The organism is Citromicrobium bathyomarinum (genome assembly GCF_038594605.1).
In the GTDB taxonomy this organism is placed as follows: Bacteria; Pseudomonadota; Alphaproteobacteria; order Sphingomonadales; family Sphingomonadaceae; genus Alteriqipengyuania; species Alteriqipengyuania bathyomarina_B.
Window position 1 is genome coordinate 363959 of sequence record NZ_JBCFZM010000001.1, and the last position, 57160, is coordinate 421118.

At 64.7% G+C, this 57160-nt stretch carries 52 protein-coding genes (2 of these 52 cut by a window edge); 32 read left to right on the forward strand and 20 right to left on the reverse strand.

Features of this window, described 5'->3' with window-relative positions; genetic code table 11:
• Nucleotides 1–477, reverse strand: partial view of a phosphatase PAP2 family protein gene (locus tag AAG612_RS01765; RefSeq protein WP_342506660.1) — the 5' portion only. It extends 294 nt beyond the left edge of the window; the window shows 477 of its 771 coding nt (coding positions 1–477); the start codon lies at nt 475–477; its stop codon lies beyond the left edge, outside the window.
• A gap of 40 nt (nt 478–517) precedes the next feature.
• Between AAG612_RS01765 and AAG612_RS01770 the strand changes: the two genes are divergently transcribed.
• Genes AAG612_RS01770 through AAG612_RS01780 form a run of 3 tightly spaced genes read left to right on the forward strand, consistent with a single transcriptional unit; the run spans nt 518 to nt 4408 of the window.
• Nucleotides 518–1921 carry a cryptochrome/photolyase family protein gene (locus AAG612_RS01770; protein ID WP_342506662.1) on the forward strand — a complete coding sequence of 468 codons (1404 nt, stop codon included), beginning with the start codon at nt 518–520 and terminating at the stop codon, nt 1919–1921.
• Between the two features lie 56 nt (nt 1922–1977).
• Nucleotides 1978–3234, forward strand: coding sequence for a class I SAM-dependent methyltransferase (locus AAG612_RS01775; RefSeq protein WP_342506664.1), 1257 nt, complete (start codon nt 1978–1980; stop codon nt 3232–3234).
• A 1-nt stretch (nt 3235) separates the two neighbouring features.
• Nucleotides 3236–4408: a serine hydrolase domain-containing protein gene (locus AAG612_RS01780; RefSeq protein ID WP_342506666.1), complete on the forward strand. Its 1173-nt coding sequence runs from the start codon at nt 3236–3238 to the stop codon at nt 4406–4408.
• 3 nt (nt 4409–4411) lie between these two features.
• Here the strand turns inward: AAG612_RS01780 and AAG612_RS01785 are convergent, their stop codons facing one another.
• From AAG612_RS01785 to purF, 3 genes are all read right to left on the reverse strand, one after another.
• A complete protein-coding gene (locus tag AAG612_RS01785) occupies nt 4412–4771 on the reverse strand; it encodes a PilZ domain-containing protein (protein ID WP_342506668.1) in 360 nt (119 codons plus the stop codon).
• Between the two features lie 103 nt (nt 4772–4874).
• Nucleotides 4875–5585 carry an SDR family NAD(P)-dependent oxidoreductase gene (locus AAG612_RS01790; RefSeq protein WP_342506670.1) on the reverse strand — a complete coding sequence of 237 codons (711 nt, stop codon included), beginning with the start codon at nt 5583–5585 and terminating at the stop codon, nt 4875–4877.
• A 1-nt stretch (nt 5586) separates the two neighbouring features.
• The gene (gene purF, locus AAG612_RS01795) at nt 5587–7071 is read right to left on the reverse strand and encodes an amidophosphoribosyltransferase (RefSeq protein ID WP_342508578.1); all 1485 of its coding nucleotides are present in this window, start codon (nt 7069–7071) and stop codon (nt 5587–5589) included.
• Between the two features lie 190 nt (nt 7072–7261).
• On the opposite strand from purF, the gene AAG612_RS01800 reads away from it, so the two are divergent.
• The 8 genes from AAG612_RS01800 (at nt 7262) to AAG612_RS01835 (ending at nt 16132) form a co-directional block, all read left to right on the forward strand.
• Entirely contained in the window at nt 7262–8503 is a 1242-nt protein-coding gene (locus AAG612_RS01800; RefSeq protein ID WP_342506673.1) for a lipoprotein-releasing ABC transporter permease subunit, read from the forward strand.
• On the forward strand, nt 8496–9182 hold the full coding sequence (locus AAG612_RS01805) for an ABC transporter ATP-binding protein (protein WP_342506675.1): 687 nt from the start codon (nt 8496–8498) through the stop codon (nt 9180–9182). Before AAG612_RS01800 ends, AAG612_RS01805 begins: the two co-directional genes overlap by 8 nt.
• A gap of 65 nt (nt 9183–9247) precedes the next feature.
• Nucleotides 9248–9520 (forward strand): hypothetical protein, encoded by a 273-nt coding sequence (locus AAG612_RS01810; protein ID WP_342506677.1) that lies wholly within the window; start codon nt 9248–9250, stop codon nt 9518–9520.
• Nucleotides 9521–9612: 92 nt separating this feature from the next.
• Entirely contained in the window at nt 9613–9948 is a 336-nt protein-coding gene (locus AAG612_RS01815) for a hypothetical protein (RefSeq protein WP_342506679.1), read from the forward strand.
• A gap of 113 nt (nt 9949–10061) precedes the next feature.
• The gene (gene dnaE, locus AAG612_RS01820; RefSeq protein ID WP_342506681.1) at nt 10062–13628 is read left to right on the forward strand and encodes a DNA polymerase III subunit alpha; all 3567 of its coding nucleotides are present in this window, start codon (nt 10062–10064) and stop codon (nt 13626–13628) included.
• A 79-nt stretch (nt 13629–13707) separates the two neighbouring features.
• A complete protein-coding gene (locus tag AAG612_RS01825; RefSeq protein ID WP_342506682.1) occupies nt 13708–15468 on the forward strand; it encodes a long-chain fatty acid--CoA ligase in 1761 nt (586 codons plus the stop codon).
• Between the two features lie 9 nt (nt 15469–15477).
• Nucleotides 15478–15696 (forward strand): hypothetical protein, encoded by a 219-nt coding sequence (locus tag AAG612_RS01830; RefSeq protein WP_342506684.1) that lies wholly within the window; start codon nt 15478–15480, stop codon nt 15694–15696.
• 4 nt (nt 15697–15700) lie between these two features.
• Nucleotides 15701–16132 (forward strand): DUF1330 domain-containing protein, encoded by a 432-nt coding sequence (locus tag AAG612_RS01835; protein ID WP_342506686.1) that lies wholly within the window; start codon nt 15701–15703, stop codon nt 16130–16132.
• Nucleotides 16133–16167: 35 nt separating this feature from the next.
• On the opposite strand, the gene AAG612_RS01840 is transcribed toward AAG612_RS01835, so the two are convergent.
• From AAG612_RS01840 to AAG612_RS01870, 7 genes are all read right to left on the reverse strand, one after another.
• Nucleotides 16168–16767 (reverse strand): YbjN domain-containing protein, encoded by a 600-nt coding sequence (locus AAG612_RS01840; protein WP_342506688.1) that lies wholly within the window; start codon nt 16765–16767, stop codon nt 16168–16170.
• An 11-nt stretch (nt 16768–16778) separates the two neighbouring features.
• Entirely contained in the window at nt 16779–17432 is a 654-nt protein-coding gene (locus AAG612_RS01845) for a hypothetical protein (RefSeq protein ID WP_342506691.1), read from the reverse strand.
• A gap of 77 nt (nt 17433–17509) precedes the next feature.
• Nucleotides 17510–18586: a PA0069 family radical SAM protein gene (locus AAG612_RS01850; RefSeq protein WP_342506692.1), complete on the reverse strand. Its 1077-nt coding sequence runs from the start codon at nt 18584–18586 to the stop codon at nt 17510–17512.
• A 765-nt stretch (nt 18587–19351) separates the two neighbouring features.
• Nucleotides 19352–20386, reverse strand: coding sequence for a sodium:calcium antiporter (locus AAG612_RS01855; protein WP_342506694.1), 1035 nt, complete (start codon nt 20384–20386; stop codon nt 19352–19354).
• Between the two features lie 64 nt (nt 20387–20450).
• Nucleotides 20451–20978 carry a molybdenum cofactor biosynthesis protein B gene (gene moaB, locus AAG612_RS01860; protein WP_342506696.1) on the reverse strand — a complete coding sequence of 176 codons (528 nt, stop codon included), beginning with the start codon at nt 20976–20978 and terminating at the stop codon, nt 20451–20453.
• A 13-nt stretch (nt 20979–20991) separates the two neighbouring features.
• Nucleotides 20992–22752, reverse strand: a complete 1761-nt coding sequence (locus tag AAG612_RS01865; RefSeq protein ID WP_342506698.1) for a lytic transglycosylase domain-containing protein — start codon at nt 22750–22752, stop codon at nt 20992–20994.
• Nucleotides 22749–23552: a uracil-DNA glycosylase family protein gene (locus tag AAG612_RS01870; RefSeq protein ID WP_342506700.1), complete on the reverse strand. Its 804-nt coding sequence runs from the start codon at nt 23550–23552 to the stop codon at nt 22749–22751. The genes AAG612_RS01865 and AAG612_RS01870 overlap by 4 nt, the downstream gene beginning before the upstream one ends.
• A gap of 85 nt (nt 23553–23637) precedes the next feature.
• Between AAG612_RS01870 and AAG612_RS01875 the strand changes: the two genes are divergently transcribed.
• From AAG612_RS01875 to AAG612_RS01905, 7 genes are all read left to right on the forward strand, one after another.
• Nucleotides 23638–25284, forward strand: coding sequence for an electron transfer flavoprotein-ubiquinone oxidoreductase (locus AAG612_RS01875; RefSeq protein WP_342506702.1), 1647 nt, complete (start codon nt 23638–23640; stop codon nt 25282–25284).
• Nucleotides 25285–25361: 77 nt separating this feature from the next.
• A complete protein-coding gene (locus AAG612_RS01880; RefSeq protein ID WP_342506704.1) occupies nt 25362–25718 on the forward strand; it encodes a hypothetical protein in 357 nt (118 codons plus the stop codon).
• A gap of 15 nt (nt 25719–25733) precedes the next feature.
• Nucleotides 25734–26543 (forward strand): 4-(cytidine 5'-diphospho)-2-C-methyl-D-erythritol kinase, encoded by an 810-nt coding sequence (locus AAG612_RS01885; RefSeq protein ID WP_342508581.1) that lies wholly within the window; start codon nt 25734–25736, stop codon nt 26541–26543.
• A 6-nt stretch (nt 26544–26549) separates the two neighbouring features.
• Nucleotides 26550–27272 (forward strand): N-formylglutamate amidohydrolase, encoded by a 723-nt coding sequence (locus AAG612_RS01890; protein WP_342506705.1) that lies wholly within the window; start codon nt 26550–26552, stop codon nt 27270–27272.
• Between the two features lie 60 nt (nt 27273–27332).
• A complete protein-coding gene (locus AAG612_RS01895) occupies nt 27333–27722 on the forward strand; it encodes a hypothetical protein (protein WP_342506707.1) in 390 nt (129 codons plus the stop codon).
• Nucleotides 27661–29109 carry an NAD(P)H-hydrate dehydratase gene (locus AAG612_RS01900; protein WP_342506709.1) on the forward strand — a complete coding sequence of 483 codons (1449 nt, stop codon included), beginning with the start codon at nt 27661–27663 and terminating at the stop codon, nt 29107–29109. Before AAG612_RS01895 ends, AAG612_RS01900 begins: the two co-directional genes overlap by 62 nt.
• On the forward strand, nt 29106–30299 hold the full coding sequence (locus AAG612_RS01905; RefSeq protein ID WP_342506711.1) for a class I SAM-dependent RNA methyltransferase: 1194 nt from the start codon (nt 29106–29108) through the stop codon (nt 30297–30299). The genes AAG612_RS01900 and AAG612_RS01905 overlap by 4 nt, the downstream gene beginning before the upstream one ends.
• On the opposite strand, the gene AAG612_RS01910 is transcribed toward AAG612_RS01905, so the two are convergent.
• From AAG612_RS01910 to AAG612_RS01925, 4 genes are read right to left on the reverse strand one after another with little or no spacing between them, the layout of a single operon-like run.
• A complete protein-coding gene (locus AAG612_RS01910) occupies nt 30296–31075 on the reverse strand; it encodes a hydrolase 1, exosortase A system-associated (protein WP_342506713.1) in 780 nt (259 codons plus the stop codon). The two genes, AAG612_RS01905 and AAG612_RS01910, sit on opposite strands and share 4 nt — an antisense overlap.
• The gene (locus AAG612_RS01915) at nt 31072–31773 is read right to left on the reverse strand and encodes an alpha/beta hydrolase family protein (protein WP_342506715.1); all 702 of its coding nucleotides are present in this window, start codon (nt 31771–31773) and stop codon (nt 31072–31074) included. The genes AAG612_RS01910 and AAG612_RS01915 overlap by 4 nt, the downstream gene beginning before the upstream one ends.
• 12 nt (nt 31774–31785) lie before the next feature.
• Nucleotides 31786–32091, reverse strand: coding sequence for an acyl carrier protein (locus AAG612_RS01920; RefSeq protein ID WP_342506717.1), 306 nt, complete (start codon nt 32089–32091; stop codon nt 31786–31788).
• 35 nt (nt 32092–32126) lie between these two features.
• Entirely contained in the window at nt 32127–33137 is a 1011-nt protein-coding gene (locus AAG612_RS01925; RefSeq protein WP_342506719.1) for a GNAT family N-acetyltransferase, read from the reverse strand.
• A 22-nt stretch (nt 33138–33159) separates the two neighbouring features.
• Here AAG612_RS01925 and AAG612_RS01930 point away from each other — a divergent pair, with 22 nt between their 5' ends.
• From AAG612_RS01930 to AAG612_RS01990, 13 genes are all read left to right on the forward strand, one after another.
• Complete coding sequence (locus AAG612_RS01930; protein ID WP_342506720.1) at nt 33160–34680, forward strand: acyl-CoA ligase (AMP-forming), exosortase A system-associated; 1521 nt, start codon at nt 33160–33162, stop codon at nt 34678–34680.
• A complete protein-coding gene (locus AAG612_RS01935) occupies nt 34677–35933 on the forward strand; it encodes a pyridoxal-dependent decarboxylase, exosortase A system-associated (protein WP_342506721.1) in 1257 nt (418 codons plus the stop codon). Before AAG612_RS01930 ends, AAG612_RS01935 begins: the two co-directional genes overlap by 4 nt.
• Before the next feature lie 179 nt (nt 35934–36112).
• Nucleotides 36113–36754, forward strand: a complete 642-nt coding sequence (locus tag AAG612_RS01940) for an XrtA/PEP-CTERM system exopolysaccharide export protein (protein WP_342506722.1) — start codon at nt 36113–36115, stop codon at nt 36752–36754.
• Between the two features lie 15 nt (nt 36755–36769).
• Nucleotides 36770–38284: an XrtA system polysaccharide chain length determinant gene (locus tag AAG612_RS01945; protein WP_342506724.1), complete on the forward strand. Its 1515-nt coding sequence runs from the start codon at nt 36770–36772 to the stop codon at nt 38282–38284.
• Between the two features lie 10 nt (nt 38285–38294).
• The gene (locus tag AAG612_RS01950) at nt 38295–39383 is read left to right on the forward strand and encodes a P-loop NTPase family protein (RefSeq protein ID WP_342506726.1); all 1089 of its coding nucleotides are present in this window, start codon (nt 38295–38297) and stop codon (nt 39381–39383) included.
• Nucleotides 39384–39394: 11 nt separating this feature from the next.
• Nucleotides 39395–41191 (forward strand): preprotein translocase subunit YajC, encoded by a 1797-nt coding sequence (locus AAG612_RS01955; RefSeq protein WP_342506728.1) that lies wholly within the window; start codon nt 39395–39397, stop codon nt 41189–41191.
• Between the two features lie 24 nt (nt 41192–41215).
• Entirely contained in the window at nt 41216–42403 is a 1188-nt protein-coding gene (locus AAG612_RS01960; RefSeq protein WP_342506730.1) for an XrtA/PEP-CTERM system-associated ATPase, read from the forward strand.
• 2 nt (nt 42404–42405) lie between these two features.
• On the forward strand, nt 42406–43308 hold the full coding sequence (locus AAG612_RS01965; RefSeq protein ID WP_342506732.1) for an XrtA system polysaccharide deacetylase: 903 nt from the start codon (nt 42406–42408) through the stop codon (nt 43306–43308).
• On the forward strand, nt 43305–44384 hold the full coding sequence (locus tag AAG612_RS01970) for a FemAB family XrtA/PEP-CTERM system-associated protein (protein ID WP_342506734.1): 1080 nt from the start codon (nt 43305–43307) through the stop codon (nt 44382–44384). Before AAG612_RS01965 ends, AAG612_RS01970 begins: the two co-directional genes overlap by 4 nt.
• Nucleotides 44384–45625 (forward strand): TIGR03087 family PEP-CTERM/XrtA system glycosyltransferase, encoded by a 1242-nt coding sequence (locus AAG612_RS01975; RefSeq protein WP_342506736.1) that lies wholly within the window; start codon nt 44384–44386, stop codon nt 45623–45625. The genes AAG612_RS01970 and AAG612_RS01975 overlap by 1 nt, the downstream gene beginning before the upstream one ends.
• Nucleotides 45615–47165 (forward strand): exosortase A, encoded by a 1551-nt coding sequence (gene xrtA / locus AAG612_RS01980; RefSeq protein ID WP_342506738.1) that lies wholly within the window; start codon nt 45615–45617, stop codon nt 47163–47165. Before AAG612_RS01975 ends, xrtA begins: the two co-directional genes overlap by 11 nt.
• A 9-nt stretch (nt 47166–47174) precedes the next feature.
• Nucleotides 47175–49073, forward strand: coding sequence for an XrtA/PEP-CTERM system amidotransferase (locus tag AAG612_RS01985; protein ID WP_342506740.1), 1899 nt, complete (start codon nt 47175–47177; stop codon nt 49071–49073).
• Between the two features lie 174 nt (nt 49074–49247).
• Nucleotides 49248–50174: a crotonase/enoyl-CoA hydratase family protein gene (locus tag AAG612_RS01990; RefSeq protein ID WP_342506742.1), complete on the forward strand. Its 927-nt coding sequence runs from the start codon at nt 49248–49250 to the stop codon at nt 50172–50174.
• Nucleotides 50175–50185: 11 nt separating this feature from the next.
• Here AAG612_RS01990 and zapE read toward each other — a convergent pair whose 3' ends face one another.
• The 3 genes from zapE to AAG612_RS02005 are packed head-to-tail and all read right to left on the reverse strand — an operon-like array spanning nt 50186 to nt 52574.
• Entirely contained in the window at nt 50186–51304 is a 1119-nt protein-coding gene (zapE, locus tag AAG612_RS01995) for a cell division protein ZapE (RefSeq protein ID WP_342506744.1), read from the reverse strand.
• A complete protein-coding gene (locus AAG612_RS02000) occupies nt 51301–51786 on the reverse strand; it encodes a PaaI family thioesterase (protein ID WP_342506746.1) in 486 nt (161 codons plus the stop codon). Before AAG612_RS02000 ends, zapE begins: the two co-directional genes overlap by 4 nt.
• A 2-nt stretch (nt 51787–51788) precedes the next feature.
• Nucleotides 51789–52574: a succinate dehydrogenase iron-sulfur subunit gene (locus AAG612_RS02005; RefSeq protein ID WP_342506748.1), complete on the reverse strand. Its 786-nt coding sequence runs from the start codon at nt 52572–52574 to the stop codon at nt 51789–51791.
• A 230-nt stretch (nt 52575–52804) separates the two neighbouring features.
• On the opposite strand from AAG612_RS02005, the gene AAG612_RS02010 reads away from it, so the two are divergent.
• Nucleotides 52805–53533 (forward strand): SDR family NAD(P)-dependent oxidoreductase, encoded by a 729-nt coding sequence (locus tag AAG612_RS02010; protein ID WP_342506750.1) that lies wholly within the window; start codon nt 52805–52807, stop codon nt 53531–53533.
• A gap of 24 nt (nt 53534–53557) precedes the next feature.
• Here the strand turns inward: AAG612_RS02010 and AAG612_RS02015 are convergent, their stop codons facing one another.
• Together AAG612_RS02015 and AAG612_RS02020 are read right to left on the reverse strand one after the other, a co-directional pair.
• The gene (locus tag AAG612_RS02015; RefSeq protein WP_342506752.1) at nt 53558–54454 is read right to left on the reverse strand and encodes a haloalkane dehalogenase; all 897 of its coding nucleotides are present in this window, start codon (nt 54452–54454) and stop codon (nt 53558–53560) included.
• 65 nt (nt 54455–54519) lie between these two features.
• On the reverse strand, nt 54520–57160 hold the 3' portion of the coding sequence (locus tag AAG612_RS02020; protein WP_342506754.1) for an Rne/Rng family ribonuclease. Its footprint extends 266 nt past the window's final position; the window shows 2641 of its 2907 coding nt (coding positions 267–2907); the start codon falls outside the window, past its right edge — the gene reads right to left on this strand; it ends in the stop codon at nt 54520–54522.

Sequence of the window (57160 nt, forward strand, 5' to 3'; positions counted from 1 at the left end):
GAAGCTGTATCCTGCCGCCTCGGTCAGGTGCGGGACGAGGGTGGGGCGCTCCCGCCCGACGAGCAGCTTCATGCCTGCGTTGAGGCCCCAGCCAAGCAGCACGGTAATGGTGAACAGCATCGCCTCGCGCCGCAATCGCAGGAACAGCAGCGCAATCGCAGCCGCGCCCGCTGCGAGCGTCGAGAGCAGAAATCCGCCCAGCGCGGTCACATCGCGCACCGCCTCTTCCAGCATATTGCCGCCCAGCGGCTGGAGATCGACACCCGCGCGATAGAGCAGCAGGCCCGAATGGTCGAAGCCTTCGGTGCGGCCCTGCGTGACCAGCCATATCATCAGGCCCCAGATCGCCCAAAGCACGCCTGCGGCGACGAGCGCCTTTCCACGGTCGATCGTGAAGCCGCGTGCAGGAAGCGACACCGTTTCGGCGGGAAGGGGGGCTTTGGGCTCGGTTGTCGCGCCGACGCGGCTCTGATCCATGCAGTCTGGAACAGCCCGTAACTCCCGAGGTTCCTTGCCCATGGCTTCTATCCAAATCGTCTGGCTGCGGCGCGACCTGCGCATGGCCGATAATCCCGCGCTCTATGCCGCTGCACAGGCTGGGCCGATCCTGCCGGTCTTTGTGCTCGATGACGAGCGGACGGGGGACCGCAAATACGGCGGCGCGTCGCGCTGGTGGTTGCACCATTCGCTTGAAAGCCTCGGCAGGAGTTTCGGGCGGCACAATGCCAAGCTGATCCTGCGACATGGCGACAGCGTGGACATCCTCGCCGATCTAGCCGCGAAGACCGGTGCCGAGGCGATCCACGCCAACCGGCACTACGAGCCATGGTGGCGCAAGGCGCAGGGCGACCTCGAGAAAGCGTTACCCGACGGATGCGAATTGGTGCTCCATGACGGCAATTACCTGATGCCGCCCGGCACCGCGACGACCGGATCTGGCGATCCGTACAAGATCTACACGCCGTTCTCCCGCGCCATGCGCGACCTCATGCCGCCACGCGACGAACTGCCCGCGCCGGAAACGATTTCGCAGCCGAGCGACCTTCCTGCGAGCGACGACCTCTCCGACTGGGATCTGCTTCCTGCCAAGCCGAACTGGGCGACGGAGATGGAGAAATTCTGGTCGGTGGGCGAGGATGCCGCGCGCGAACGGCTCGACTGGTGGGCCGATCACGTTGCGGAGTACGAGGATGGTCGCAATTTGCCGAGCGAGGACCAGACCTCGCAGATGTCTCCGCACCTGCACTGGGGCGAAATCTCTCCGATTACGATCTGGCACGCGCTCAAGGACAAGCGCAGCGAAGGCTGGCGCACCTACGAGAGCGAGCTGATCTGGCGCGACTATGCGCAGAACATCCTGTGCCAGTTTCCTACCTATCCCGAAGAAACCTATCGCGACGCGATCGACGACAACAAGCTGTGGCGCAATCCGAACCGGGGGCATGTGATCGAGGAAGAGCTGGAGGCCTGGCAGATGGGCCGCACAGGCTACCCGATCGTCGATGCCGGGATGCGCCAGCTCTGGGCGATCGGCTGGATGCACAACCGCGTGCGGATGATCGCGGCCAGTTTCCTCATCAAGCACTTGTTGATCGACTGGCGTCATGGCGAGCGGTGGTTCTGGGATACTCTGGTGGACGCCGACTACGCCAGCAACGGTACCAATTGGCAGTGGGTCGCGGGCACGGGGGTGGACAGCAACATGTTCCCCCGCATCATGGCACCGCTCAGCCAATCAGAGAAGTTCGATGCGGCAGGCTATATCCGCGAATGGGTGCCCGAACTGGCGGAGCTGTCAGACGACCAGATCCACGATCCGTCCGATCAGTGCCGTCCTAGCGATTACCCGGAGAAGATCATCGGCCACCGCGAGGCACGCGAACGCGCACTGGAAGCTTACCGCGCGATGAAAGAGGGCTGAAAAGGCGAGGTTTCGCCTTGTCGCCCGGCGAAGCGCGCGGCATACCCCCTCGCGGCATGGGGGTATCCGGGCAACCACGCGGGAGCGATCTGCTGGCCGCATCGCAGCGCTTCGAAAGGCGCCCGGGCCTGCTTTCCCGCATGCTCGCACCCGGCTTCCACAAGCTGCTCGACCGGATCGATGCGGGGGTCGAGAAAGGCGCGCTGCTGGGCCGCCTGCCCGATGGCAACACGCGCCTGCTCGGTGGGCGCGGTCCCGGCCATGAAGCGGAAGTGACGATCCACAATTGGCGTGCGCTCGCCCGTCTGGCGACCGGTGGCTCGGTCGGATGGTATCAGGCTTGGGAAGCGGGCGAATGGTCCAGCCCCGACCCGGTGCCGCTGTTCGCGCTGTTCATCGCCAATGGGCCGACGCTGGGCGATGCGGGGCGCGCCAAGGGCGGGTGGAAGCGCGCGCTCAGGGCTGCGCACGACCACCATCGCAATACGAAGGCGGGCGCGGCGAGGAACATCTTGGCGCATTACGACCTCGGCAACGATTTCTACGCCGCGTGGCTCGGCGAGACGATGACCTATTCCTCCGCGCTCTTCGATCCGGGGCACGCGCCGCAGACGCTCAACCTGGCGCAACGTGCCAAGAACGCTGCAATTCTCGACCGGCTCGATCTCTCAGCCGGTGACAGCCTGCTCGAGATCGGCTGCGGCTGGGGCACGCTCGCCCGCGCTGCGGCCGATCGTGGGGCGCAGGTCGATGCGATCAGCCTGTCCGAACAGCAGCTCGCGTGGGCACGGCGGCAGGGCGGCGGCGATGCGCGTTTCCTCCAGCAGGATTACCGCGATACGCATGGGGCCTATGACGCGATTGCCAGCGTCGAGATGGTCGAGGCGCTTGGCCGCCAGTACTGGCCGACGTTCATGGATTGCATTGCGCAGAACCTGAAACCCGGCGGACGCGCGGCGATCCAGTTCATCTCGATGCAGGACGATCTGTTCGATGCCTATGCGTCGAGCGCGGATTTCATTCAGGCCTATATCTTCCCAGGCGGGTTGCTGATCCGCGCTTCGGAATTCCGCAGGTTGGCCGAAGAGCGGGGGCTCGCCTGGCAAGACGAGGTGCGCTTCGGGACGGATTATGCCGAAACCCTGCGCATCTGGCGCGAGAATTTCGATCGGGCAGCCAGCGAAGGCATGCTACCCGAAGGGTTCGACGATCGCTTCAAGGCGCTGTGGCGCTACTACCTGATGTATTGCGAAGGCGGTTTTCGCGGCGGCGGGATCGATGTGCACCAGGTGACGCTGGTAAAGGAGAATTGAATTGAAAAAGTACCTCGCTCTGCTCGGCGCCATGGCCCTGCCGCTTGCCGCGTGCGCAACGCTTCCGGCAGACGACCCGACGCCCGGTGTGACCGCCAGCGTGCCGACCGATCCCAAGCCCGTCGTAGGCGCAGAGGTGCTTTTCTGGGACAATGCGACCCGTTCCGCCCGCTTCCGTTCGATGGAGACTTTTTTCCCGGGGCAGGAGGTGCAGGCGAGCCCGGACGTGCGTGTTCTGCCGCAGGGCACGCCGCTGCCTGCAAGTACACGGTCCGCGATCGAGAGCTACATGGCCTCGCAGGGCACTGCGGGCGTGATCGTGCTGCAGGACGGCAAGATCCGGTTCGAGCAATACGCACTCGGCTTCGGGCCTGAGGGTCGCTGGACCAGCTTCTCGGTCGCCAAGAGCTTCACCTCCACCCTGCTGGGTGCCGCGGTGAAGGATGGCTTCATCGAAAGCCTGGACGACCCGGTGTCGAAATACGTGCCCGGCCTCGACGGCAGCGCCTACGACGACGTTACGGTCGAACAGCTCGCCACCATGACCTCGGGCGTGAAGTGGAACGAGAACTACACCGATCCCAATTCGGATGTGGCAAAGATGTTCAACGTGACGCCCGCGCCCGGCGAGGATCAGGTGGTTGAATATATGGAGACCCTCCCGCGCGAGGCTCCGGCGGGCGAGAAATGGGTTTACAAGACCGGCGAGACGAACCTTATCGGCGTGCTGGTGGAAAACGCGGTCGGCGAAACGCTGGCCGAATATTCCAAGCGCAAGATCGTCGACCCGGCGGGCTTCGCGCAGCCGCTATTCTGGCAGACCGACCTTTCGGGCCGAAGCGTAGGCGGGTGCTGCCTGTCGGCCTCGCTGCGCGATTATGCGCGCGTCGGGCTGTTCGCGCTCGATGGCGGAAAGGGCACGGTGCCCGATGGCTGGTTCGCGAAAGCGGGCGCGCCGCAGGTCGATTTCGGGAACGGCTATGGCTATGGCTACCAGTGGTGGACTTACCCCGGCGAAAGCTTCGGCGCGCAGGGCATCTTCGGTCAGTCGATCACGCTCTATCCCGATAAGGATGCCGTGATTGCCATCGTTTCCAACTGGCCCGCCGCGACCGGCACGCCGCTCTCTTCCAAGCGGCGCAAGTTGCTCGATGCGATCGAGAAGGCGCTTTAGCCGTCAGTACAGGCAGGAACGGGTGACGCCTCCGCCAAGGGGGCTCTCCCACTGCCGAAGGATGTCTTCGAGCACGCTCTGGTCGATCATGGAATCGAATGCGGCGCCTGCGATCGAGCGGTCCCACCAGACCACCTTGGCCTGAATCGACTGCAATCCGGGCAGGGTCAGCCAGCAGACCTGCTCGGCCTGGAGCCGTCTGATCGACGAAGCACTGAAGCCCGCAATAGAAAGGTCGTGGACCACCGTCCTGATCGCAGGTGCACCGCTGACCCGCAGTTGCGCGGGGATCGCGATCTTGGTGCGCGGCGCGCAGCGGTCTTCCTGCGCTGCCCACGCGTAACCGTCTTGTAAATCCTGCATTTTTCGAATTTCCCGTCCGAAGTTGTCCGGGTCGGAGTGTCGGGGCAGGCGGCTTTCGCAAAGGTAACCGGGCGTGGCTAAGCGCGCTTAACCATTCGTTGCCTTACACGCGTGCGCGGTGGCCGGTCTCGAAGTCGCCTTCGAGCAGGTCGGCAATAAAGGCCGCAACATCTTCGGGCGGCTTGACGCTCTGCGGGTCCTCGCCCGGATAGGCCTTGGCGCGCATTTGCGTGCGGGTGGCGCCAGGGTCGATCACCGCGACCCGGATCGATCCGGTGTTCGCGACTTCCTGCGCATAGGACAGCAGCAGGTTGTCGAACGCCGCCTTGGTCGATCCATAGGCGGACCAGTAGGCGCGCGGGCTTTCGCCGACGCTGCTGGTCAGGCCGACGACGCGGGCCGCCTCGGCACGCTTGAGCAGCGGGTGAAGCCCGGCGAGCAGCGCCTGTGTCGCCAGCACATTGATGGTGAGCGCGGTGTTGAACTGCTTGGGATCGACCTGCGTCAACGGAGTCAGCGTGGGCAGATAGGCCGCGCTGATCACTAGCATGTCGAGCGCATCCCAGCGGCTGGCGATCGCCTGCGCAAGCCGTGCGACGCCGTCGTTCTCGGCCAGATCGACCGGTGCGATTGTCGCGGTGCCGCCAGCCTGATGAATCTCGTCCTCGACCCGTTCGAGCGCGGCATCGTCACGCGCGGTCAGGATCACATGCGCGCCCTTGGCGGCGAGCGCTTTGGCGACGGCTGCGCCGATTCCACGCGATGCGCCGGTGACGAGCGCGACGCGCCCTTCGAATGGTTTGCTTTGGGACATTTCAGACGGGCTCGTCGACAGGTTTGGTATCGGGGAAGGAGAGTTGCGCGGCATCCTGCTCGCGGCGCGAGACGTCGGTCAGCCGGGTCGGATAATCGCCGGTGAAGCAGGCATCGCAGAATTGCGGGCAGCTGCTCTTGCGCTTTTCCTCGCCGACCGCGCGATAGAGGCCGTCGATCGAGACGAAGGCCAGGCTGTCCGCCTTGATGAAGGTCTGCATCGCCTCCAGCTTCATGCGTGCGGCCAGCAGCTTGGAGCGTTCGGGGACGTCGACGCCGTAATAGCAGCCGTGCGCAAAAGGCGCGCTTGCGACGCGGAAGTGCACTTCGGTGGCCCCGGCATCGCGCATCATTTCCACGATCTTGAGGCTGGTGGTGCCGCGTACGATCGAATCGTCAATCAGCACGATCCGCTTGCCTTCGACGATCGAGCGATTGGCGCTGTGCTTGCGGCTGACGCCCGAATGGCGCGCGCCGTCCGACGGCTGGATGAAGGTCCGCCCGACATAGTGGCTGCGGATGATACCCAGCTCGAAGGGCAGGCCCGACTGTTGCGAATAGCCGATTGCAGCGGGCACGCCGCTATCGGGCACGGGCACCACCAGGTCCGCATCGCACGGCGATTCGAGAGCCAGTTGCGTGCCGATGGCCTTGCGCGCTTCATAAACCGAGCGCCCGGCGAAGATCGAGTCGGGGCGGCTGAAATAGACGTGCTCGAAGATGCAGGGCCGCGCGGGGTTGTTGCCGAAAGGGCGGTGCGTGCGGATCGAGCCGTCGAAGTCGACCTCGATCAATTCGCCCGGCTCGACCTCGCGTTCGAAGGTCGCGCCAATCGCTCCAAAGGCGACCGTTTCGCTGGCGAATACCACTGCGCCGTCCTTGCGGCCCATCTGCAGCGGGCGGATGCCCAGCGGATCGCGGCATGCGGCCATCCCGCGCGGGGTCATCACGATCAGCGCATAGGCCCCCTCGACCAGCCGCAGCGCGTCGGTCAGCTTGTCGAGCATGGTGGGATAGCGGCTGGTGGCGACGAGGTGAATGATGACCTCGGTGTCGCTGGTCGACTGGAAGATCGCACCCTTGCTGACCAGCTCTTCGCGCAGCGTGCCCGCGTTCGAGATATTGCCGTTATGGGCGATGGAGAAGCCACCGCTCGCCAGATCGGCGAACAGCGGCTGGACGTTGCGCAGCCCCGCGCCGCCCGTTGTCGAGTACCGCACATGGCCCGCAGCCATGAAGCCGGGCAGTTCGTCGATGCTTTCCGCGGTGGAGAAATTCTCCGCTACATGGCCAAGGCCACGGCGGGTATAGAATTGCTTGCCGTCGAAACTGGAAATTCCGGCAGCTTCCTGCCCGCGATGCTGAAGCGCGTGGAGGCCCAGTGCGGTCATCGCGGCGGCTTCCCCTTCGGTATTGATCACGCCGAACACGCCGCACTCTTCGTGCAGGGTGTCGCCGTTCTCGTCGGCGAAGGGGTGGAGATTCATGCTTGGGGTCATGGGGGGTGCGGCCCGTTGCCAATGCGGTCGCCGCTCCATTGGCGTTGTGACAGATGAATTACAAGGGCCGGAAGACGGCGAAGCGTGCGCAACGCAGCTTATCCGTTGCGTTTTCATTGCGCAGAAAGGCGCGGCATCCTAACGGGCAGGGCCAAGCACCACGAAAGCAGGCGGCTCCTTGTTTCTCAATCCCTTCGAATGGACCATCGCCAAACGGTATCTCTGGCCCGGAAAGGGCGAGGGTTTCATCAAGCTCGTCGCCGGGATTTCCATCGGTGTCGTGATGCTCTCGGTCGCCATGTTGGTGATCGTGATGAGCGTGATGAACGGCTTTCGCGCCGAACTGGTCGAGAAGATCGTGGGGCTCAATGGCCATGCGATCGTGCAGGCTTATGGCGGCCGGCTCGACGACTGGGAAGGCGTGCTTAAGGAAATCGAGGAAACGCCGGGTGTGGTCGATGCCACGCCGCTGATCGACATGCCGCTGCTCGTCACCTTCAACGGCCGGGTCGAAGGTGTGCTGGTGCGCGGCCACACGCCCGAATATATCGAAGACCTCGCCGACAAGGTCGTGATGGGCGACATGGCGCGAATCCAGCCCGGAGCCGACGAGGTCGCGATCGGTGCGCGGCTGGCGGAGAATATCGGCGCGCGCGTCGGTGACACGATTACGGTCCTCAATCCTGCCGGGCGCACGACGCCATTCGGCACCGTGCCACGGCAGGTCGGCTATCGGATCGGCGCGATTTTCGAGGTGGGGCTATATGATTACGACAAGGCCTTCGTCGTCATGTCCATCCCGCAGGCGCAGACCCTGCTGTTAACCGGCGATACGATCAGCATGATCGAGGTCGAGACAGAAGACGCCAACCGGGTCAGCGAGATCATGGCCCCGATCGAGGCGAAACTGGCGGGGACGGCGGTCGTGAACACCTGGGAAACGATGAACGCCTCGATCTTCGAAGCCTTGCAGGTGGAGCGGGTGGCGATGTTCTTCGCGCTCAGTTTCATGGTGCTGGTCGCCGCGTTCAACATTCTCTCCAGCCTCGTGATGCTGGTCCGCGCGAAGACGCGCGACATCGCGATCATGCGCACGATGGGTGCGGGCAGACAGTCTATCCTGAAGATTTTCGTCACCACCGGTTTCACCGTCGGTGCGATCGGCACGCTGGCTGGCCTCGTGCTGGGGGCCCTCGTGCTGACCTTCCGCCAGTCGATCGTCGCGTTCATCGGCTGGGCGACCGGGCAGGACCTTTGGAACCCGGAAGTGAGGTTCCTGACCGAACTGCCGGCGAAGACCGACCCGTGGGAGATTTTCGGCATCGTCATGCTGGCGCTGGTGCTCAGCTTCCTTGCGACGCTCTATCCCGCGTTCAAGGCCGCCAATACCGATCCTGTACAGGTGCTCCGCTATGAGTAATCCGGGCGTTCAACCCGTGGTCGAACTGCGCGGTGTTACCCGCAGCTTCGAACAGGGCGGGGTGAGGATCGATGTCCTGCGCGGCGTGGACATGAAGGTCATGCCGGGCGAGATCGTCGCGCTGCTGGGCCCCTCGGGCTCGGGCAAGTCGACCATGCTGCAGGCGGTCGGCCTGCTCGAAGGCGGGTTTGGCGGAACCATCGTGATCGCAGGCGAGGCGGCGGAGAAGTCGGACAGTCAGGCCCGCACGCGATTGCGGCGTGAGCATCTGGGCTTCGTCTATCAGTTTCATCACCTGCTGCCCGATTTCAACGCCATCGAGAATGTCGTTCTGCCGCAGCTGGTCGGTGGCAAGCCGCGCGATGCGGCGGAAGCTCGCGCAAAAGAGCTGCTCTCCGCGCTTGGCCTCGAACATCGGCTGACACATCGCCCTAGCCAGCTTTCCGGCGGCGAGCAGCAGCGCGTCGCAGTGGCGCGCGCGCTTGCCAACAGCCCCAAGCTGGTGCTGGCCGACGAGCCGACCGGCAATCTGGACGAGGCGACATCGGAAAAGGTGCTCGCCCAGTTTCTCGATCTGGTGCGCGGGCAGGGTAGCGCGGCGCTGGTCGCCACGCATAATGAGCGGCTCGCGGCCAAGATGGACCGCGTTGTCCGCCTGCACGAGGGCATGCTCGAATAAGCTTTGTCATCGCGGACCCGGCACGGGTTTGCTGCGTTGAAGAAGAAAGATCAGGAGGCAAGAACATGAGCGACCATCCCACCACCTACAACGCTGAATCAGCCGAGGGCGGCATCGCATGGGACGACCGCGCCGAAATCCACATCAAGGATGACGGCCGGGGCCTGCTGGACGGATCCAAGGGCATTCACGAGGGTACTTTCCTCGAGATGATCAAGCTGATGATGGCGATGACCCCGGACGAGCGGCGCGGTCACGTGATCCAGAAGCTGGGCGACCGGATGATCCCGCCGATCGAGGTCGAAGCTCTTGCCGCGCGATCCGATTATCCGGGCTGATAGCCCCCATTCGCGAAAGCGGATGTAACGGCGTCGACAATTCTCGCGTATAGCGGCAAGCAGGCCGGAACCGAGCGAAGGGGCGCACTGCGATGCTGGAATCGATCAACGACTGGATTCTGGCGCAGGGCGCCCAGTACAACGTCAATCCGTACGTTTTCGTCGCGATCTATGTCGGCGCAATTCCATTCTTCCTCGCCTCCATCGCGTGGTTGGTGAAGCGCGCCCGCGCAGGGCAATCGACCGTGCTGCCGACGATGCTGGCCGGGTTCTTCTTCGTCTCGGCTTACCTCTATCTGGCGATTTTCGGGCAGGATATTCCGGTTTGGGTGTGGTTTTTCCTCGCCGCGCTGATCGCCTATGGGGCGTGGTCGCAAGTGCGTGAAACCCGGCGCAAGATTGCGGCAGGGAAAGAGAATAACCTCTAGCTTCTTCGTCACTCCGGCTTGAGAGGCCGGGCGGCGATATGGGATGTGGACACGGGGTGGATAGCTCGTAACCCCACCTTCCCATTGGCCCCCGCGATCCGCATATTCGCATCATGGCTTTTGCCCCCTTCGTTCCCCTCCGCGTGCTCTCCGCCTATTCGATGCTCGAAGGGGCGATCGAGCCCAAGGCGATCGCCAAGCTGGCGACCGAGCGGGGTTTTCCCGCGATCGCCATGTGCGACCGCAATGGGCTTTACGGCAGCGTGCCCTTCGCCGATGCCTGTATCGAGAACGGCGTGCAGCCCATCGTCGGCGCGCTTCTTGGCGTGGCGCGGCCCGATAGCGACGCGATCGATCATCTCCCGCTGTATGTGCAGAACGAAGATGGCTGGCTGAACCTGTGCAAGCTCGTCAGCGCGGCGCATCTCGACCGTCCGCTCGAACTGGTGCCGCATGTGCAGCTCGATGCGCTCGAGGGTCACACCGACGGACTGATCGCGCTGACCGGCGCGAGCGAGGGTGCGGTGACGCTGCTGCTGGCCCAAGGGCAGGCCACGCATGCCGAGCGTTATCTCGATCGATTGGAAGCGCTGTTCCCCCAGCGGCTCTATATCGAAATTGCCCGGCGCGGCATCGCGGAAGAACAGGCGGCGGAAGAGGCGCTGCTCGACCTCGCCTATGCGCGCGATCTGCCGCTGGTGGCGACCAACCCCGCCAACTTCGCCGAGCCGCATTTCTACAAGGCGCACGATGCGATGCTGTGCATCGCGAACAGCCGCAAGCTGTGGGAAGAAGATCGACCGCAATCCGCGAAGGCGGCATTCGTCAAATCGGCGCCGATGATGCAGGAACTGTTCGCCGATCTGCCCGAAGCATTGGCGAATACCCTCACCATCGCACGCCGCTGCGCCTTCGCGCCGCCCGAGCGTGCGCCGATCCTGCCCAGTCTCGCGGGCGATATCGAGGGCGAGGTGCGGATGCTCGCCGAGGATGCCCGCAAGGGCCTGCTGGCGCGCCTGCTCCCGCTTTACCCCGAGACCGTCCACGCCGAGCTTTCCGAAGCCCTGTCCTTCCCGACCGCAGATGCTCTGCGCGAAGCGGAGCAGCCGTTCGATGCGCTTAAGGAACAGGGGTTCTGGGAAGAAATCCTCGAATATCGCGACCGGCTCGACAAGGAAGTCGGGATCATCTCGAACATGGGCTTCCCGGGCTACTTCCTGATCGTTGCCGACTTCATCAAGTGGGCCAAGGATCACAATATTCCGGTGGGGCCGGGGCGTGGTTCGGGTGCGGGCAGCCTCGTCGCGTGGGCGCTGACGATCACCGATCTCGATCCTATCCGGCTGGGGTTGCTGTTCGAACGTTTCCTCAACCCGGAACGCGTGTCGATGCCCGACTTCGATATCGACTTCTGCGAAACCCGGCGCGGCGAAGTGATCCGTTACGTCCAGGAGAAATACGGGGCGGACAAGGTCGCCCAGATCATCACCTTCGGCAAGATGAAGGCGCGCGCGGTGCTGCGCGATTGCGGGCGTATTCTCGACATGAGCTACGGCCAGGTCGATCGGTTGTGCAAGATGGTGCCCAACCACCCGACCGACCCTTGGAGCCTGCCGCGTGCCCTCAATGGTGCAGCGGAATTCAAGGCCGAATACAGTAACGACAACGAGGTCAAAACGCTGGTCGACCTCGCGATGCAGCTCGAAGGGCTGCCGCGCAATTCCTCTACCCACGCCGCCGGGGTGGTGATCGGCGACCGCCCGCTGGCCGAGTTGGTGCCGCTCTACCGCGATCCGCGCTCGGACATGCCGGTGACGCAGTTCGACATGAAGGTGGTCGAGGGATCGGGGCTGGTGAAGTTCGACTTCCTCGGCCTCAAGACGCTCTCGGTGCTGCAAAAGGCGGTCGACCTGCTCGCGAAGCGCGGTATCGACTGCGATCTCGGGGCGATCAGCTGGGACGATACGGCGGTCTACGACCTGATGCAGCGTGGTGACACGGTCGGCGTGTTCCAGCTGGAATCGGAAGGCATGCGCCGCACGCTGACGGCGGTGAAGCCGACCAAGTTCGAAGATATCATCGCGCTCGTCTCGCTCTATCGGCCCGGCCCGATGGATAACATCCCGCTGTTCGGCAAGCGCAAGGCGGGGCTGGAGCCGATCGAGTATCCGCACCCCAAGCTCGCGGGGATTCTCGAAGAGACCTACGGCATCTTCGTCTATCAGGAACAGGTGATGCAGGCCGCGCAGATCCTCGCCGGATACTCGCTCGGCGATGCCGACCTGCTGCGCCGCGCGATGGGGAAGAAGGTCCAGGCGGAGATGGACAAGCAGCGCGGCCGCTTCGTCGAAGGCTGCAAGAAAGTCTCCGACATCGAGGCGCAGCAGGCGAACGAGCTGTTCGACTTGATCGACAAGTTCGCAGGTTACGGCTTCAACAAGTCGCACGCCGCCGCCTACGCATTGCTCGCCTACCAGACCGCTTGGCTCAAGGCGCATTACCCGGAAGAATTCTACGCCGCCGCGATGTGCTTCGACATGGACCAGTCGGAAAAGCTCGCGCTGTTCGTCGACGATGCACGGCGCAACGACATCGAGGTCGCCGCGCCCGACATCAACCGCTCCGAAGCCGAGTTCACGGTCGAGCGGACCGATGATGGCTACGCAGTGCGCTACGGCCTCGCCGGGCTTCGCAACGTGGGCGAGAAGGCGATGGACGCGGTGGTGGCCGAGCGCGAGGCGCATGGCTGGTTCGAAAGCCTCGACGATTTCTTCGGCCGCCTGCCCAAGGGAGCGATGAATTCGCGCCAGTTGGAAGCGCTGATCGCGGCGGGCGCCTTCGACCGGATCGAGCCCAACCGCGGGCAGCTGGCGGCCAATGTCGACCTGCTGCTCGCGGTCGCCGATGCGGCTATCCGCGAGCGCAGCAGCGGACAGGAGGGCCTCTTCGGGGGCGAGGACAACGCCAACGAGCATATCCGCATGAAGGAGGCAGAAGACTGGCCGCGCGGCGACCGGATGGCGAAGGAGCGCGAGACCTTCGGTTTCTATTTCTCCGCCCACCCGATCGAAGGCTATCGCGATGTCGCCAGCGCCAATGGCGCGCGCAGCTATGCCTCGCTGATGGAAGGTGGTGGCCCTGCGGGTGAAGGGCGCAGCCGGGCGGTGATCGCGGCAATGGTCGAAGGGGCAAAACGCGGCCAGACAAGGCGGGGAAAGGACTTCATCCGCGCCGATTTCTCGGACACGTCGGGTCAATTCAGCGCCGCCTGCTTCGAGGAAAGCCTCGTCCCGCAGTTCACCAAGTGGGCTGAGGAAAGCACCTGTATCCTGCTGACGGTTGAGCTGGATTCGCCATCGCCCGACGAGCCGCCGCGCATCACCATTCGCGGTGCCCGCCCACTCGCCAATGTCGAAGGCGGCAAGCGCATGCTGATGACGCTGGAGGTCTCAAGCGAAGCGGCTTTGAACGAGCTTGCCCTGGCGCTCCAGCCCGGCCCGCCGGGCCATGGCGAGGTGCAGATCGCGCTCGATCTGGGGACTGGCGAGCGGCCCGTGATGCGGCTGGGGCACGATTACAAGGTCGACGGCACGCTGGCCGATACGCTTGGCCGGATCGAAGGGCTCTCCAACATCGTGCTCGTCCCCAAGACCGGCCCGCAGTTGCACCGGGCGGCCTGATTTTTCGGCAACCCGCTCTTGCGGGCGCGGCATAACCTGCGCATTCTCCCCGACAAAACAGACCTTGAAGGGAGAGATGATGCTCGGAGCGATGCAGGACTGGGACCTGTTGGTCACCCATGTGATCGACCATGCGGCGCGCGAAACACCCAACCGAGAGATCGTGACCCACTGGGCGGATGGCAGCGAGACCCGCACCGACTGGGCGGGGATCCGGCGCGATGCGCTCAGGATGGCGCAGGCACTTGAAGCGCTCGGGGTGAAAAAGGGCGACCGGGTCGCAAGCCTGGCGATGAATCACTCGCGCCATCTGGTCAGCTGGTATGGCGTTGCCGGGATGGGCGGGGTGCTCCACACCATCAACCCGCGCCTGTTTGAGGATCAGCTCGAATATATCGCCAACCACGCCGAAGACCGCGTGCTGCTCTATGATGCAGCATTCCAGCCGATCATCGACAAGATGAAAGACCGCTGGACCAGCATCGAGCATTACATCTGCTACGACCCCCCAACGGAGAGCGAGGCTACCGGTTTCGAAGACTGGATCGGCGCGCAGGACGGCGATTACACCTGGGCACAGGTCGACGAGCGCGATCCGTGCATGCTGTGCTACACCAGCGGGACCACCGGTAATCCCAAGGGCGTGCTTTACGAACACCGCTCGACCGTGCTGCACGCGATGGCCGCGATTCAGCCGCCGGCGTTCAATTTCGATGCGTCGTCGGTGATGCTTCCCGTGGTCCCGATGTTCCACGCCGCGAGCTGGGGCCTGCCCTTCGCGGGCGGCATGGCGGGCATCAAATTCGTGTTCTCTGCGATCAACGAACCGGCGGTACTCTACGAGCTGATGGAGCGCGAAGGCGTAACCGACAGTGCAGGCGTACCAACGGTGTGGCTCGCCACGTTCCAGTATTGCGACGCCAACGACAAGCCACTGCCGAAACTTCGCGCGGCAACCATCGGCGGATCGGCGGCGCCCAAGTTCATGATTCGGCGCCTGATGGAAGCGGGCATTCGTGTGCAGCACGCCTGGGGGATGACCGAAACATCGCCCATCGGCACGCTCGGTGGGCCGACCTGGGACTGGGATAGCCTCACCCTCGACCAGAAGGTCGACAAGGCGGCGATGCAGGGCCGCCCGGTCTTCGGTGTCGAGCTGCGCACGGTCGATCTGGACGATCCCGCCAAGGTCCTGCCGCGCGACGGCGAGGCGTCGGGCGCGTTGCAGATCCGGGGGCCATGGGTCATTCGCCGGTACTTCAAGGCAGAGGAAGACGCGCTGACGCCCGACGGCTGGTTCGACACCGGCGACGTCGCGATCCTGCATCCGGACGGCACGATGCAGATCACCGACCGCACGAAGGATGTCATCAAGTCGGGCGGCGAATGGATCAGCTCAGTCGAGCTGGAAAACGCGGCTGCGGGTCATCCGGCCATCGCGGAAGCTGCCGCCATCGGCATGTATCACCCCAAGTGGGATGAGCGGCCGGTACTCTTCTGTATCCGCAAGGAGGGGCAGGCTTGCACGGCTGAGGACGTGATCGACTACCTCAAGGATCATGTCGCCAAGTGGTGGCTGCCCGATGCGGTCGAGTTCGTGGACGATATTCCGCACACCGCCACGGGCAAGATCAGCAAGAAGGACCTGCGCGACCGGTTCTCGGATTACCAGCTACCCGAGGCGGAGGAGGGGGGGGCGCCTGCATCCCAACCGACCCCCGAACCCGAAATGGCCACCGCCGCGCCTGCTCCTGCTACCGAGGTGCAGAACGGTGATGCTCCGGCGGAAGGCGACGGTAAGAAACGCGGTGTCTTCGGGCGCATGTTCGGCAAGGACTAGGGACGCGGCATGACGATCCGGCATGGCATCGCCATCCTGATCGGGCTCGGCCTTGCGATGGCGGTGTTCCTGATCATGACGCTCGCCCTGTCCGCAGCGCGCGGGCCCGATTTCCTCTCGCCCACCGCGATGAGCATTCTCGGCCTGGCCTGCCTGCTGGTCGTTGCGCGGCCGGCCTGGGGCATCGCCAAGCGCCTGCTGCCCGATAGCCCCTCCGATGAGGAATGACCAGATGACGACCTATATCGACCCGAGCCGCGAGAACTTCGAGGCATTCAAGGCCCTGCCTCGCGACCAGCCGATCCACATGCTCAATATGCTGCTCTACCGCGATCGGGCCGAGTATCCGGACGGCCACGAACATGCGGGCAAGGGCTGGAACGGGCGCCGCGCCTACGAGGAATACGGCAAGACGAGCGGGCCGATCTTCCACCGCGTCGGCGGGTCGATCGTGTGGCGCGGCGCCTTCCAGGCGATGGTGACGGGGCCGCACGAGCGGCAGTGGCACGATGGTTTCGTAGCGCACTATCCCAATGCGAGCGCCTTTTTCGAGATGATCAAGGACGCCGCCTATCAGACCGCGGTCGTCAACCGCACTGCCGCGCTGATCGACAGCCGTCTGATGCGGTTCGAGCCGGGCGGGGAAAGCGACACCTTCGGTTGATTGTCGGTTCCTGCGACGCCCGGTGAGAGCCGCGGTTATTCGCCATAAATATAGCCGGGCAGCTTCTTCGAGGAGCGGGCGAACAGGCCGATCATCTGCCGGTAGTTTTCCATCGATATCCCCCCGTCGGCGATCACGTAAAGCCGCACGCTGATGGTGCCGTTGGGATCGAGATAGGCGCGCCCGAAGTTCTGCCGATAGTTATATTCGTTGATCCCGTTCGCGATATCCTGCGCCGTAACGTCGCTCGGCGTTTGGTAGCTTACCAGGATCGACGTCCCCAGGCAGCCGGTCGACGTTGCTTGATCCTTGCATGCCAGCAAAACGGCATCCGCTTGCAGCCCGTTATCGAACCGGACGCTAATGTTGGGCTTGCCATCCTGGTCCGCCGTGGTTGCGCCCAGTTCCGCCAGCGTCGCCTTGAGTGCGCTGGTGGTAAAGACATCCAACTGCCGCGAAGCGTCGAAGCTTTGCGCTTGCGCCGCCGTGCTTGCGCCAATCGCCAAAACCGTGCCGAGAGCCAGCGCTTTCATCGAATTCCCCTCAAAATACATCCGCAAACCCGGCTGCGAGCTTACCGAGCATATCGCGATCCGCAAGGCCCGGGAACGAAGATCGCTCACGCGCGCGGCCACGCTTCCTGCTCCTAATCCGCGCAGTATTCGAACTCGCCTTGCTCGCAGCGACGCACGGCTTCGCGCCATTGTGCCATCCGTTCTTCGTAGGCGTCGCGATTGGCCACCGCCTCCGCCTCGATCTCGCGGTTGCGCCGCTCCACCGCAGCGACCTCGGCCTCGTACCTTGCCCGGTCCTCTTCGGAAGTTGCCCGCCGGCTCGCGTTCATCTCGTTGATCGCTTCGGTGTAGACGATCATCTGCCGCTTGGCGGTACAATCGCGAACCGATGCCTCGCTCTCCTCGCCCGACAGCGCGGGATCGGCATTACGGCGACATGCCCGCGCGACCGAATCCATGCGCGAGTCGATATTGATGCCTTCCTCGCGCAGCATCTGCAGCATGCTGTCCATGCCCGGGTCTGCGCTCGCCAGCTCGGCCCGCTCCGCCATGATCGCCTGGCAGCGGCTGCTGGTGTAGATATCGAGCAACGCCTTCGCGCGCGCTGAGTTGCGATCTTGCGGGGTGTCCATGGCGGCCAGTTCGCTTCGCGCGCTGTCGCACTGGACATAAGTGTAGGCTTCGCCGCCGGTCGGAGCGGGATCGCCGGAAGGCTGCGCTAGCACCGTACCCGCGAGCGGGGTGGCGATTGCCAGAAGGAACACGGTGCCTTGGAAAATACGCATGAAGCTCCTCCCAAATGTGCGACGCGAAACTACCACCGAAAGGGGCGATAGCAAGCGGATCCCCTGCGCCTCCGGTGTTAGAGCAACCGCATCTGCCCGTCGACCATCGGCGCGCGGAATCGTGAGCAGTCGAGCGCGAATTTCGCCTTGCCGTCCCCGATGCCTGCACGGCGACATGCCACGCGAAAGCGCGCGCGGAACAGATCTGCCCAGACGCCGGTCGGCTTCAGCCGGGTGAAGAAATCGGGATCATTATCCTTCCCGTTGCGGATTGAGCGGACGATGGACATCACCTTGTCCTTGCGATCGGGAAAGTGGGTTTCGAGCCACTCGCGGAACAGCGGAGCCACTTCGTGCGGCAGGCGCAGCGGAATCCATCCGGCGGAGGTCACGCCGAGTTCAGCCGCGCGTGCGACGATCCCTTCCATCGCGTCGTCGGTAATCGCGGGGATGACCGGCGCGATCGAGCAATGGGTCGGGACGCCCGCCTGCGTCAACGTCTCTAGCGCGGCGATCCGCTTGATGGGGGAGGGCGCGCGCGGTTCGACCAGCCGCGATAGCTTCGGGTCGAGCGAGGTGACCGAAATCGCCACTGCGATCAGGTTTTTACGGGCCATCTCTCCGAGGATGTCGAGGTCGGCCAGAACCCTGTCGGACTTGGTGGTGATCGTCACCGGATGGCGCGCGTCGAGGCATACCTCCAGCATCTGCCGCGTGATCCGGTAACGGCTCTCGATCGGCTGGTAGGGATCGGTGTTGGTGCCCATCGCGATCGGGCGCGGCTGGTAGCCGGGCTTGGCCAGCGTTTGCGCCAGCAGCTTCGCCGCATTCGGCTTGGCGAACAGCTTGCTTTCGAAATCGAGGCCGGGGGAGAGGTCGAGATAGGCGTGGCTGGGCCGCGCGAAACAATAGATGCATCCATGCTCGCACCCGCGGTAGGCGTTCACCGATCGGTCGAAGCCTATGTCCGGCGACTGGTTGAAGGAGAGGATCGAGCGCGGCTTTTCGATCGTCACCTCGGTGCGCAGCTTGGGGACGGGGCCGTCGATGGCCTCTCGCTCGTCACGCCAGTCGCCATCGGCCTCGCGCGACGGCAGGTCGAAGCGCGTGGACACGTCCCCGCTCTGTGCGCCTCTGCCTTTGACCTGTTCCATAGCGGGGAACATAAAGAGAACGCAAGCGTGAGTCGATCCAGATTTTTGCGGCGTTCCCAACGCCGAGGCAATCGGCAGCTCCGACGCTTTCGGGCAATTTGGTTCGATGTCTCAACCGGGGTGGAGAGCGGTCGTTAGGACGAGAACAAACACCAGGCGTAATCAAGAGCGCATCTCTTTGTTGGGTCCTCACGACCGGCATGCGGGGTTACTGCTACAATGTCACGCGGCGACCTATCAGGTGGGAGGTCAAGGAAATCGACCGCGTTTCCGGTGCCGAACGAGACAACCGAGCCATCGCGGAAGGTGAGCTGGAACAAGTGATATCCCATCCCGCTCTCGCCAGCGGCATATATGGTCTCTGCAAGCTCTCGCGGCAGTCTCGATGGGCTTTCCTCGAGGTCCGCCACCTCCTCCAACGGCACCGACTTCTTGCCGGTGTCTTCCTCTGGCCACACCCCCCATTTCTCGAACCACTGCGCGGCAGGGCATAGGTATACGGCGTCTCGCAGTTCGCCAGTGCGAAGCGTTACAAGTGCCGGATAGTAGATCGCCTGTGTTGGCTCGATCTGCGACAGCCTATTCCGAAGTTCGTTCGGAAGACGCGGGTAGCGCTGAGCTCCACTCAAAGGGTTCGTCATTGACTTCTGCGGCACCAGTCGACTGTCTGCAATCGGGTCGTTAGCGGAATGGCGGCTTCGGAATTAGGGAATACGGAACCAGACTTTCTGTGAGAACCCGCCATACCCTACCTTCGCGGCCAATTCAGCCCAGCGCCACCTGCAGCACCGCCGCGGCCAGCCATAGCGCCAGTAGGATGACCGATTCCCAGCCGATCCCGCCGGGCCCCTGCTTCTCGCGCCGCAGCAGGCCCAGCAGCAGGATCGCAGTCATGATGCACACCAACGCCATCCAGAACAGCGAACGCTCTCCGATGGCGTGATAAATCGAGCCGTCGCGATAGGCGATGTCGCTCGCCGAGACGAACAGCGCATCGAACATGTTGCCGCCGATGATCCCGCCGATCGCGAGCTGCAGCGCGCCGCGCCGCACCGCTGCGATGGTGGTGACGAGTTCGGGCAGCGAAGTGACCACGGCGGTCCCCAGCGCGCCGACGACGCCTTGCGAAATGCCAAGCTGCGCGCTGAGCGCGAGGCCGGTGTCGCCCACGACATAGCCGCATCCGCCGACGATCAGGACGAGGCCCGCGAAAGATGCCGCCAGCAGTGCGGTTGAGCGTGGATCGTCTTCAGGGTCGTCTTCCTCGAGGCGCAGCCCGTCGGTCTTGATCGGCCGCCACATGGGCTCTTGCCGGATGGAGTGGGCATTGTGCAGCCCGACGAGATAGACGAGGATCATCACCGGGCTGGCCGGGTGAACGCCGAAGAACGCGATGTCGGGCGCGGCGTAAGCCATGATCGGCATGGCCGAGAGGATGATGAGCACCGTCGCTTGGCCGAGGTTCACCGTGCTCGCGCCGGCGTGTTCGAGGTTCACCTTGCGATAGAAGATGTCGGCGAGGGCGAGGAACATCGTCTGCGCCGCAATCCCGCCCAGCGCATTGGAGACAGCGAGTTCGGGCGCGCCGCTGGCGGCCGTGGTGACCGAGGTGACAATCCCCGAAATGCTGGTGCCCGCACCCAGCAGCACCGCACCGATCAGCGCTTCGCCGAGGCCAGTGCGGTCCGCCAGCACATCCGCGATGCGCGCCATCTTGCTGCCGAAGAAGGCGATCAGCAGCGCGCTGGCTGCGAATAGCGCTCCGAGCCATTCAAGCGGAAGGGACTGGATATCGGGCATGGGGCTTGCTGAGAGAGCGCGCCCCCGGGTCTATCGTTCCAGCAGAGTTATCGTTCGAGCAGACTTATTTTTCCAGAAGGCGAGGCATCAGCTCGACGAAGTTGCAGGGCCGGTGGCGGCTGTCGAGCTGGTCCTTCAGAATTTTATCCCACCCGTCCTTCACCGCACCATTGCTGCCGGGAAGGGCGAAGATGAAGGTGTCTCCCGCCAGCACCGCGCAGGCGCGGCTCTGGATCGTCGAGGTGCCGATGCTGTCATAGCTGATCCAGCGGAACAGCTCGCCGAAACCGGGGATGTCCTTGTCCTTCACCCGGTCGAGCGCTTCGGGCGTGACGTCGCGCCCGGTCAGCCCGGTGCCGCCGGTGGTGATGACCGCATCGACATCCACGCTCGCGATGCATCGGCGTAGCACCTCGTAGATCTCGGCTGCGTCGTCGGGGCAGATCGTCCGCTCGATCAGGATATGCCCCGCCTCGCGCACGCGCGCCTCGAGCAGGTCGCCGGAAGTGTCGGTCGACGGTTCGCGCGTGTCGGACACGGTCACGATTGCAATGCCGATGGGCGTGAACGCGCGGGTTTGGTCGATCGGCATCGGTCCGCTTTCATCAACGGCGTGTGAGGCGCGTGTCGACCTGGTTCGCCTCGGGGAAGCCCGGCCAGCGGTTCATCGCCAGTGCCTGCCGCGTGGGCGAGGGGGCGGCCGCCTGCCGCTCGTACATCCAGTAGTTGCGGGTGACGATGGCGACGTAGCCGCGCGTTTCCCAATAGGGGATCGATTCCATGTAGAGCAGCGGATCGTCCTGATCGCGTACTTCGCTGTTCCAGCGGCCCACCGGGGTCAGCCCCGCATTATAGGCGGCCATGATCTTGGGCAGCTTGCCCTGCGTGTAGGAATGGTCGCGCAGCATTTGCAGATGGCGCTGGCCGAACGCGAGATTGACGTCGGGCTGATTGAGCGAACGCGGATTGCTGCCGACCCCGAGGCTGGGCCCATGCTGGCGGGCGGTCGCGGGCATGATTTGCATCAGTCCGCGCGCGCCGGCGGGGCTCACGACCGCCGCGCGGAAGTTCGATTCCTGCAGCGCGTGGGCATAGGCGAGCGCGGGGTCGACCTGCCAGCCGTTGACGGGTGCCCAGCGCGCGACGGGGAAGCGCAGCGCCGGATCGGGCGTGCCGCCACGCGGCGCGTTATGCGCCATCCACAGCTGGGTGGAGGGCAGCCCAAGCTCGCGCGCGAGGCGCGAGAGCGCGGTGAATTGCGACGGATCGCCGATCCTCGCCTGATGGCGCAGCACCTCGTCGGCCAGATCGTCCTCCCCAATCTGGGCCAGCGCCACGGCAGCGCGCACGTTCTCTTCCCCGTTCAGCCGACGCCAGTCCTCGGGGCTGAGATCGGGCGTCTCGCCCGCACGCGGCAGCAGTTGGCCGAGCTGTTCGCGGGCGAGCATGCCGTACAGCGTCTCGTCCATCATCGCCGCGCCGCGCAACTTCTCGGTCGCCTTCTCGGGCTCACGGCAGCGGATATAGGCGCGGCTCGCCCAGTAATAGCTGGCGGCGGAAAGCTCGGGATTGATGGCGGACGCGCCCGCACGCTCGAAACCGTCGGCAGCGGTCGCGCAGTCGCCCATCCGCCACGCGGCAAGGCCGATGACCCATTCGCCTTCGGCCACCCACGCTCCGCTGCCGTCGCGCACGGTCTGCGCCATCGCGAGAGCGGCGGCGTCCTGGTTCTCGATATAATAGCTCCATGCGACCCGCTGGCGCCATTCGGCCCGCGCCGCGCTGCTGAGAGTCGCGTCGACCCCGTCGAGCAGCACGCGCGCGCCATCGGGATCGTCGTTCTTGATCCGCTCCAGAATCGCGGAACTGATATCGCGCGGCATCGTGCCGTCGTCGATCCCGCGCGGCAGGATGCGCTTGCTGGCATAGCCCTGCGGCTGGAAGCTCTGCTCGCGCGGCAGGTACGGCGCGCTCATCAACCCGCGCTTCATCGCGAGGTTGCTGATCTGCTCCGCTTGCGGCAGCGTGCTGCCCTTGGCGAGCCATTGCTGGAGCTGCGGCAGTTCGATGCGCGGGCTGTTGGCGTCGAGATAATACTCTGCCTGCGCCACCAGCTTTAGCGGTTCGTCGGGCCGCTGCGCGAGCAGGCTCTCGACCTCGCTCCAGTTGCCCGCATCGAGCGCCTGAAAGACCTTCGCGTAGAACTGTCGGTCCGCGTCGTTCAACACCTGCGGGATGTTCGGGTTTGCGGCACGTTCGCGGAAATAGTCCGCTGCGGTTTGTGCCTCACCATTCTGCGCGAGCGCGGGAGCGACTGTCGCCGTCGCGGCGAGAGCGGCGGCGAGCGAAAGGATAATGCGTTTCATGGGGGACTGTGGTTCCACTCGAGCCATCGATTCCAGGTCTGTGCGCGTTTGGCCGGATTGCGCAAAAGGGTCGCCATGTCCGGTACTGCAAAGGCCGGAACGCTAACAGAATCAATTGCGATATTGGTTAACGCGGCAGGTTCCTGCGCCGTCTCGTGCGCCAGCAGCGACCAGACGCGGCTTCCACAGGCGATGATCGTCTTTGGGCGGGCGAGAGCGATGTGATGCAACAGCAAGGCGCCGTAGCCCGCCTTCGCAACGGCGTTCCACTCGGGCCGGAGGTTGTGGCGCGGCAGCACGCTCGCGAAATAGGCGGCATCGGGCGCGAAGCCCATCGCACGCAGCATATTGGCGGCCAGCGTGCCGCCGGGTCCGCCGAGCAGCGCCTCGCCATCCTCGGCTTGCGGCTGGTCGATCACGAGCATGACGGGCGCCTCCGCCGCGCCGCGCGGCGCAATGCGCGAGTAGGCACCGGGCGGATCGAGCATTTCGCTTTCCAGCCACCATTGCTGGAATGGCGCCAATTCGGCAGGCCATTGCTCCCGATCGCCGGGATATGTGCCCTCGCTCTCCTCGTCGAGGAAGCGCGACAAGGCGGCTTTCTTCGGCTCGGGAAGGGGCGCCGGAGCGGCCTGCTTTTCCGTTACGGCTGCGGTGGCCTGCGCTTCTTCCTCGGGCGACGACAGCCATCCGCCGGGCGCGTCGGCGACATGCTCTTCCACGCCCGCTTCCCGCCACCAGTCGAGGCTGGCGACGAACGCTTCGCGCAATTCATCGGGCTTGGTGGAAAGATCGGACATCCCGAGGGAGGTCTTGACCTGTGGCGCGCAGGCAATCAAGTCACAAGCGACTAAAGCATAAGCCGGGAAAGGGCTGCAACAGGATATGACCGAACGCGAATCCATGCCATGCGACGTGCTGGTTGTGGGCGGCGGCCCCGCCGGCCTCTCCGCTGCCATCCGCCTCAAGCAGATCAACGAAGAGCTTGAGGTCGTCGTCCTCGAGAAGGGATCGGAGATCGGCGCGCATATTCTCTCGGGCGTGGTCCACGATCCCAAGGCGCTGAACGAGCTGTTCCCCGACTGGCGGGACATGGACTGCCCGATCGGCGAGGTACCGGTGACCGACAATTGGCACTGGGTCCTGCGCAAGAACGGCAAGTTCGCGATGCCGCACATCGCGATGCCCCCGCTGATGAGCAACAAGGGCAACTACGCCGGATCGCTCGCCAACCTCACTCGCTGGCTGGGCGAGCAGGCCGAAGCGCTGGGCGTGATGGTGTTCCCCGGCTTCCCCGCCGCCGAAGTGATCTATGGCGATGAGGGTGCCGTCGCCGGTGTCATCACGCAGGACATGGGCATTGCCGAAGACGGATCGGAAAAGCCCGATTTCCAGCCGGGCATGGAAATCCACGCCAAGTACACGCTGTTCGCGGAAGGCGCACGCGGCAGCCTGACCAAACAGCTCAAGGCGAAATACGACCTCGAGAAGGATTGCCAGCCGCAGACCTACGGCCTGGGAATGAAAGAGCTGTGGGAAATCGACCCCAAGAAGCACGTGCCGGGCCGTGTGATCCACACGCAGGGCTGGCCGCTCGATAACGACAGCTGGGGCGGCGGTTTCCTTTACCACATCTCGGACAACCAAGTCGCGCTCGGCTTCGTGGTCGCGCTCGACTACGCGAACCCGTACCTGTCGCCCTACCAGGAATTCCAGCGCTGGAAGCACCACCCCGATATCCTCGACATCCTCGAAGGCGGCAAGCGCGTGGCCTATGGTGCGCGCGTGATCAACGAAGGCGGCTGGCAGAGCGTGCCGCAGCTGGCATTCCCCGGCGGTGCGCTGGTCGGTTGCTCGGCGGGCTTCGTCAACGTGCCCCGGATCAAGGGCAGCCACACCGCCATGAAGAGCGGGATGCTGGCGGCCGAAAGCGTCGCGGCGGCGATCGCGGCGGGCAAGGAGCACACCCAGCTCGACGAATATGACGACGCCGTTCGCGAAAGCTGGATTGCGACCGAGCTCAAGAAGGTGAAGAACGCGCAGCCCGCGATCGCCAAGCTGGGAGGCGATTTCGGCACCGTTCTGGCGGGCATCGACATGTGGATGCGCACGCTCAAGATTGGGCTGCCCTTCACGCTGAAGCACACGCCCGACTACAAGCACACGCAGCGCGCGGACCTGCACGACCCCATCGTCTATCCCAAGCCCGATGGCGAGATCAGCTTCGATCGCCTGACGAGCGTGGCCTACAGCTTCACCAACCATGCCGAAGACCAGCCCAAGCACTTGAAGGTGCTGGACATGGAGCTCCAGAAGGAAAGCGAGCTGGGCGAATATGCCGGCCTCTCGCAGCGCTATTGCCCCGCAGGCGTGTACGAGTGGGTGAAGGACGAGGATACGGGCGAGGACAAGTTCGTGATCAACGCCCAGAACTGCGTCCACTGCAAGACCTGCGACATCAAGGACCCGAACCAGAACATCGTCTGGACCGTGCCCGAAGGCGGCGGCGGGCCCAACTATCCGAATATGTAGTGCGCCAGCGCCGGGATGGACCTATCAGGTCGGCTCCGGCGCTCGCATCGGGCGGGCCCACAGGAAAGAAACGCGTCATGCAATTTTTGCCGATCCTCACGGCAGGGACGATGCTGGTCCTTGCGCATTCGCCGTGCCTCGCCCAATCCGCGCAAACGCCAGGCGTGACCGAAGTTGCACCCGGCGTGAGGAAAGTCGACGGCGCGCAGGTGCCGAGCACGCAGATCAGCGCGGCGGCGCTGAAATCTGCGATCGAACAGGACCAGACCTTCAAGGCGATCAAGAAGCTTTTCACGGTGAAGGGTATCGAAAGCCCCGGTCCTGCCGGCACGACCACGCATATGTACAAGATAGTCGATACCGACACGGGGGAAGACAAGGTCGTCATCCTGTTCGTGAAGGGCAAAAAGATCGTCGACTATCTCATCACCTGAGGGACCGTGACCGACATCGCCCCCGAGATTGGGTACGCCAAGCTTAACCTGGCGCTGCATGTCCGAAAGCGGCGCGAGGATGGCTATCACGAGCTCGAAACGCTGTTCGCCTTTTGCGAGCATGGCGATGTGCTGAGCGTTGAGCCTGCGCTGCGCGACGAAGTGCGCACGGTAGGCGAGTTCGGTGGCCATGTGGGCGATCCGGGCGACAACCTCGTCGCGCGGGCATTAAGCGCCCTGCCGCATCCCGATGGCCTGTCGATCACGCTCGAAAAGAACCTCCCCGTCGCCGCAGGGCTGGGCGGCGGCTCGGCGGATGCAGGCGCGGTGTTCCGGCTGGTCGAACAGCTCCACGGCCTGCCCGACGACTGGCAGGATCGCGCGCTGAAGCTTGGCGCGGATGTGCCCGCATGCGTGCGCTCAGAAATGGCAGTCGGCCGCGGGGTGGGGGAGGAGCTTGCGCCGCTCGACAACGACCTGAGCGGTACGCCCGTGCTGCTCGTCAATCCGCGGATCGCGCTCTCGACCGGTCCGGTGTTCGCCGCATGGGACCAGTTCGATCGCGGGCCGCTCCCCGAAGGGACTGCGCGCGAAATGGCGCTGGAGGGCCGCAACGATCTCGAAGAGCCTGCGATCTCGATCTGCCCAACCATCGCCCAGGTGCTGCGCTCGCTAGGCGCCACCTCGCCGATGCTCGCCCGCATGTCCGGCTCGGGCGCGACCTGCTTTGCGCTCTACGAGGACACCGAGCTGCGCGACGCTGCCGAGCGCGAGATCGCGCTGCGCCAGCCGGGGTGGTGGCGGATGGCGACAGTTCTTAGATAGGCGCGCATGACAGACGCACCTTTTCGCCAGATCGGCACTCCCAGGCGAGGCGGCATCATCGCGATTGCCGACCACGCCAGCAATTTCGTACCCGACGACATCGAGCTCGGCATTCCGGCCGAGCTGATGGACCAGCATATCGCGATCGATATCGGCACAGCCGGGGTGGCCGAGCGGCTGGCACGCAAGCATGGCATCGCGGCGCAGATCGCGCAGGTCAGCCGCCTCGTGATCGATCTCCACCGCAACGAGGGGGATGATGCGCTGGTGGTCGCGTCGAGCGACGGGCACACGATCCCCGGCAATATTGGTGCGAATATTGAGCGCCGCACCGCACTTTACCACCGCCCCTACCACGAGGCTTTCGCTGCGATGGTCGCCGAGGCGCAGCCCGCGCTGATCCTCGCCATTCACAGCTTCACGCCGGAGATGGCCTCGACCGGCGAGCAGCGCCCGTGGGACGTCGGCCTGCTCTATAACCAGGACGATCGCGCCGCGCGGGTCGCCATCGACTCTTTCACCGCCATGGGCTTCACGGTGGGCGACAACGAGCCCTATTCGGGCAAGCAGCTCAATGCGACGATGGATCGTCATGCCGAAGCGAACGGTATCCCCTACCTGACCATCGAGCTGCGGCAGGACCTGGTTGCCCGCAAGAGCCATCAGGCGGTGTGGGCGGACCGGATCGCAAAGGTCGCGCAAGACGTGCTGGCGACGCTGGCAACCTAATAATTACTTTTTGCAGGTAATACCGGTCGCTCTCCGGGTCGCAGGAGACGATTGAAAGACATGCCTATGCGAATTGCCTGTGTTTTTACCGTCGCGGGCCTCGCATTCGCGACGGCGGGCTGCGATGGCAATGTCGCGGCCAGCACAGGTGCCGATCAGGCGGCAAACTCCGCCTCATCGGGAGATGCCGCTTTCGCCATACCCTGCGCGCTGGGCGGAGCATCCGCCTTCGAGAGCACCTGCAATGTGGAGCGTCGCGAAGTCGATGACGCAATGCTGCTCACGGTGATCCATCCCGATGGCGGTTTCCGCCGTTTCGAGCAATTGCCGGACGGTGCCGGGCTCGCAGCGGTTGCAGGCGCGGACGAGGTGACGCAAAGCCTCAGCGGTGACACACTCGAAATCGCCCTCGTCGGAAACCGTTACCGCTTCCCCGCCACGCGCAAATAGCGCGCCCGGCCAGATTCTCACCACAGCGCAGATGCGCGATGCCGAAGCCGCGTTGTACGAAAGCGGGGTGGAGGAATGGACGCTGATGCAGCGTGCAGGCCACGGCGCGGCCGACTGGATCGCGCGGGCTTCGGCAGGCAATCTAGTGACCATTCTGTGCGGCCCCGGGAATAATGGCGGCGACGGCTATGTCGCTGCGGCTGCCCTCAAGGCCCGCGGCGTACCGGTGCGGGTAGTCGCGCCGATCGAGCCCAAGACCGAGCAGGCGAAGCGCGCTGCGGCCACCTTCGATGGCGAGGTACTCGATCATGCGGCGGGCTCGCACGGCGCAGTCTTCGTCGATGCACTGTTCGGGATCGGCCTGGCGCGGCCTGTGTCTGACGATCTGCGTAGGTTACTGACCGATTTGCGGGCCTCGCACAGCCTTGCGGTCGCGCTGGATGTGCCGAGCGGGGTCGATGCCGACACCGGAGCGTGCCCCGACGATCTGCCGTCCTACGACCTGACGCTATCCTTTGGCGCCTGGAAACCGGCGCATTTCACGGGTGACGCGCTCGCAAAGCTCGGTGTGGTGCGGCTGGTCGATATCGACGTGCCCGATTGCGGCGGGAACCTGCGCCTGAGCGAGCCTGCGCGGCTCGCCGCGCCGGATTTCGCCACGCACAAATACCGCCGCGGGCTCGTCGCGGTGGTCGGTGGCGCGATGCCGGGCGCGAGCCTGATGACGGCGCGCGCCTGCGCTCTGGCGGGGGCTGGCTACGTCAAATGGATGAGCGACCACGATCATCCCGGCCATCCGCCCGATCTGGTAAAGGACGACGCCCCTCTCGACGATGCGCTCGGCGACGATCGCATTTCGGCAATCGTGATCGGTCCGGGCCTCGGACGCGAGGATGACGCACAGGCCCGGCTGGAAGCCGTCCTCGCGGCAGGCAAGCCCGCCGTTCTCGATGCCGATGCGCTCAACCTGCTGACACCTGCCTTGCTGGAGAGCTGCGACGCCCCGATCCTGCTGACACCGCACGAGGGCGAGCTGGCGCGCCTGTGCGAGGCATTCGAGGTCGATGGCGAAACCAAGCGCGAGCGCGCTTCGGCGCTGGCCAAGGCTACGGGCTGCGCGGTGCTCGCCAAAGGGGCCGACACGCTGCTGGCGGTGGGCGAGGACCTGCGTTTCTTCACCCCCGCCACGCGCTGGCTATCGGTCGCCGGGAGCGGCGATGTGCTTGCCGGAATTGCCGCAGCACGGCTCGCAGTGACCGGCGATCTTGTGCAAGCCGCCTGCGAGGCGGTTCATCTGCACGGTCGTGCTGCTCGGATCGTCGGGGCGGGCTTTACCGCGACGATGCTGGCCGAGGCGGTTCATCCGGCGCTGGGGCAGATGCTATGAGCGAAGAGATTATCCGTATCGCGGCCAAGGGTGACGGGCTGACCGAAAGCGGCCGCCATGTCGCGGGCACGGTTCCGGGCGACCGGGTGGAGGCTGATGGCACGATCCTGCCGGGGCCTCATCACGTTGGTCCGCCGTGCCGCCACTTTCCGCAATGCGGTGGGTGTCAGCTGCAGATGGCGGACGATGCGGCGCTGACGCGATTTGTTGGTGAGCGGGTGGCATTCGCGGCGGATTCGCAAGGCCTCACGCCCGAAACGCTCGCGCCGCCGCATCTCTCGCCTTCACGCACCCGTCGCCGCGCAACGCTCCATGCGCAGCGGGCAGGGAAGAAAATCCTGATCGGGTTCCGCGAGGGCGGTTCGCACCGGCTTATCGACATGGCCGAGTGCCACATCCTTGCGCCCGAACTCTTAGCACTGGTGGCGCCCCTGCGCTCGCTCCTCGGCCAATGGCCCGGCACACTCGCCGCGGATATCCAGCTGACCCGCGTCGATCAGGGCGTTGCAATGGAGATCAAGGGGATCTCGGCGGAGAACCTCGCCCAGACCGAGGGGCTGCTCGATTTCGCGCGGGCGCAATCGCTCGCGCGGCTATCGATCGACGAAGGCTTCGGGCCCGAGCCTGTGTGGGAACCCGAGCCCGCGACCGTCACGCTTGGCGGTACACCGGTCGCTTTTCCGCATGGGGCCTTCCTCCAGCCGACCGAGGATGGCGAGGCGGCGCTGCTCGCCGCCGCGAAGGAATGGTGCGGCGATGCGCGCTTCATTGCGGACCTGTTCGCAGGGCTGGGCACCTTCGCCTTCGCGCTGGCGGGACCGGCCAAGGTGCTGGCGGCCGAGGCGGATCGCGCCGCCCATCTCGCCTGCCAGTCGGCGGCCCGGCAGGCTGGCAAGCCGGTCCACGCGCTCCATCGCGACCTGTTCCGCGACCCCCTCACCGCCGCCGAAATCTCGAAGTTCGATTGCGTGCTGCTCGATCCGCCCAGAGCAGGCGCGCGCAATCAGGTAGACGAAATCGCGCAGAGCACCGTCAGCCGCATCGTCTATATCAGCTGCAATCCGCAGAGTTGGGCGCGCGATGCGCGGCGGCTTGCCGAGGGCGGTTTCCGGCTGAAGGAGCTGCGCCCGGTGGGCCAGTTCCGCTGGTCCACCCATGTCGAGCTGGCGAGCCTGCTCGTGCGCGATTAGGCCCGCAGGGCCTCCAGAATGCGCTCTTCGAGCCACTCGCGTGAGGTCGTCTCTACGAAAGCATGGCTTGCGCCCGCGCAGCGCGAGATACGTTGATCGTCGGCGGGCCATGCCGCGTCGAAGACCTTCGCGGTACGGTCGGCCCCGGCCAGCAGGATATGCACCGGGCCATCGAACCTCTTGAGCCCCTTGTGCATTCGGGTCGCGAGATTGCTGGGGGGCGGCGCGGGGCGCATGGCCCGCATCATCCCTCCGCCCAGCTTACGCAGGTTCACGCCTCCCCGAAGCAACCGTGCGACCTCGCGCGGATTGCGAAGCTTTTCGGCATAGCGCGCGCGAATATCCTGCGGTGGCGGAGCGGAGTCCTTATCATCCTCGATCGTCCAGGGGTTCGACAGGATCAGCCCGTCGCATCCCGCGCCGCCCGCCAGCATCAAAGAGCTTGCCGCGTCGCAATTTCCCAGGCCGATCACCCGATTGACCTGCGGCGCAATGGCGCGAAACGCCTCCAGCGCGGCGCGGATATCGGGCTCGGAATCTTCGAAGCCGAGATTATCGCCCTCGCTGTCGCCAATTCCGCGCCGGTCGTAACGAAACACGGGAAAGCCACGCTTTGCGATCGAACGCGCCAGCTGGGTCTGTCCACGAAAAGCGCCGCTGCGGATTTCGTTGCCTCCGCTCACCAGCAGCAGTCCGGTGGTCAGCGGCGCGGTGTCGAGAGTCGCGGCGAGCGTGCTGCCCTCGCAATTGAAAGTGAGGTGAAGGCGGCTGCTCATGCGGCCTCTCTCATCGCGATGGCGATAATCGCGGCGAGCGCGTCGGCCTGCTTCGCGTCGTAATCGGGCTCCGCGCGCAGCCACAGCGGTCGACCGCCGACCGTTTCCTGATCGATCGCCGTCACGCCGTCCTCCCGGATGGAGACCTGCGCGGTTTCGAGTGCGGCGAACATTTGCGGGCCGAGGTGCCACCCGGCGAGGGTGACGCCATCGGTCCGCCCTTGCGCCTCGATCTGTTCACGGGTTTCCTCGGTGCCTGCCTCGCGGCTGGCGATGATCCGTGCGCGAATCATTGCGCGCAAAATCTTCACCCCGTCCTGCGGCGCATAGTCCCATCCCGGCAGGCCTGCAGGTCGCAGCATCGCGCCTCCGCGGATTGTAAGCACGCCGGTCGCGCGGAAATGCTCCGCCGCGGCTGCTGTGCCTTTGCGCCAGCCTTCAAGCGTCTGCTTGGCGAGCGGCGCGACGCTTTCGTTGCAGCCGGGCAGATCGGGCAGAATCGCGTCGATGCCCGCTCCATCGAGCCGCCGCATCACTTCGACGATCTGACGGCGCAGCTTGTTCGCTTCGTCGAACAAGGGCGGGATCACCAGCAGGCGGGCGGCGCGCCCGCGATCGAACACCAGCGCGGCCTCGTTGCGCACAGCGCCATCATGCGTCGGGCACGGCCATTCGACGAATTTCATCGGAGTGGTCACGACCCGCCCACGTTACCGGGCGGCGGCTTTCGCTTCCGCGAGGGCGAGGAGGCCGCCGTAGGTTTCGAGATGGTCGCCGTCGATCTCGTCATCCTCGATGATGATGTCGAAGCGGTCTTCCATCTCGGTCAGCAGGTCGGCGACCGCCTGGCTGTCGAGTTCCGGCAAATGGCCGAAAAGCCCGCTTGCGGGGCTGAGATCGGCGGTGCGTTCTTCGGACAGGCCCAGCACATCGCGCAGGATGGCGCGAAGCGTCTGGTCAATCTCGGTCCGGGAAGGGCCGGTCGGGTCCGTCGGCGCTGAGGTCTGAGCGGTCATTTTTACCGTAAAACTGTCGTGAAAGTGGCGGCTGCCTAGCGCTCGGGCCGCACGCTGGCAAGGATCGAGCGAATCCGGCGCTTGGCGAGCGGCATCCAGGCCGCCGTTTGCACGGGATCGAGCGCGTCGAGCCGGTAGCGTGGGCGCACCTCTTCCATCCAGTCGGCCTTGTAGGCATCGCTGCCGGTGCCGAAGTCGACGAGCGAGACCTGGTCGCTATCGATCACGTATCTGAACAACTCGGCGGTTAGCGTGGTGCCTGGCGAAATCGGTTTTGCGCTTTCGAGATGTGCGAGCTTGTGGATGTAAGCCACTGAATTCTCGACAGTCCAGAACTGCGCAGCGACCGGGACGCCATCCGCGCGCGCAATGCCCAGCCGGATACGACCCGCTGTGCCTTCGGCCTCGGCGAAGCGGCGCAGCAGATCGGCTTCGTCCTCGCTCGGCTTCCAGCTCTCGGCGTAGATGTTTTCGTATTCCTGCCACATAGATGCGTCGAAATGCTCGAGAATTTCGATGTCGACCTTCTTCGCCTTGCGCTTGTAGGTCGTGCGCATCTTGCCCGGCCGGGCGGCCCAGTATTCGGCAAAGCTTCGGCCATCGACGCGCAGAACATGATTCTCGTCGCATTGCTCCAGAGCGACCGCCCAGCCGGCAGCGCGAAAAGCGCGCGCGAGCCGTGAAGCAGAGCCATCCTCGTCAGGAAGGGGAGCCAGTGTCACACGCGGCGCCTCGCGTTTCAGATCGCGTGCGAGTTGGGTGAGCAGGGCATCGCTTTCGCTCCCTGCGCCGACGTCGGGCCGCCAGGTGAAGGCATACCAGTTGCGAAGCGCCTCGAACCCGCCCTTGGTGCGGTTGAGAGCCATTGATGCACGCTTGTTCCCCGCCTCTGCGCATTTGAACACCGCGCTGGGCCGTGTCTCCGCGAGCAGCGCAAACCATTCCGGCCGGTCGAAAGGAGATTGCGGCGCAGGCCCACAGGCTAGCGACTGTGCGGCTTGCACATTGGTAACCTCCTTGTGATAGCCACCCGTTTCTGCATTCACGAGGCCCGAAACTCCTTCTTCCATGACCCAGCCCGACCCGACCCCTTTTCCGATCGACCATGTGATCGAACGCGGCGCGGATGCGGACCCTGCGCTGGTCCTGCGCGACCGCACCCTTAGCTACGCGGCCTTAAGAACCCGTGTCGGCGAGTTGGCGGCATGGCTGCAGGCTCAGGTTCCGCAGCCCGGAGCACGGGTGGCGTCATGGGGCGCGAAAGGCGAATTGACGTGTCTGCTGCCCATCGCTGCCCCGCGCGCTGGACTGGTGCACGTGCCGATCAATCCCATGCTCAAGCGGGCACAGGTTGCACATATCCTGGCCGATAGCGGCGCTTCGCTGCTCGTGGGGACGCCCGCGCGATTGGCGACGCTGGAGCAGGCCGACGCGCCCGGCGGTTGCAAGATCGTGGAAGAGGCTCTCGCGCTCCAAGCGGCATCCGATTTCTACGCCATGCCGCCATCCGAGGCCGATCCGCAGAGCATCGCCGCGATCCTCTATACCAGCGGTTCGACCGGTAAGCCGAAAGGCGTCGTGCTGAGCCATGCGAATCTGTGGCTCGGCGCGGTCAGCGTGGCGCACTACCTCAAACTAGCGCGCAAAGACGTAGTGCTGGCGGTGCTGCCGCTCGCGTTCGATTACGGCCAGAACCAGCTGCTCTCGAGCTGGTATGCGGGTGGCAGCGTCGCTCCGCTCGATTACCTGATGCCGCGCGACGTCACCAAGGCGGTGGTAAAGCATGGCGTCACCACGCTCGCTGCGGTGCCGCCACTCTGGCGCCAATTGGTCGAGGCGAAGTGGGAGAATGGAGCGGGCGACAGCCTCAGGCGCTTGACCAATTCGGGTGGCGCGCTGACGCCGGACCTGATCGACGCGATGCAAAAGACCTGGCCGCGGGCGGATATTTTCCCGATGTACGGGCTGACCGAAGCTTTCCGGTCCACCTTCCTCGATCCCTCGCTGGTCGCGACGCATCCTAGCTCGATGGGCACTGCGGTGCCCTTCGCCGAGGTGCTGGTGGTCGACGAAACGGGCGGACCCGCCGAACCGGGCGAAGAGGGCGAACTGGTCCATTGCGGGCCATTGGTTGCACAAGGCTATTGGCAAGACGAGGTTCGCACGGCTGAGCGGTTCAAGCCAGCACCAGCGCACTCCGAATATGGCGGCACTGCGGTATGGTCGGGCGACTATGTCCGCCGCAGCGAGGAGGGGCTGCTGTTTTTCGTCGGACGGCGTGACGCCATGATCAAGAGCGCTGGCAACCGGATTAGTCCGCAGGAGATCGAGGATGCGGCACTGGCCACCGGCCTCGTCGCCGATGCGGTCGCGTTCGGCATCCCCGATGCCAAGCTCGGCCAGGCGGTCCATCTGGTGGTGCGCGGCGATGGCGAGGCTGACGCGCTTGCCGCTTCGCTCAAGCGCGATCTGCCCAGCTTCATGCAGCCCCACGCGATCGAATGGCGCGAAACCCTCCCGCTCAACCCCAACGGGAAGATCGACCGGACTGCGCTGTTTCGCGAAATTTCGGAAAGGACCGCCGCATGAGCAGGCGCGAAGCGAGAAACAGCGGCGCCAAGCCGCTCGGTCCGATCCCGGCCGGATTTGACGGTATCGATGGCGAACTGGCCATCGGAGGGCATAGGGCTAGCGATCTGGCCGAAGACGCAGGCGACACCCCGCTGTTCGTCTATTCGCGCGCGCTTCTCGACGCACGGATGGCGGCTCTGCGCGCCGCGATGCCCGACAAGCTCGCGCTTCACTATGCGGTGAAGGCCAATCCGCACCCCGACGTCATCCGCCACATGGCCCGGCTGGTCGACGGTTTCGACCTCGCCTCGGGCGGTGAGCTGGCCATCCTGCAGGATGTCGGGATCGACGGCGCGCACATCAGCTTCGCCGGGCCGGGCAAGCGCCCGCGCGAGATTCGCGCGGCAATCGAGGCTGGCGTCACACTCAATTGCGAAAGCGAAACCGAGGCGGCACGAGCGCTGGAAATCGGCGCGGAGCTGGGCATCCAGCCCAAGGTCGCAGTGCGGGTGAACCCCGATTTCGACATGCGCGGATCGGGCATGAAGATGGGCGGCGGCGCCAAGCAGTTCGGCTTGGATGCGGAGCGCGTGCCCGCATTGATCGCGAAGCTGATCGCAGGTGGTGCCGACTGGCGCGGGCTGCATATCTATACCGGCAGTCAGGCGCTCGAGGCCGAGGCGGTGATCGAGACGCAGGGCCATGTGCTCGATCTTGCAGCGCGGATCGCGTGCGAGGTGGGTCGGCCTTGTCCCGCGCTCAATCTGGGCGGCGGATTCGGCATTCCCTATTTTGCGGGCAACGAACCGCTCGACATTACCGCAATCGGTGCGGCGCTGGGTGAGCGTTTCGATAACTTGCCGGAAGAACTGGCAGAAACCGACATGGCGATTGAACTCGGCCGCTATCTCGTCGGCGAGGCGGGCGTGTATCTCGCCCGGATCGTCGATCGGAAGGAAAGCCACGGCGAGACATTCCTCATCACCGATGGCGGCTTGCATCATCAGCTTGCCGCATCGGGCAATTTCGGCGCGGTCGTCCGGCGTAATTATCCGGTTGCAATTGCTAGCAAGTTTACCGCCCAACCCGTTGAAATTGTAAATGTTGTTGGTTGCTTGTGCACCCCGCTCGACCGGTTGGCGGATAAGGCGGAACTGCCGCGCGCAGATGTCGGCGATCTGGTCGCGGTGTTTTGCGCAGGGGCCTATGGCGCCAGCGCATCGCCGATGCATTTCCTCGGCCAGGGGCCCGCGATCGAGCTGCTGGTCTGAGCGATGCATTTACCTATCGGTAAGCCCGCGTCCCACATCGGGACCCTCCCGAGACCCGTCCATTAGCTAACGGGATATTCACCCTTTTTCGCGAGGAACGATCCCAAATCGTAGGCCAATCGTGGTGGCGCGCTTCGCGGGTGCGCCATCCGGACGACACACACGGAAGGATCGACCCCATGCGCACCCGCGCTTTTGCCAAGTTCACCGGCCTTGTCCTCGGCTTGCTCGCCCTTGCTGGATGCATGGGCGGCGGCGGTCCGGAACTGCCTCCTGCGACCTTCGTCGCGACGCAGGAAGGGCCGAGCCAGGATTACGTGATCGGCCCGCTCGACGAGCTTTCGATCCACGTCTGGCGCAATCCGGAACTCAGCGCGAGCAACATTCAGGTGCGGCCCGATGGTCGGATTACCATTCCCCTGGTCACCGACATGCCCGCCGTGGGCAAGACCCCGGCAATGCTGCAGGAGGATATTCGCCTTCACCTGTCGCAATTCATCGACCAGCCGATCGTCTCGGTCACCATGAACCGATCGGTCGGCACGTTCAGCCAGCAGGTGCGGATCATCGGGGCGACCGCGAAGCCGGCCTCACTCCCTTATCGCGCCAACATGACAGTGCTCGATGCGATGATCGCGGTGGGCGGATTGTCCGAATTTGCGTCAGGCAACCGGGCGAAGCTGATCCGCTTCGATCCGCGGATCGGCCGCCAGCGCGAATATTCGCTCCGCCTCAACGATCTGCTGCGGCGTGGCGACAGCAAGGCGAACGTGATGCTGGCACCCGGCGACGTCATCATCATCCCCGAAAGCGTGTTCTGAGGGGCCCCGCCGCAAGTGAACGAACTTTTCGACGAAGTGCGCGCAGCGCTCTATTCCGCCTGGAGCCGCAAATGGCTGGCGCTGGGCATTGCCTGGGCCGTGTGCCTGGCGGGCTGGCTGTTTGTCGCCACGATTCCCAACACCTACGAGAGCCACGCGAAGATCTTCGTGCAGCTCGACGATCTGCTGTCCAAGCAGATCGGCATTGCGGGTAGCGACAAGACCGACATCGCGAAGGTTCGCCAACGTTTGACGAGCGCCTCGACGCTTGGCCGGGTGGTTGAATCGACCCGGCTTGGCGAGGGCATAACCACCCCGCGCGGCATGGAAAGCGCGATCGGCAGCCTGGCCCAGAACGTGAAGGTCAAGAGCGAGGAGGAAAGCCTCTTCGAGATCACCGCGCAGATGAGCCACGCCAACCTCAGCGACCGCGAGAATGCGGAGCTGGCGCAGGACGTGGTCAACAAGCTGTTGGAGACGTTTTACGACGAGAATGTCGCCGGTGCACGCGGCGAGGTCAACGAAGCGGTGGCGCTGCTCGACCAGCAACTGGACCAGCGCGCAGCGGAGCTGGAACAGGCCGAAGCGCGGCGTACCGCGTTCGAGGCCGAGCATCCCGAACTGATCGGCGGTTCGGCGGCAATCTCCTCACGCTTGCAGAACGCACGCGCCGAGATTCGCGGGGTCGAAGCGGACCTCGCGGCGGCGCAGAGCGCGCTTGCGCAGATCACCGGACAGTTGGCGGGGACCCCGAAGACGCTGCCGGGCGGCGCCGGGGGCGGCAGTAGCTCGCTCGAACAGGCGGAAACGCAAGTGGCGCAGCTGCGCGCGCGCGGTCTGAAGAACAATCATCCCGATATGCAGACCGCTTTGCGGCAGCTCCAGCTCATCCGTGAAATGGGCGGTTCCGGAGGTGATGCACGCGGTACGCCCAACCCGGCTTACAGCGCGCTGGTTTCGATCCGTGCGGACCGGCAGGCGAATGTGCAGGCGCTGCTTGCGCGCAAGGCTGCGTTGCAGGCCGACCTTTCCATGTCGATCGCCGATCAGGCGAGCGAACCTGCGCTGGCCGCCGAAGCGAAGCGGATCGGGCGCGATTACGAGGTGCTCAAGAACAAGTACGACGAACTGCTGCAGGACCGCGAAGAGCTGGAACTGCGCAGCCAGGTTGAGAGCGAGCGCAGCTCGTTCCGTTTCGATGTGATCGATGCACCTGGCGTATCGACCCGTCCCGCTGCGCCCAACCGCCCGCTGCTGCTGATCGCGGTCGCGATTCTGGGGATCGGAGCCGGGCTGGGCACGGTCATCGCGCTGACCATGCTGCAATCCACGTTCTCGACTGCCGCGGGACTAAAAAAGGCGCTGGGCCTGCAGGTGATCGGGACGATCACCCGGGTCGTTCCGCCGGCGCGCCAGGCTGCCGAAAACCGTCAGCTGCGTCTGTTTTATGCGAGCAGTGGCGCGCTTGCCGGGCTGCTCGTGGTCCTGCTCGGGATCGAATTCGTCCAGGTCGGCCAGATAGTGGCTTGAGGAGGCAGACATGACCGAACATCGCCCCATCAAGCCGCCCCACGGGGATGACGCCGACCGAAATGACGCGGATCGGGATCGCAGCTCGCTGCTGGAGCGCGCCAGCGGTGCCTTCGGCCTGAGCAATCTGGGCGCGGCGCCAATGCCGCGCAGCTTCGACGACGTACCGATGAAACGGGCACGGCCGTTGCGCCAATCGGCCGACGAAACGAAACCGTCGCCAGGTCCTGCGGAAAAGCCGGACCCCGCACCTTCGCCGGAACCCGCGCAGTTCGATGTGTCGGTGGAACAGCCGGTCGAAAAGGCGCAACTCCCGATCGCTGCGCCGCAGCGCCCCGCACCGCCTGCGGTGATCGAAGGAAACGCAAACGCGATTGCGCTCTCCGGTGAAGCGGTGGAGATCGACTTCAACCGGCTGCGCGAACGCGGCTTCATCGATCCGCATGGGCAATCATCCGCGCTGGCGGAGGAATTCCGCATTGTGAAGCGGCAGGTGCTCGAAACGATGCGAGGCGAGGCTTCGGGGCTGTCGCGCCGGATCCTCTTCACCTCACCCCATCAGAACGAGGGCAAGACCTTCTGCTCGGTCAATCTCGCATTGTCGCTGGCCGCCGAGCGCGATGTCGAGGTGGTGCTGATCGACGCCGATATCGCGAACCCATCGCTCAAAGAGCTGTTTGGCCTGCCCGAACGTCCGGGCTTGATGGATGTGCTCTCAGATGACGTACTGGCGGTGGAAGAGCTTGTTCTGAAGACCGATATCAAGGGCCTTTGGCTGCTGCCGCCCGGGCGGCAGGGTAATCATGCAAGCGAAGCGCTTGCCAGCCGCAGGACCGGCGAGACTTTCGAACGCCTGACAGCCCAGGCGCCCAACCGCATCGTGCTGATCGACAGTCCGCCCGCGCTTGCCGCGTCGCCGGCTGCCGAACTCGCCAAGCATGTCGGTCAGACGATCCTGGTCGCGCGCGCGGATCGCACCGGGAAGAGCGCGCTGGAAGATGCAGCCCAGCTGCTGGCAGCCTGCCCGGACATCAAGCTCGTACTCAACGGCGCAAATTTCAGCCCCAGCGGTCGCCGCTTCGGGAGCTATTACGGATGAGGATTTCCGCCATGACCCGCCCGTCTCGATTTGCCGTAACGTTGTCCGCGTTGCTTGCCACCTGCGCTTTTGGGCTCGCACCCGCGTTCGCCCAGTACGGCTGGAGCGATGACGAGGTCACGTCCAGCAGCGGGCGTAGTTCGCAAGGGCAGGGCGCACCCGCCCCGGCCTCCGGCAATGACGGGTATTCCGGCGGCTATGGCGACCCATATGGCGATGAGGCCAGCGATGGCGGCGATTCCGGTCCCAGCGGCGCGCCCACACGCCAGCGCCTGCGGGTAACCCCCTATATCGAGGCGAACCAGGTCGTCACGCAGGAGATTCGCCCGGGGAGCGACACCGACTTTTACGGGCAGGTTGCCGCCGGGGTCGACGCATCGGTTCAGGGGCATCGCGGCGGCGGCTCGGTTTCGTTACGCTACGACCGGGTGATCAGCTATGGCGACGAAGTGGCTGATAGCGACAGCGTCTCGGGCATCGCGCGCGGCTATGTCGCGCTCGCGCCGGGCCTCTCGGTTGAAGCCGGCGGCCTCGCTGCGCGCAGCCGCGCGAGCGGCGGTGGCGGAACGGTGCTCGCCAGTGGTCAGCCGATCGACGACGAAAACGAAGCGCGGACCTATGGCATCTATGCCGGGCCGACCTTCTCACGCCGCGTCGGAGCCGCCGATGTCTCGGCGAACTACCGCTTCGGATACAGCCGGGTGGAGGAGCCGGGTCTCGGCGTCATCGACGACACCGTCACTCCGATCGATGTTGCGGCGGAAAGTTATGTGCACTCCGCCAGTGCGCGCGTGGGTGTGGCTCCGGGAGCGGTCCTGCCGGTAGGGGTCGCCGTGGGCGGCGGAGCCTATCAGGAAGAGGTCTCGAACTCCGATCAGCGTGTGCGCGATTTCTATGCGCGCGGAGATGTGACCTTGCCGATCGGTCAGGGCTTCGCGGTGGTCGGCGGGGTCGGATACGAATATGTCGAGATTTCCAACCGCGACGTGCTTCGCGACGACGACGGCGATCCGATCATCGGCTCCGACGGACGGTTCCAGACCGACGAGAACAGCCCGCGCCGGATCGCCTTCGAAACCGAAGGCCTGATCTGGGACGTGGGCGTCGTGTGGAAGCCCTCGCGCCGCACGCAGCTCGAAGCGCATTACGGCCGTCGCTACGATAGCGATACCTATTACGGCAGCTTCGCATGGCAACCGTCCTCGCGCTCTTCGTTTAACGCCTCGGTCTATGACTCGGTTAGCGGCTTCGGCGGCACGATCACCAACGGGCTCGCCAATCTGCCGAGCGGTTTCGTTGCCTCGCGCAACGGGCTGACGGGCGACTTTACCGGCTGCGTCACCGGCACGGGGGAAGAGAGTTCCGCCAATTGCCTGGGTGGTGCGTTGTCTTCGGTGCGCGGCGCGGTGTTCCGCAATCGCGGTGCCCAGCTTGCCTATTCGACCAGCCGCGGTCGGCTCTCCACCGGCATGGCCATTGGCTACGACCGCCGCACCTTCTTCGGTGCGGAAGGAACTGCGCTTGCCGCAGGAAACGGCGCGGTGGACGAGAGCTATTACGCCAATCTCGGCATGGGGATCTCGCTCGATGCGCTCTCGTCGGTCAACCTGAACGGCTATGCCAGCTATCTCGACCAGGGCGGCAGCGATTTGAACGATGCCCTGCTGCTGGGCGCTTCGGCGGCCTACAGCCGGTCGCTGTTCCGCAACCTTTCCGCGCGCGCGGCGCTGTCGGTTGACCGCATCGACGCCGTGGACTTCGACGAAACCAACGCATCGGCCCTTGTGGGCGTGCGTTACGACTTCTGATTACCCAGGGAACCGCACAAGATCATGTTCGACCAATATTATGGGTTCTCGGGCCGTCCATTCCAGCTGACGCCGGACCCGACATTCTATTTCGAGAGCATTACGCATCGAAAGGCGCTGAGCTATCTCGGTTACGGGATGGCGCAGGGCGAGGGCTTCATCGTCATCACCGGGGAGATCGGGTCGGGCAAATCGACCATGGTCGCGCACCTGATGAAGAAGGTGGACCCGAACCAGATGACCGTGGGCCAGGTCGTCACCAGCAATCTCGACGGTTCGGAACTGGTGCATCTTGTGGCGCAAAGCTTTGGCCTTGATGTCGCAGGGCAGGACAAGGCGAGCGCGCTGGGCGCGATCGAAGCCTTTCTGCACGAGGAAGCACGCGATGGCCGCCGCTGCCTGCTGGTGGTGGACGAAGCGCAGAACCTCAGCTTCGAAGCGCTCGAAGAGCTTCGCATGATGAGCAATTTCCAGCTCGGTTCGCACCCGCTGCTCCAGCAGCTCTTGCTCGGCCAGCCCGAATTCAAGCAGACGCTTGCCCGGCACGATCGGCTGGAGCAGCTGCGCCAGCGTGTGATTGCCGCGTACCACCTCACCCCGATGGAGGTGCAGGAGGTTGCGCCCTATATCGAACACCGCCTCTCGCTGGTGAACTGGAAGGGTTATCCTTCGTTCGATCCAAAGATTTTCCCGGCAATCCACGAGGCGAGCGGCGGGATTCCGCGCCGCGTCAATCAGATCGCCACACGCCTGCTGCTGATGGGCGCGGTGGAACAGCGCAGCAAGATCGACTGCGCGATGCTGACCGACGTGATCGAGGAGATGGCGCGCGACAGCCGGGCCGAAAAGGCGGAGGAGAAGCGCCCATTGGCAAGCGCTTCTGCCAGTGCGCAATCGCCCGCTCCAGCGCCAACGCAGTCAACGTCGCCGTCACCAGAGCCTTCGTCAGCTCCTGCCCCCGCGCCGCGCGCATCGGAGCATCCTTCTCCGCAACCGCAATCGACGCTCGAGATGGATGAGTTGCGATCCGCGATCGCCACGCTCACGCGCGCTATCGAGGGCAGCCCGCGCACCGAAGGCGATCTGAAAGACCGCGTCGCTGCGCTTGAAAAGCGGCTCGAAGAGCAGGAGCAGAGCGTGCGTTACCTGCTTCAGCTGCTGATCGAATGGCTCGACAAGGAAGGGCGCGCCAACGAAAGCCGGGCCGCCTGAGCATGGATCTCGCGCCCGCCTCCCTGCCGCAGCCACCCGAGCGACCGATCGTCAACGGCATGTCGGTCGATGTCGAGGACTGGTTCCAGGTCGGCGCGTTCGAGAACACGATCGCACGGGACGATTGGGATCGCTGCGAGCTGCGCGTCAAACGCAATGTGGAGTGCATCTTGGCGCTGTTCGATCGGGCGGGCGTCAAGGCGACATTCTTCACGCTTGGCTGGATTGCTGAGCGGGTGCCGCACACGATCCGCCAGATTGCCGAAGCGGGCCATGAACTCGCCAGCCACGGCTACGATCACCAGCGAGTATTCACCATGGATCGCGCTGCCTTCGCCGAAGACCTACGGAAATCGCGCGCGATTCTGGAAGACGCGGGTGGCGTGTCGGTGACCGGCTATCGCGCGCCGAGCTTTTCCATCGATGCGCGCAATCCGTGGGCGCACGAGGAACTTGCCAGGCAGGGCTATGCCTATTCGTCCAGCGTCGCGCCGATCGCGCATGACCATTACGGCTGGCGCGAGGCACCGCGGTTCGCGTTCCGCCCGGTCGATGGCGCCGACCTGGTCGAGTTGCCCGTGACGACCGCTGTCTTCCGGGGACGGCGGCTGGCCGCTGGCGGTGGCGGCTTCTTCCGCACGCTCCCTTATGCATTTTCGAAATGGGCCATCGCGCAGGTCAACCGCGACGCTCGCGAGCCCGCAATCTTCTATTTCCACCCGTGGGAGGTCGACCCCGACCAGCCGCGCGCTGCGGGCGCACCGATGCGCTCTCGCCTGCGTCACTACACAAACCTCTCCGCGATGGAGGGCAAGCTCGAACATCTGCTGCGCGACTTCGATTGGGGACGGGTGGATGCGATTGCGCAAACGGCATTGAATTCGCAATTGAGGGAGGCGGCATGAACGCGCCCTTCGCCCCCGACCATTTCGAAAACGACGCAATCGTAACGCTCGCCGACGTGCATGACGACCCTCAGGCGCGGCGTATCTCGCAATTCGTGCAAGAGCAGGCGGGCAGCCCGTTCCACTTGCCCGAATGGCTGGTCGCGGCCGAGCGCGGCACCGGCCAGCGGGCATGCGGGCTTATCGCGCAGCGCGCCGGGCGGATCGTTGGCTGGCTCCCTCTGACGCTGGTCCATTCGCCGCTCTTCGGCCGCGCGCTCGTGTCGAGCGGGTTCGCCGTCGACGGGGGAATTCTTGCCGCCGAACCGGGCGTCGCATCCCCACTAGCACGCGCCGCCGCCGAACTTGCATTGCGCCGCTCCTGCAACGAGGTCGAACTGCGCGGCGGGGCGACCCCTGTCGGTTGGCAGGAGATCACCGGCAAGCATTGCGGCTTCGTGCGCGATCTGGCCGAAGACGACGAGGCGCAACTGCTCGCCGTCCCGCGCAAGCAGCGTGCCGAAATCCGCAAGAGCCTGAAAAACGACCTGTCGGTTGCGATCGGCAGCGCGGAGAGCGATCGCTGCGTCCATTACGCGTGCTACGCCGCAAGCGTCCACAATCTCGGCACGCCCGTATTCCCTCGCGCCCTGTTCGATGCGGTGCTCGATATGTTCGGGGGCCGGGCGGATATTGTCACCGTGTTCGATGGCCCGGAGCCGGTCGCCAGCGTGCTGACGCTCTACCACGCGGATACCGCCTATCCCTTCTGGGGCGGGGGTGTGTGGCGTGCCCGCGAAACCCGCGCGAACGAGCGGATGTACTATGCTCTGATGTGCCATGCGCGCAGTGCCAAGGGCTGTACGCGCTTCGATTTCGGGCGTTCGAAGACCGGCAGTGGGCCATTCAACTACAAGAAGAACTGGGGCTTCGAGCCTCTGCCGCTCGCCTATTCGCGCTGGACCGCGCCGGGCGCGCAAGCCCGCGATGTCGACCCGACCAGCGATGCCTATGCGCGCAAGATCGAACTCTGGAAAAAGCTGCCGCTATCGGTGGCCAACCGGATCGGGCCGCCGATCGCAAGGGGCCTCGCGTAATGGGTGAAACCCTTTTCCTCGCGCACCGCGTGCCGTTTCCGCCCGATCGCGGTGACAAGATCCGTTCGCACCACGTGTTGCGAGCGCTCGCTGCGCTTGGGCCGGTCCATGTCGGCACGTTCAACGACGCGTCGGGTTATGGCGATCAGTTTCTTACCGGGATCGCGGCCAGCCATTACCTCGTTCCGAGCCGCAAGCCAGATCTGCTTGCCGCAGCCGAGGCCATGATGCGCGGTCAGCCCGTCAGCCTCGCTGCCTTTGCACATGCAGGCTTGCGCGAGTGGGTGGATCAGGTGCTCAATTATCGCCCGATCGACGCAATCTACGTTTTCTCCGGGCAGATGGCGCAATATGTGCCCCCGCACTTCCCGGGGCGCACCATCCTCGACCTGTGCGACGTCGATAGCGCCAAATTCGATGCTTACGGCGATGTCGGCCATGGCCCCAAGGCGTGGGTTCATGCGCGCGAAGGGCGCATGCTGCGTGCGGAGGAGGAGCGCTTTGCCCGTGCTGCCGATACCACGCTGCTGATCAGCGAGAACGAAGCGAACCTGTTTCGCACCCGGGTCACGAGCATGCACCAGATCGACCTGCAGGTGATGCGCAACGGGATCGATGCGCAGTTTTTCGCCCCCGATGCGGTGCCGCCGCAACCCACGCTATACGGGCCGGGCCCGAACATCGTGTTCACCGGGCAGATGGATTACGCGCCCAATATTGCGGCCGTGGTGCGCATGGTGGATCGCATCCTGCCCGCCATCCGCAAGCGCCGAGCCAGCGCCGAGTTCCACATCGTGGGCCGCGCGCCGACCGCCGCGGTAAAGGCGCTTGGCCGACAGGACGGCGTGACCGTATGGGGCGAAGTTTCCGACGTAAGGCCATTTATCGCCGAAGCGGACCTTGTGGCTGCGCCCCTCACCATCGCGCGCGGTATTCAGAACAAGGTGCTGGAGGCCATGGCGATGGCCAAGCCGGTGCTGCTTTCGCCCGAAGCTGCGACCGGGATCGACGCCGAGGATGGCGTGCAATTCACTATCGCCGAGGGCGACCGGATGATGATCGGGCGTGCGCTCGCGCTGTTCGAGGATCGCTCGAAAGCCGATGCAATGGGCAAGGCCGCGCGAGCATTCGTGCTCGACAAGCAGAGCTGGCCTGCGATGCTGGCCGGGCTGGGCGATCTGCTGCGTCCGCCACACGGACAGCCACTAGAGGTTTCCGGCCCGGTGCGCGATGCCGCCTGAGATCATTCGCCAGAATCGCTCGGCCGCCGTTGCGGCCTTGCTTCATCGGTTGCCCGCTGCATGGGCACGTGCGCTCGGCTGGCTTGCGCTGGTGTGGGCTGCCGCCTTCGTCCTCACCGCACCGCAGTGGATCGACATGGCGCGCCAGTGGTGGACCATGTCGACCTATCAGCACATCCTGTTCGTGCCGCCGATCATCGTCTGGCTGGTCTGGAGCAGGCGCGAGGTTCTCGCGCGGCTCAATCCACAAGCATGGTGGCCGGGGCTCGTGATTGTCGCTGGCGCGCTGGCGGTCTGGCTCGCCGGATCGCTGACCTCGCTCGATCTGTTCGCGCAGGCGGGCGCTGTGCTGATTCTGCAAAGCGCTACGCTGACGCTGCTCGGGCCGCGGGTTGGGGCGGTTCTGCTATTCCCACTCGCCTTCGCGGCCTTTCTCGTGCCGTTCGGTGAAGAGATTGTCGTGCCGCTGCAGATGCTAACGGCGGAGATGACCATTGCACTGACCCACCTGAGCGGCATTCGAGCCGAGATCGACGGCGTGTTCATTGATACCCCTGCCGGTCTGTTCGAGGTCGCGGAAGCCTGTGCCGGAGTTCAGTTCGTGGTCGCGATGGTGACGCTCGGCGTTCTCGCAGCCAAGCTGGGAATGGAGCGATGGCCGCGCCGGATCGCGCTGCTGGCGCTGTGCGTCGTCGTCCCAATCCTCGCCAACGGGGTCCGCGCATGGGGCACGATCGCGATCGCACAGGTGATCGGGATCGAGCGGGCGGGCGGCGTCGACCACATCATCTATGGCTGGGTCTTCTTCGCCATCGTCGTTGCGCTGGTAATGGCGCTGGCGTGGCGCTGGTTCGACCGCGATCCGCAGTCTGAGGCGCTTGGTTCAGCCGCCCTTGCCGAACATCCTCTGGTTGCCGCAGCGGATCGGTTGACCACACGGACGAGCACGCTGGCGCCAATCCTCACCGCGCTGATCCTGTTGATCGGCCTGTGGGCCGGGCTGGCGCATGCCTCCATGACCCCACCGGCGCCCGCCGTGCCGCAAGTCGAAGGTTGGGCGGTAGCGGAGACGACCGAAGCACGAGGCTGGCAGCCTCTGGGCCCGTCGGCGAGCCATCGCTTGCATGCGGTCTATGAGGACGCGCAAGGGCGCAGCGTCGATGTCTATCTTGCGGCCTATGTTGGCGATGCCGATCCCACCGCAGGGCGCGAGGGCGCGGTCCCTCCGAATACGGCATGGCGACTGTTGGCGCCGACAACCGCCCCGGATGCGATGTTCGGCGAGGAATTGCTGGCTGCCGGGGTCGACCGCAGGCTTGCCTGGACCAGCTATGTTTCTGGCGGATGGGCTACGTCCAGCGCGATCGGATTGCGGCTTTCGGGCTTGGGTGATCGCCTGATGCTGCGCTCGGAGCCGCGCTGGCTGGTGATCCTTTCCTCAACCGACAGACCCAACGCTCCGGCGGCGGATGCCCTCGAACGCTTCTATGAGCGGTCCGGCGGGCCTGCCGCGCTGGTCGCGCAGGCGCAATCGCGCTAGGCGACGCGAATGTGCGGCATTGCAGGCCTATTCACGCGCGATCCGCAGGCGCAAATCGACGCTTCGGTGCTTACCCGTATGCGCGACGCCATGGTCCATCGCGGACCCGACGGGGCAGGGCTGTGGGCCGATAGCGGCGTAGGGCTCTCCCATCGGCGGCTTTCGATCATCGATGTCGAGGGTTCGCCCCAGCCGATGCACTCGGCGGACGGGCGCGCGGTCATCGTCTTTAACGGCGAGATCTACAATTACCGCGCCCTTCGCGAGGAACTTGGCGAACTTGGTCATCGCTTTCGGACTCAGGGCGATACCGAGGTAATTCTTGCCGCGTGGCGCGAGTGGGGGGTGCAGTGCCTGCACCGGCTCGACGGCATGTTCGCCTTTGCGATCTACGACCGGCAGACCCGTCAGCTGTTCCTCGCCCGCGACCGGTTCGGCGTGAAGCCGCTCTTCACTGTGGTGCTTCCAGACGGAACGTTTGCTTTCGCTTCGGAACTCAAGGGCTTGCTGGCGCATCCTCAAGTCGGTCGTCGCATCGATCCGCTCGCGATCGAGGACTTTTTCGCGTGGGGCTACGTGCCCGATCACCGGTCGATGATCGCCGGGGTCGAGAAGCTGCCTGCGGGCCATTACCGCCTGATCGAACACGGCAAGGCTCCATCCGCGCCGGTGGAGTGGTACGACATCTCTTTCGCTGACCGCCATACCCTTGGCGAGCATGACGAGGGCGATGCGATCCGGGGGCGGCTGCGCGACGCAGTCTCTTCGCGCATGGTCAGCGACGTGCCCATTGGCGCATTCCTTTCCGGCGGGGTCGACAGCTCGACGGTTGTCGCGCTGATGGCAGGGCTCGCGAGCCAGCCGGTCACCACCTGCTCGATCGGCTTCGACGTAGCCGAACTGGACGAGACGGCGCACGCGCGGCTGATCGCGCGCCAGTTTTCGACCGATCACCACGAGCGGATCGTCGACCCCGCGATGTTCGACCGGATCGACCGGCTTGCGCGCATATTCGACGAACCCTTCGCCGATGCGTCCGCGCTGCCCACTGTCGAAGTCTGCGCGCTCGCTCGACAACATGTCACCGTAGCGCTCTCGGGTGACGGCGCGGACGAAGCCTTTGCCGGCTATCGCCGCCATGTCTTCCACGCGGCGGAAGAGCGCGCGCGTGGCGCATTGCCTGCAGGGCTCAGGCGAGCCGCCTTCGGGCCGCTAGCCGCGCTTTATCCCAAGGCCGACTGGGCACCGCGACCTCTGCGCGCGAAATCGACGCTCCGGGCGCTCGCGCTTTCGGGGGATGAGGCCTATGCCCGGGCGCTATGCGTCATGGCGCCGGATGCGCGATCGGCGATCTTCTCGAAGGCGATGACGCGTGAACTCGGCGGCTATCGCGCCGAGCAACCATTGATCGACCTGATGCGAAATGCGCCCGCCCGCAACGGGCTGGACCGGGCGCAATATGCCGATCTCAAATTCTGGTTGCCCGGCGATATCCTGACCAAGGTCGACCGGACGAGCATGGCGGTCAGCCTCGAAGCGCGCGAACCCCTTCTCGACCATCGCCTCGTGGAATTCGCTGCGGGTCTGCCGCACAACCGGCGCGTGTCGGGCATGGAGGGCAAGTTTGCTATGAAGCGGGCGATGGAAGGCACGCTACCGGGCGAAATTCTCTACCGAGCCAAGCAGGGCTTCGTTCTGCCGATTGCCCAGTGGTTCCGTGGTGAACTGAAGGATGCAGCCCGCGCTGCCGCACGCAGTGAGACGCTACTCGATACGGGGTGGTTCGATGCCGACGCGCTTTCGCGCATGGCAGAAGACCATATTTCCGGGCGGCGCGATCGCGCCCGCGAGCTGTGGCAACTGCTAATGCTTGATCGCAGCATGAGTCTTTTGGGTAACACGGCCTGAGTCTTTCGAGTCACAGGATGTGAGTCTTTTGGGTAACAATAAGACTCGACCCAGCGTAAAAATGACTCAAACCGCTATTATGGTTAATTAAGTATTGCGACAGACTCCTTCGCAGAGTTAGATTCACGTCCGATCATGATTGAATGTTCGTGGTCGAGACAGCGGGGGGTCGCGATGAACCGGGTCAGCACCAATTTCGAACGCCACATAATTCTCGACGAGGCGGGTGATCCCATCCTTGTCGAAGACGCCCCTGCAATCACGACCGAGCTGTTCGCGCTTCGCGAACTTCGGGTCGAGTATGATGCCGACACGAAGGCCCTGTGGACCAATATGGTACCCAAGGGGCGCCCAAGCTTCACGCCCTCGATGCTTGCCGATTTCGAGGCGTGGCAGGACCTGATCGAGGCTAGCTTTAGCCCTCGGGATCTGCGCTTTCTGGTGCTTGGCAGCCACGCGCCCGGCGTGTTCTGCTATGGCGGCGATCTGGCGCTTTTCCGCGAACTTATCCAGTCCGGTAATCGCGACGCCCTAGTCGATTATGGCCATCGCTGCTGCCGCATCCTTCATCGCAATATCGCGACCCTCGGCTTGCCCGTGTTGACCATAGGCATGGTGCAGGGCGATGCGCTTGGCGGCGGGCTGGAAGCACTGCTCTCTTTCGATTTCATCATTGCCGAACAAAGCGCGAGTTTCGGGCTGCCGGAAATCATGTTCGGTCTGTTCCCCGGGATGGGCGCGCACGCCTTTCTCAGCCGTCAACTCGGCAGTGTCGCTGCCGAACGGCTGATAACCTCGGGCAAGACCTTCTCCGCCGCCGAGATGCTCGAGATCGGTTTGGTCCACGAAGTGGTGCCCGACGGCGCGGGCGAGGCTGCGGTGCAGCGTTTCATCGAGAAGAATACGCGTCGTCATGCCGGCCTGCTCGGCTCGCGCCGGGCGATCAAGCGCAGCTGGGACCTTTCGCTCGCCGAGCTGACGGAGATCACCGAGATCTGGGCCGACACCGCGCTCAAACTGAGCGAGCGCGACTTGAAGCTGATGGCCCGCCTCGCCGAAAAGCAGCGCCTCGTTGCGCGCAAACACCTCGCCACGGTCTGAACCGTTCCGGCCTAAGCTACCCCGTGGCCGCTGGCCATGTAATCGGCACTCTGCATCTCACGCAGGCGGCTGACCGTACGTTCGAACTCGAAACTGCCGTCACCTGAAGGATAGAGCGCTTCGGGATCGGCAGCGGCGGTTGCGAACAGCTTCACCTTGTTCTCGTACAGCGCGTCGATCAGCTTAGTGAAGCGGATCGCTTCGTTGCGGTTTTCCGGCCCCAGCACCGGAATGGCGACCACGATCACCGTATGATAGGCGCGTGCGATAGCGAGGTAGTCGGCCGCGCCCCGGTTCTCTCCGCACAGGCGCTTGAAACTGAACACGGCCACGCCCTTGAGGCTCTTTGGCACATGAAGTGATCGCCCACCGCCAAGATCGAGTTCCCCGCTTGGCACATGCTCGGCATCTTCGGGGGCATAATCGGTCAGGCGGAAGAATGCTTCGCGCACCTGTTCGGTCGCCGCGTCGCCCACCGGCGTATGCCAGCTATCCAGCCCGCCGAGGCGTTCCATCCGGTAATCGGTCGGCCCGTTGAGCGAGAGCGTGTCCAGCTTGCGTTCGACCAGTTCGATGAAGGGCAAGAACAGCGACCGGTTGAGGCCGTCCTTATAAAGGTCGTGCGGCGGGCGATTGCTGGTGGTGACGATGGTCACACCGTGATCCTCGATCAGCGGAGTGAACAGCCGCGCCATGATCGCCGCATCGGCGGTGTTGTTCACTACCATCTCGTCGAAGGCGAGACAGCGCACCTCCTCCGCGATCCGGGCCGCAACCCTGCGCACCGGCCCCTCGGCCTTGGCCTTGCGCTCTTGCGCGATCATCGCATCGACTTCGAGCATGAAGGCGTGGAAGTGCACCCGGCGCTTCTTCTCGATATCGAGGCATTCGTAGAACAGGTCCATCAGCATGCTCTTGCCGCGCCCGACGCCGCCCCACATGTAGATCCCGCGTACCGGCTCTGCCTTGCGGCCGCGCAGCTTGGCGAGCAGGCCCGATGGCTTGTCGCCGCCGCTTTCCAACGCCGATTGCAGCCGATCCAGTTCAACCGCAGCGGCGTGCTGATCCGCGTCCTCGCGCAGCTCGCCAGCATCGAGCAATTCCTCGTAACGCGCGAGAACGCCGGTCATGAGGAGGGCTCGCTACCCGAGTGCTTTCGTTTGCGAATGATGCCCGAATAGCTGGCGACGACGCTGTCTTCCTGAACAACCTGCCCGCGCACGAACACCATACGGCCCGTTTCGCGCACGATTTCGGATAGGGCATCCAGCGGCTTCTCGGGGTCGCCTGCGCCAACGAACTGCGTCGAAAGCTCCAGCGTCAGCGCGGGGCCGGGCTCGCCATCGCCCAGCACGTGGACGGTCGCGAACAGGGCGATGTCGATCAGACCCAGGATCGTCGCGCCGTGGAGCATTCCCTGCAGGTTGGTATGCCGATGCTCCGGCACCATGCGCAGGCGACATGCATCGCCCGCGGGGCCAGGCTCGCGACGGGTAACCAGATCGCCCATGACGACCGCGTTGAAGCGCGTTTTGTCATGCGGGTTCCAGCTATACCAGCCGTCACCGCCCGGGACTTCCCGGTAGTCGAAAAACGGATGAGGACGAACCACGCTCAGATAGCGCGTTCGGCGATCATCTTCTTGGTTTCGGCGATGGCCTTGGCCGGGCTGAGACCCTTGGGGCACACGTTCGCGCAGTTCATGATCGTGTGGCAGCGATAGAGCCGATACGGGTCTTCCAGCTGGTCGAGCCGTTCGCCGGTCATCTCGTCGCGGCTGTCGGCCAGCCAGCGATAGGCCTGCAGCAGGATCGCCGGGCCGAGGAACTTGTCGCTGTTCCACCAGTAGGACGGGCACGCGGTCGAACAGCAGGCGCACAAAATGCACTCGTACAGGCCGTCGAGCTGCTCGCGCTCTTCGGGGCTCTGCAGCCGCTCCTTGCCGCTCGGCGTCGGGGTGACGGTCTGCAGCCAGGGGCGGATCGAGGCATATTGCGCGTAGAAATGCGTGAAGTCGGGGACCAAGTCCTTCACCACTTCCATGTGCGGCAGCGGCGTGATGCGGATTTCGCCGCCCAGATCCTCGATCGCGGTGGTGCAGGCGAGCGCGTTCGATCCGTTGATGTTCATCGCGCAAGACCCGCAGATCCCTTCGCGGCACGAACGGCGGAAGGTCAGCGTCGGATCGACATCGTTCTTGATCTTGAACAGCGCATCGAGAACCATCGGCCCACAGTCGTCGAGATCGACGTCGAACCGGTCATACCGCGGGTTTTCGCCACTGTCGGGATCGTAACGATAGATCTTGAACTTCTTGACCCGCCCGGCACCCTCGGCCGCGGGGTGGACCTCGCCCTTGTCGCGGATTTTGGAGTTCTTGGGGAGGGTGAAGGTCGCCATGGGGAAATCCTGTAAATTGCTCGGCTTTCACCTAGCGTCTGCGGCGCAAGGTGCAAGGGCACACTAAAGTCCGTGTTGGCGATCGAGCCGGCGCCTGACACACCTGACACACTGTCCTGAGGGCAAAATCGCCCGCCGCCGACTGGTGGCGAATAGAGCGGGACAAAGATATGAAGGCGTTGCAGGATCACCGGGCCGCCATAGGGTCCGGGACGGGGGTAGGACAGGTGGTGGAACGGGCAATCATTTTCGGTGCGACCGGCGGGATCGGGGCCGCGCTGGTTGCCGGTCTGCTCGAGCGCGGCATCTCGACCGTGTTCGCGGCGTCGCGCAACAAGCCCGAAGGGCTGCCGGCGGGGGCCCGGTGGGTCCGGTTCGATCTGGACAACGAAGCCAGCATCGCGGCGGCTGCCCAGGCGACCGGTTCCGAACCTCTCGATCTGGTAATCGTGGCGAGCGGTGTGCTTACTCTGCCCGCGCAAGACGGGTCGGGCGGCGTGGGGCCGGAGCGCAGTTTCAGGCAGGTCGAGCCGGACGCGATGGCCCGCGTTCTGTATCTCAACACGGTCGGCCCGGCGCTGGTGGCGAAACATTTTCTCCCGCTGCTGCCGCGCGACCGGCGCAGCGTTTTCGCTGCGCTAACCGCGCGGGTCGGGTCGATTTCCGACAACCGGATCGGGGGCTGGCATTCCTACCGGGCGAGCAAGGCCGCGCTCAACATGCTGATCCGCAATTACGCGATCGAGCTGGGCCGCACGCACAGGCAGGCGGTTTGCGTCGCGCTGCATCCCGGCACTGTGGATACCTCGCTGTCCGAGCCGTTTCAGGCCAATCTGCCTGAGGGCCAGCTCACGCCGCCCATGCAAGCCGCACGCAATCTGCTGGCAGTGATCGACGGTCTGACACCGGACGACAGCGGTCGGTTGTTCGATTGGGCCGGAGAACGGGTGGAATTTTGATCGACCACCGAAATAGGGCGGGGCCTAGACCCCCGCGCGCCTGGCTGTTTCGATAATCGCCGCCGCAAAGCCTTCCGGATCGTCTTCCTGTATGAAGTGATGGCCCTTCAGGCTCCGGTGCAGCGGGTTGTCCTTCGCACCGGGCACACGGTCGCGAAACTTCGCATCGCCGCCCCGGGTGATCGGGTCGCGGTTCGAAAATGCGCAGGTGAAAGGCTTGTCGAACACCTGCAGCTTTTTCCACGCGCGTTCCTGATCGGGTACCGCCTCGTTCTCGCCCAGCGGCACAAGTGACGGGAAAATGCGCGCGCCCGCCTTACTCTTGCGGTTAGGGAAGGGCGCTTCGTAGGCGGCAACCTCCGCCTTGCTCAATTCGCGCACCGTCGCCTGCTGGAGGATTTTGCCGATCGGGAAAATCGGGCTGAATTTCGAGAACCTGCGCCATTTCCTGAAGGCCGAAGGAGCAGGCTCGCCCGCCGGCAGGCCCCCATTGGAGAGCACAACAGCCGCGAAAAGGTCCGGCGCATCGGCAACCAGCCGGAGCCCGATCAGCGATCCCCAGTCCTGACAGGCAAGCACGATGTCTTTCAGATTCATTGCGTCGAGCCAGTCGCGCATCCACGCGACGTGCAGCGCGTAGGAATATTCGCTTGTCTTCGTAAGCTTGTCCGACTTGCCGAACCCGATCAGATCGGGCGCGAGCACGCGGTAGCCGGCCTCTACGACCGGGCCGATCATGTGGCGGTAGAGATAGCTCCAGCTCGGTTCGCCATGCATCATCAGGACGGGAGGTGCATCACGCGGCCCCTCGTCGAGATAATGCACCCGCAGCCCTTCGCGCAGCGTGTAGTAGTTCGGCTTGAAGGGGTAGTCGGGCAGGTTGGTGAAGCGGTGATCGGGCGTGCGGTAGGCGAGGCTCATTCGAGATGGTCCTTGAGTAATTCCTGCCGCACGCCGCGCATCACGCGTCGTCGATCATGTGCCGATCAGGCGCCGAAAGTGCGCTGCCACCAGCCACCGCGACGAGGCTTGCCATCGCCGGTATCGCCACCCGTCTCACCAGCGGTGTCGCTACCACCGCCAGCACTATCGTCGGCGCCGGCGTTTCCCACCGACTGATCGGCCGCTTCCTGCGGATCGGTGGGCGTATCCTCCGGACCCGCGACCACTGCGATATCGTCGGTCAGCTGATCCTTGGCGGCAGGTTTGGCAGCCGCCTTGGCAGGAGCCTTCCGGGTGCGCGCCGCAGGCTTCTTGGCCGGAGCCTTTTCAGCCTTCTCGGTCTGCTCGTCTGCCTTGGCGTCGCCATCGTCGGCCTTCTTGGCGCGCGAACGGCGGGGCTTGGGCTTGGGCTTTTCCTCGGCGCTATCTGCCGTCGAGCCATCCTCGGCAGCGGGTTCATCGGCTTTCTTGGCACGCGAGCGACGCTTGGGCGCGGGCTTTTCGTCCGCCTTGGCATCCGCTGTCTCGTCGCCCGACTGTTCTTCGGGCTTGGGATCGGCCTTCTTGGCGCGTGAGCGGCGCGGCTTCGGCGTTGCCTCGGGCTTCTCCTCGGACGCCTCTTCCGCGGTCTCCGGCGAATCCTCGGGCCCGGCGACCACCGGCATGTCTTCTACGACCTGCTCGGAGATGTCCTGTTGCGTGTCCGAAGGGGTGCCATCGTCCTGCTTCTTGCGACGACCCCGACCGCCACGGCTGCGGCGCTTGCGGGGCTTTTCGTCGCCATCGTCGCTTTCGCTATTGCGATCTGAGGAGTCCGGGCGATCGGAAGTGTCGGACGATGCGTCCGAATCGCCGTCCGAATCCTGGTTTTCGCCACCATCACGGTTCTTGTTGCGACCGCGCCCGCCACGCCGCCGACGACGTTTCTTCTTCGGACGGCCGTCATCGGAGTCATTATCGTCGGATGAAGAGGACGATGAATTGTCCCGGTCATCCCGATCATCGCTATCGTCGGCCTCGTCCTCGACTTCGTCATCTTCCTCGATGACGATCGGTTCGAACTTGGGAGCCTCGGCGGGGCGCGGGCCGGAGCTGGAGACGTTCATCTTCGCGCCTTCGTCCTCGCCTTCGGGGACGACTTCCACGGTTACGCCGTAACGCTGCTCGATCTCCTGCAACTCGGCACGCTTGGAATTGAGCAGATAGACCGCCGCTTCGGTGCTGGCCGACAGGGTGATGACGGTGCCCTTGCCCTTGGCAGCCTCGTCCTCTATCAGGCGCAGCGCGGAAAGACCGGCGCTGGACGCGGTGCGAACGAGCCCCGTGCCGTCGCAATGCGGGCATTCGCGGGTCGTCGCCTCGAGCACGCCCGTGCGCAGGCGCTGGCGGCTCATTTCCATCAGGCCGAAGCCCGAAATGCGGCCGACCTGGATGCGCGCGCGATCGTTCTTCAGCGCGTCCTTCATCGCGCGCTCGACCTTCCGGACGTTCGAGCTGTAATCCATGTCGATGAAGTCGATCACGACCAGACCAGCCATGTCGCGCAGGCGCAGCTGGCGGGCGATTTCCTTGGCCGCTTCCAGATTGGTCGCGGTCGCGGTCTGCTCGATCCCGTGCTCCTTGGTGGACCTCCCCGAGTTGATGTCGATCGACACCAGCGCCTCGGTCGGGTTGATGACCAGATAGCCACCCGATTTGAGCTGCACGACCGGTTCGTACATCGCGCGCAGCTGGTCTTCCGCGCCATAGCGCTGGAACATCGGCACGGGGTCGGAATAAGGTTTCACCCGCCGCGCGTGGCTGGGCATCAGCAGCTTCATGAAAGCCTTGGCGGATTTGTAGCCGTCCTCACCCTCGACCACGACTTCCTCGATCTCGCGATTATAGATGTCGCGGATCGCGCGCTTGATGAGGTCGCTGTCCGAATGGATCAGCGATGGCGCGCTGGAGCCGAGCGTTCGCTCACGAATCTCGTCCCACAGCCGCGCAAGATAGTCGAAATCGCGCTTGATCTCGGTCTTTGTGCGGCTGAGGCCGGCGGTGCGCACGATCAGGCCCATCGAACGCGGAAGCTTGAGATCGCCGACGATCTGCTTGAGCCGCTTGCGGTCGCTCGCGCTTGAGATCTTGCGCGAAATGCCACCGCCGTGGCTGCTGTTTGGCATCAGCACGGTGTAGCGACCGGCGAGGCTGAGATAGGTGGTGAGCGCCGCGCCTTTGTTGCCGCGCTCTTCTTTCACGACCTGGACGAGCAGCACCTGACGGCGCTGGATGACGTCCTGGATCTTGTAGCGGCGACGCAATGCCTGGCGGCGTGCGCGGGCCTCGTCGACTTCCTTGGCGCGGCTGCGATTGCCCGAACCCTGCCGACGCGGGCCGCCACGGCCCTTTCGGCCGCCCCGACCACGCCGACGGCCATTGCCGTCGGCGCTTTCCTCGTCGCCATCATCGTCATCGGAACCGTCGTCGTCATCGTCGTCCGAGTGGCCTTCCTCGATCGTGGAGACCTTGTCCTTGTCCGAGGTGTCGATTTCCTCGAGCCCGTCTTCGGCGAGGTCTTCGGCCAGCGCTTCGGCGGATTCATCGTCTTCGGCGTCGTATTCGTCGCCCGGCATGTGCCCGGCGTCTTCTTCCTCGGAACGCAGACGCTCTTCTTCCGCTGCCGCCTCGGCTTCTTCGGCGAGC

Bases quoted from the DNA above. Each gene is read 5' to 3' on its own strand.
- AAG612_RS01770 (WP_342506662.1), top strand. From the start codon at position 518: ATGGCTTCTATCCAAATCGTCTGGCTGCGGCGCGACCTGCGCATGGCC.
- AAG612_RS01775 (WP_342506664.1), top strand. From the start codon at position 1,978: ATGGGGGTATCCGGGCAACCACGCGGGAGCGATCTGCTGGCCGCATCG.
- AAG612_RS01785 (WP_342506668.1), bottom strand. From the start codon at position 4,771: ATGCAGGATTTACAAGACGGTTACGCGTGGGCAGCGCAGGAAGACCGC.
- AAG612_RS01790 (WP_342506670.1), bottom strand. From the start codon at position 5,585: ATGTCCCAAAGCAAACCATTCGAAGGGCGCGTCGCGCTCGTCACCGGC.
- purF (WP_342508578.1), bottom strand. From the start codon at position 7,071: ATGAATCTCCACCCCTTCGCCGACGAGAACGGCGACACCCTGCACGAA.
- AAG612_RS01805 (WP_342506675.1), top strand. From the start codon at position 8,496: ATGAGTAATCCGGGCGTTCAACCCGTGGTCGAACTGCGCGGTGTTACC.
- AAG612_RS01810 (WP_342506677.1), top strand. From the start codon at position 9,248: ATGAGCGACCATCCCACCACCTACAACGCTGAATCAGCCGAGGGCGGC.
- AAG612_RS01815 (WP_342506679.1), top strand. From the start codon at position 9,613: ATGCTGGAATCGATCAACGACTGGATTCTGGCGCAGGGCGCCCAGTAC.
- dnaE (WP_342506681.1), top strand. From the start codon at position 10,062: ATGGCTTTTGCCCCCTTCGTTCCCCTCCGCGTGCTCTCCGCCTATTCG.
- AAG612_RS01825 (WP_342506682.1), top strand. From the start codon at position 13,708: ATGCTCGGAGCGATGCAGGACTGGGACCTGTTGGTCACCCATGTGATC.
- AAG612_RS01830 (WP_342506684.1), top strand. From the start codon at position 15,478: ATGACGATCCGGCATGGCATCGCCATCCTGATCGGGCTCGGCCTTGCG.
- AAG612_RS01835 (WP_342506686.1), top strand. From the start codon at position 15,701: ATGACGACCTATATCGACCCGAGCCGCGAGAACTTCGAGGCATTCAAG.
- AAG612_RS01845 (WP_342506691.1), bottom strand. From the start codon at position 17,432: ATGCGTATTTTCCAAGGCACCGTGTTCCTTCTGGCAATCGCCACCCCG.
- AAG612_RS01850 (WP_342506692.1), bottom strand. From the start codon at position 18,586: ATGGAACAGGTCAAAGGCAGAGGCGCACAGAGCGGGGACGTGTCCACG.
- AAG612_RS01855 (WP_342506694.1), bottom strand. From the start codon at position 20,386: ATGCCCGATATCCAGTCCCTTCCGCTTGAATGGCTCGGAGCGCTATTC.
- moaB (WP_342506696.1), bottom strand. From the start codon at position 20,978: ATGCCGATCGACCAAACCCGCGCGTTCACGCCCATCGGCATTGCAATC.
- AAG612_RS01865 (WP_342506698.1), bottom strand. From the start codon at position 22,752: ATGAAACGCATTATCCTTTCGCTCGCCGCCGCTCTCGCCGCGACGGCG.
- AAG612_RS01870 (WP_342506700.1), bottom strand. From the start codon at position 23,552: ATGTCCGATCTTTCCACCAAGCCCGATGAATTGCGCGAAGCGTTCGTC.
- AAG612_RS01875 (WP_342506702.1), top strand. From the start codon at position 23,638: ATGACCGAACGCGAATCCATGCCATGCGACGTGCTGGTTGTGGGCGGC.
- AAG612_RS01880 (WP_342506704.1), top strand. From the start codon at position 25,362: ATGCAATTTTTGCCGATCCTCACGGCAGGGACGATGCTGGTCCTTGCG.
- AAG612_RS01890 (WP_342506705.1), top strand. From the start codon at position 26,550: ATGACAGACGCACCTTTTCGCCAGATCGGCACTCCCAGGCGAGGCGGC.
- AAG612_RS01895 (WP_342506707.1), top strand. From the start codon at position 27,333: ATGCCTATGCGAATTGCCTGTGTTTTTACCGTCGCGGGCCTCGCATTC.
- AAG612_RS01905 (WP_342506711.1), top strand. From the start codon at position 29,106: ATGAGCGAAGAGATTATCCGTATCGCGGCCAAGGGTGACGGGCTGACC.
- AAG612_RS01910 (WP_342506713.1), bottom strand. From the start codon at position 31,075: ATGAGCAGCCGCCTTCACCTCACTTTCAATTGCGAGGGCAGCACGCTC.
- AAG612_RS01920 (WP_342506717.1), bottom strand. From the start codon at position 32,091: ATGACCGCTCAGACCTCAGCGCCGACGGACCCGACCGGCCCTTCCCGG.
- AAG612_RS01930 (WP_342506720.1), top strand. From the start codon at position 33,160: ATGACCCAGCCCGACCCGACCCCTTTTCCGATCGACCATGTGATCGAA.
- AAG612_RS01935 (WP_342506721.1), top strand. From the start codon at position 34,677: ATGAGCAGGCGCGAAGCGAGAAACAGCGGCGCCAAGCCGCTCGGTCCG.
- AAG612_RS01940 (WP_342506722.1), top strand. From the start codon at position 36,113: ATGCGCACCCGCGCTTTTGCCAAGTTCACCGGCCTTGTCCTCGGCTTG.
- AAG612_RS01950 (WP_342506726.1), top strand. From the start codon at position 38,295: ATGACCGAACATCGCCCCATCAAGCCGCCCCACGGGGATGACGCCGAC.
- AAG612_RS01955 (WP_342506728.1), top strand. From the start codon at position 39,395: ATGACCCGCCCGTCTCGATTTGCCGTAACGTTGTCCGCGTTGCTTGCC.
- AAG612_RS01960 (WP_342506730.1), top strand. From the start codon at position 41,216: ATGTTCGACCAATATTATGGGTTCTCGGGCCGTCCATTCCAGCTGACG.
- AAG612_RS01965 (WP_342506732.1), top strand. From the start codon at position 42,406: ATGGATCTCGCGCCCGCCTCCCTGCCGCAGCCACCCGAGCGACCGATC.
- AAG612_RS01970 (WP_342506734.1), top strand. From the start codon at position 43,305: ATGAACGCGCCCTTCGCCCCCGACCATTTCGAAAACGACGCAATCGTA.
- AAG612_RS01975 (WP_342506736.1), top strand. From the start codon at position 44,384: ATGGGTGAAACCCTTTTCCTCGCGCACCGCGTGCCGTTTCCGCCCGAT.
- xrtA (WP_342506738.1), top strand. From the start codon at position 45,615: ATGCCGCCTGAGATCATTCGCCAGAATCGCTCGGCCGCCGTTGCGGCC.
- AAG612_RS01985 (WP_342506740.1), top strand. From the start codon at position 47,175: ATGTGCGGCATTGCAGGCCTATTCACGCGCGATCCGCAGGCGCAAATC.
- AAG612_RS01990 (WP_342506742.1), top strand. From the start codon at position 49,248: ATGAACCGGGTCAGCACCAATTTCGAACGCCACATAATTCTCGACGAG.
- zapE (WP_342506744.1), bottom strand. From the start codon at position 51,304: ATGACCGGCGTTCTCGCGCGTTACGAGGAATTGCTCGATGCTGGCGAG.
- AAG612_RS02005 (WP_342506748.1), bottom strand. From the start codon at position 52,574: ATGGCGACCTTCACCCTCCCCAAGAACTCCAAAATCCGCGACAAGGGC.
- AAG612_RS02015 (WP_342506752.1), bottom strand. From the start codon at position 54,454: ATGAGCCTCGCCTACCGCACGCCCGATCACCGCTTCACCAACCTGCCC.